The sequence below is a fragment of the Microcoleus sp. K4-B3 genome, assembly GCF_036704615.1.
Lineage (GTDB): Bacteria > Cyanobacteriota > Cyanobacteriia > Cyanobacteriales > Microcoleaceae > Microcoleus.
Genome location: NZ_JAUBSF010000002.1, coordinates 1 through 57,671 on the forward strand (window position 1 = coordinate 1; position 57,671 = coordinate 57,671).

Sequence of the window (57,671 nt, forward strand, 5' to 3'; positions counted from 1 at the left end):
TTAGTTATACTAACCAGTGGGTTAGGTTAACCGTCCCTGGATATTTCTATCCATTTAGATTAAACGAATCGCACTACGCCATTTATTATACCTGACATTTCGTACAATCGTGACATTTTTGATTTTGTCATCTATCTAAAGTCAGGACTTTTCCTACACAGCTCATCCTTTATATTAATTGATTAAGGTATTAGCAGGATATTTTTATGAAGCGAGTGCGGTGGCTCAGCGGTTTGTTCTCGGCTGGGGTATTGTCTTTTAGTTTAGCGACAGTTGGCGCACAAGTGGCACAGGCCCAGCGTCAAATTCATATATTCGACCTAAGCTGTGTTGGCAGATGGGGTAGAAGTCCTAGTCTCGAACAGACAGATGTATCTATAGGTAGAGAACTATACACCAGCATTCTGAAAGTAGATACTTTTGGTTTCACTTGTAAACTTCCAAGCGGTCCTGCCTCTCTCCGAATAGAGTATGGAGTTAGGGATCAAGATAGCAAACCCCCTGCGAAAATAGACGTTTATGTAGATGGAAATCAAGTAGCTTCCCAGGTAGGGAAGGAGGGAAGGGTCAATACGATGCTGGTAGATGTTAGTAATGGCAAAAGTTTAGCCATTGATATCAATTGTTCCAGAGCAACAAATTGTGGCGATCCGTTTAACAATGGGTTTTACTACTTCTTCTCATTCCACCTTATACCAGGGGCTGGCTCTCCAGGGAAAAGATAAATTATGAGTATCAGCCGCCGTCAATTTAATCGTATCGTAATCTGGGGTGGCGCTTCTTTTGCTGCTTCCGCAACATCCGGCATCTTTTTCCCCAAACCTGCCGAAGCTTATTCCCTAGAATTTCCGATTAGTGCCTTATCAGCCGATCGCGTTTTTAACGGTATTCAAAAATATTGCGGAGTACAGCCCATCCCCGGCGTTTTATCACCAATCTTACAAGGCAATACTAATGTTAGCAGTAAAATAGAACCAGCGGCCGCTAATGCCATTCGCACCGCAGACAAAGAATTTGTTAGCCGCAATTTTACTAGCAAAAGAACCGAATTAGCCGTAACTGGCAGCGGTTCTAATTTTGCATCAGATACCAGTCGGCTGTGGGGGCGGCAAAGACAGGATCAAGTCGGCCCGAATGTTGGCTTTGGCTTCGTACAAAAGTGGGAAGATCAATACAGCGATGCCAAAATTTCCGGGCCGACAATGTGCGCTATTCATAACGCTCAACAAGTCTTAGCCGATCAAAGATTAACACCTCCAGAAATCGCGGCTTCTGTATTGCCAACTCGATCGCGATTGGATGATTGGGGTTCTTGGGGAGGAGATGCGGATGCGTCTGCTGGGAGGAATCCCGGTGCTGTTTTTGCTCAATACGATACAGCCGCAGGTACGGTGACATCTCGCTACGATCTAGTTGAACCGGGGCCGAGAGGTTTTGGGCGTGTTGAGTATACTATTGAAGCCGAAGATCAGCCTCGGCGGGTGATTTTGGTGACGGTGAGGTTTTAGATATTCGGTAGGGACACAGCAGTGCTGTATCCTCTTTCTGTATTTCTGCGAATACGGACACGGCAGTGCCGTTTCCCTACGGCGAATACGGACACGGCAGTGCCGTTTCCCTACGGCGAATACGGACACGGCAGTGCCGTTTCCCTACGGCGGATACTGTATTTATTGCGATAGTAGGGACACAGCACTGCTGTGTCCTCTTTCTGCGTTTCTGCGGATACGGACACGGCAGTGCCGTTTCCCTACGGCGGATACGGACACGGCAGTGCCGTTTCCCTACGGCTGTATTTATTTCGATAGTAGGGACACAGCACTGCTGTGTCCTCTTTCTGCGTTTCTGCGGATACGGACACGGCAGTGCCGTTTCCCTACAAATATTCTGTATCAAATCAATTTGACCTTTGCAATTGACCAATCAAATCTAACGCTTTTTGAGCATCATCGTTCATTCCTTGAGCTCTAAATAAATTAGCAGCTTGTTGGAAATCTGCGATCGCCCCTTGTCTATCTCCCATTCTCACCAACGTAATTCCTCGATTAGCAAAAGCCTTTGCATAACTGGGATTGAGTTGAATTGCTTGAGTGTAATCAGCTAAGGCAGAGCGATCGTTATTGATGCGAAACATCGCTAATCCTCTGTTAAAATAAGTGTTAGCGCGACCGGGATTAATTTGCAGCGCTTGATTGAAATCGTCGATCGCCCCTTTTTGATCGCCCAAGTCTGAAAGTGCTAATCCTCGGTTGTTGTAAGCTGCTGCAAAGTTTCTATCCAAGCGGATGACTTGAGTATAATCTGCGATCGCCCCTGGTTTATCTCCCATTGCTGACAAAACCAGCCCCCGATTGTAGTAAGCGTCAACATAACCGGCATTTAGGGCGATCGCCTTGCTATAATCAGCGATACTCTTGGGCATTTGTCTCAAATCGGAATAAGCCAGTGCTCGATAAAAATAAGCTTCCGCGTAATCGGATTGAGTTTGAATTGCTTGGTTGAAATCGGCAACTGCACCTGACAAATCTCCCTTGTCAAACCGAGTTAAACCTCGAACGTAATAAGTTTTAGCATCGTTGGGATTGTTCAGTTTCAGAGGTGCATTAACGGCGGTTGAAGTATTCACCAAAATAGCAGAACGATTTAAACCTGCCTCCGACAATTTAGCTAGAAAAGTGTTAATAGGAATTGCAGAATTAAATCCTGTTTTAGTATCGGCTAAACCTGTTATAACTTTTTTATCGGTATCTGTGACATAATCATAATCGCGATCGCCCTGTCCGTGAATCCCAACTACACGCCCTTCTCCATCAAATACAGGCCCTCCACTCATTCCCCCTTTCGTGACAGCATTGTAACGCAAAGTATAACCTTGGGGATGATTCGGGAGACGGCTGGTAATATAGCCTGGTGAAAACTCAAAATTGCGTTTAGTTCCCAATTTATTTTCAGCTAAATTACCTGGATAGCCAAACACAAAAATTTCTGTTCCAACTGTCGCTTGTGCGGAATCGCCTAAAGTTACAACTGGATAAGATTCTGTACTGTTAAATGTTACGACTGCTAAATCGGGTTCATTCTGACTTTTTTGTAATCGTGCAAAACTGGTTACTGCATAGTCTTTTCCCGTATGACTGCGAATCGTATAGGTAGCTTGGCTATTTGCAACAACGTGGTTAGCTGTCAGTATAGTGTAAGTCGTGCCTTGTTTGGCAATAATAAATCCTGTCCCGCCACCATGATTTGTACTGTTGATTTGAACGGTGGCAGAAATCGCTACTTGTGCAATTTCTTGGGGAGTTTTTGCAAAGACGGGTGCTTGTGCAAAGATGACTATTCCTGCTACCGTTACTGTTCCTGCTAGGATGCTGGTGAGGGAATCAAACCGCGAATAATCCCTATTCATAGGTGATTGCTGAAGAGTAAGATTTTTTATACTCCGAATAGTATAGATTAAAATAAAATTTCTGAAAACCTGAAACCCTGGATGTTTGCGGACGATTGCGATTTTTATGACATTTCGTACATTTCGTATATTTCCGCCATTGCCGGCATTACTATGCCCTACTTTATTTGTAGATGTTCTAGGTTAACAACATCGCACTGCCTCCAGAAACACTTTCAAAGCTTTTTTTCGACCTTTCTAGGCATTTTCCCAAAAATTATAGCTCCAGCTAAGACTTCGACGCAGTATTTTTCCCCATCAAACTCGGTTTCTGCATACAGGAATGTAAATGAATATTTAAAGGGATAACTGTTTTAATATCTATTCTGCAAAGTACGGTTGATTAGAGATAGATTTCCCGCGATATGTAGGGACACGGCACTGCCGTGTCTCCTACCCAGAACTAGCTCTATTGCCCGTCTAATTCCCTACAAATAACTAAGCCAAAAACTGGAATTGAGAACCATTCACTCCCAATGCAAATGGACTTGCTTGTTCAAATGCACCGACAAGTTCAAAGTTATCCACATTTAAAACTACTCCCAAAATCAGTCCGTCTCTTTGGTTGAGAATCACCATATCATTTACAATTCCGTCGTTTTCGTAAGCGATTAGATTGTCGTCTTCAAAGAAAAGGTCTAGTTCTGTTAAACCGTCAGTCAAACCGATGCGATCGCCATCGTCAAACCTAAAATCTGTAATGATATCGGCTCCATTGACTCCAAATCCTTCGTTGCTTCGGAGCACAAATATGTCAGCACCGGCTCGCCCCGTTAGCACGTCAACTCCCCGATCGCCCGCTAAGAAGTCGTTGCCTTCATTGCCGTCTAAATCGTCGTCTCCTTGACCTCCCCGCAGGATATCGTTCCCGAACCCTCCAAAGATAAGGTCATTTCCGGCGTCGCCCCTAACTACGTCGTTGCCATCATTTCCATCCAGGCGATCGTCATCTTTCCCGCCGTAAATTATGTCATTTCCGCCACCAGCGCCGATAACATCATTGCCGTTATTTCCTAACAGCCGTTCGTTGGAATCGGACGAACCTGCTATAGTATCGTTGCCGTCGAGTCCCCAAACTCCCCAGGGAAAAGACGACAAATTTCCATCCTCCACGTCAATCTCATCGGGTGTAGCGAATCCCAAAAGACGTGGCCCGCCGCCAGAAAATACAGGAAATCCAGTCAGATCGCCGATGAGATTGTTGATCGTTAAAGCCATAACTATGTCCTTTCAAAAATGCTGTTAGCTGTATTATATATGTTAATTATGGCATTGCCAAACAGCAAGTATATTTAAGTTTTTATCGCCAGCTTATTTGCTAAATTAATGACAACAAACCTGCTTGCCAATTGCCAACTACTAATTACCAATTACCAATTACCACTTACCAATTACCAGGGCTGTGCCTCATTAAACCCAAACCTGCTATATATCTCACCTCTGAGTCAAATAGCTTTAGTTGCTGACACTATCCGCTACTGTCTACCGCTTATAATGGGTGTTACCCCCCAGGTGGAAAACACGTTAATATCACCTATAACGTCGAGGCTGAGAGGTTGTTTGTGGAGAAAAGTCAAAGTCCCTGGGCTCATCGTCCGAGAAAACACCCAGTTTTCCATACCCACACACAAACTTTACAAACAGGATCTAAGCTCTTTACAAAGCCATAATCGCCGATCGCTGACATTTTTTGGCAAAATCCACTGCTTTCAGGTGTTTTACTCATGTCTACTCCTAAATCGTCTTCCCATCAAAACAACAACAACTCCGTAAAATCACTGCCACCGACAGATATCGCCCCAACAGAGCAAGACAGTAACAATCTGCCGAGCGAACCAAGTATAGAACAGCTACTGGAAGCTTTGGCGGGTCAAGTACCCAGCCAATCTGCTGAAATTGAACGCTTGAAAACGTGGAAACAAGATTTAAAGCGACTGTTTCAATTTCTTGGCGACCGCCGCGTTTTAATCGCAGTAATGGAACCGGGAACTTTTGCCCTGCGTTATGCTAACGCGGCATTTTGTCGCTTGGCCGGTTGGGAGGGAACGTCCTTGGCAACTCAATCTACCAACGGTTGGTTTGCAGAAACTGACATCACTCTGCTGGAACTGTTCGAGGATTGGGGCGGCAAAACAGCAGAACAATTGTACCGCAGCCACCTTTTGCACTGGGTATTTAAGCAATATTATCAAATTGACATCGACGGTTTGCGGGTGCTAGACGAACCTGTCACGGCGAGTGTAAAAAACCCCAAACACCGAGAACCCAGATTTATTGAGTTTTGGCTGGGTTCGGAACAGTTAAAAATTACTCGAATTGACTCAAAAATAGATGAATTTGCGGATGTTTCTTTAAGATTAATGCCTGTTGCGGAACGGGAAGCTTGGCTGATGCAGCCGAATCAACTAGAAAATTTAGCCGATCGATTGCAGTTGGATAATTACCGCGTAGAAGGTTTGCTGCTGCTAGAAGGTTTTGATGTCACCGTGCAGGAGCAAATTCGGCGGCTGACTCAGTTATTGATCGATCAAGATTCGATGCTGGGGCCAGACAAATTTGAGAAAATCGATCGGTGTTTGCGATCGCTCTTCAATGCTGACGGCACTTTGCTGCTGCGTCCCGACGGCGAACAGGTACAGCTATTAGTTGCAAAAGACGGGCAACATTTGCAGCCGATTCTTTATTCAATGCACTCCCTAGAAGCTTCTCACTTTTTGAAGGCCACAGGAGCAAATCAAGTTTGGAACGTGCCAGACTTGCGCAGGGACTGCGAAACCGAGTGCGATCGAACTTTGCGGAAAACGGGGACTCGATCGATGTTGCTAGTGCCCCTGGTAGTCAAATCTGTCACCCGCGAGGGGTGCGGGCAGCGGATTTTGGGTGTCGTGGGGCTGTTGTGCGATCGGCCCAACCACTTCAACGGCATTGACGCTCAACACGCCCAAGAACTCATTCCGGCGTTCATTGCAGCCCTGCGGCAAGCCATCCAGGAGCGCTTTACCCACATTCACAACATCCACCCCGCAGTCGAGTGGCGGTTCACCCAAGAAGCAGAAAGGCGAAGTTGGGGACTGCCCCCAGAAACAATCGTATTTGCTGACGTTCATCCGCTGTACGGAATTTCGGACATTCGCGGTTCTAGCGACGAAAGAAACCGAGCCATTCAAACTGATTTGCTCGAACAATTCCGCTTAGGTTTAGTCATCGCTGATGCCGTTTGCGAAACACAAACTACCCACCTCGGCGAGCAACTGCGGCTCGACTTGCTCGACTACATCCAGCATTTAAAACAAAAAGTAACAGTCGATATGGAGGTGCGAGCAGCCGAGTATTTAAACAACCGTTTAGAAGTATATTTTGACTATTTTGTGCAGTGCGGTTCCAAGGTTCAGGCAGCCGTTAAAGCTTACCGAGCAGCCTGTGAAAACGAACACAACTGCGTTTACAGCGATCGTACCCGTTACGACCAAATGCTGAACCTAATCAGCACCAAACTCCAAGAAACCTGGGCCCGCTGGCAAGAAAAAATGCAGCAAATTCTCCCCCACTACTGCGACATTGAATGCACCGACGGCATCGATCACATGATTTATGCAGGAAAATCGATCGACCCCAAATTCAGCCAGTTTCATCTGCACAGTTTGCGGTACGAACAACTGCGAGGAATTTGCGACTGTGGCCGCGCAGTTTTTCGCTTGCAAGCCGAGTCTCAAATTAACATGGAACTCGCACATTTAGTCTTAGTGCAGAATACCACGATCGACATTTTTCACAACGAAAACACCGAAAAAATGTTTGACGTAAAAGGTACTCGCGACATCCGCTACGAACTCGTGAAAAAGCGGATTGAAAAAGCCGTTGACAAAGACGCACAAGAGCGCATTACCCAGCCAGGAATGTTAACCGTAGTTTATTCAACCGAAGACGAATGGGAAGAGTATCAACAATACTTGCGTTACTTGTCTCGCGAAGGCTGGGTAGAGCCAAAAGTTCAGACAGGCATGGTAGAATCACTGCAAGGAGTCAGCGGTTTAAAATTCGCCCGCGTGCGTATTTTGCCAGAGCCAGAATCACTGTCTACTATTTGTGAAGTTACGGTTGTTATCGATTGAGAACCCGTTCAATTGCCTGTTTAAGGCTGAGTGCGATCGCTCCCATCTCCTTCTGTTTAAGACGGAGTGCGATCGCTCCCCTCCCCCCTTAAAAAGGGTGAAGCGAAAGCATTCGGGACTCACACACAAGACCGAGCTTACATTTAAGATGTTTGTTGACACCCACGATCGCTGCCGCGTTTTCACTTAGTGTATGTGCGGTGTGATTGGAGCTCGATCGCAAAATATACGAGCTGAATCACACAAAATCAAGAGAAAGTAGTGTTAATCTAATGATAATTATATTCTGTAATCTATCAGTTAAGTTATGTTAAAATTATCCCAATACCAAATTAATGGTACTCTGCACGAAGGCGTCGAAACAATAATCTATCGCGGACAAACACTGACAGACGAGTCCGCAGCAATTCTGAAAGTCCTCAAAGCCGAATATCCGACACTCGAAGCCATTACCAGGCTCAAACACGAATATCAAATCCGTCAAAATTTAGACAGCGAACAAATCATCAAAGCCATCAGTCTCGAAACATTTGACCACCGATTAGGAATCGTTTTAGAAGACTTTGGCGGCGAATCCCTCGCAAAACTGCTGGAAAGAGAAACCTTGAGCCCGCAAGCAAATTTAAACATCGCCATCCAAATAGTCAAAGCCTTACAATACCTGCATTTTCAGCACATTATCCACAAAGACATCAAACCCAGCAACATCATTATCAACTCGCAAACAAAACAAGTAAAACTCACCGACTTCGGCATTGCCACAAAACTCAACAAAGAAAACCCGCAATTTAACAATCCCAACTCAGTCGAAGGCACATTAGCCTATATGTCACCCGAACAAACCGGGAGAATGAACCGCACCCTCGACTACCGCACCGACTTTTATTCCCTCGGTATCACATTATATGAAATGCTGACAGGAAAATTGCCTTTCCCCAGCAACGACCCCTTAGAAATAGTTTACAGCCACATTGCAGTTCAACCAATATATCCCCACCAAATTAATTCCGAAATACCTGTCGCCATCTCTGAGATAGTGATGAAATTGATGGCCAAGAATGCCGAAAATAGATATCAAAGTGCGGCCGGATTGTTAGCCGACTTAGAAATTTGTTTGCATCAGTTAGAAACAACCGGAACAATTGCCGAATTCATCCCCGGACGCTTAGATATTCTCAGCCAACTGTTAATCCCCCAAAAATTGTACGGTCGGGCAAATCAGGTTAATCAATTGCTAGCAGCATTTGAACGTGTAGGGGCGGGTTTAGCCAACAATCTCTTAGAAAAACCAACAACCTTAGAACCAAAGCTGCCCCCATCAGGAACCAGCGAATTAATGCTAGTATCAGGCTACTCAGGCATCGGCAAATCAGCCGTAGTCAACGAAGTTAGCAAACCCATTACCAGGTCAAAAGGTTACTTCATCAGCGGCAAATTTGACCAATTTAAACGCAACATTCCTTATGCCTCATTAATCCAAGCATTTAACTCCTTGCTGCGGCAATTGCTAACAGAAAGTGCAGTTTCATTAGCAATATGGCGCACTAAAATTTTAACAGCATTGGGAACAGACGGGCAAGTAATTGCCGACGTAATTCCAAAAGTTGAATTAATCATCGGCAAACAGCCAGAAGTGCCGGAAGTCAGCCCGACAGAAGCACAAAATCGCTTCAATCGGCTTTTCAAAGAATTTCTGCGCGTTTTCGCGCAAAAAGAACACCCGCTAGTCATATTTTTAGACGATTTGCAGTGGGCAGATTCAGCAACATTGAAATTAATGCAATTGCTAATTACTGACCCAGAGCAGCAATATCTCTTGCTAATTGGTGCTTATCGAGACAATGAAGTTAGTCCGACCCACCCCTTAATTCAGACTGTAGAAGAAATTGAAAAAACTGGTACAATAGTCAACAATATCGTGCTGCAACCGCTGGATTTAGCAAATGTGACTGAATTAGTCACTGAAACACTTAACACTTGCACAGAAAAAGTAACAAATCTAGCCGAGTTAATTTGGAATAAAACGGGTGGCAATCCTTTTTTCTTGACTCAATTACTCCAAGCACTTTATCAAGACTCTCTTTTAAAATTTGAATTTAATCACATTACAAATGAGGGAAGTAAAAGTGGCTGGTATTGGAGTATCGATGAAATCCAAGCCATTGGAATCACCGATAAAAGTGTGGTGGAACTGGTAGCTTCTCGCATTGAAAAGCTGCCCGCACCCACGCAAGAAGTGTTGAAGCTAGCAGCTTGCGTGGGAGATAAATTTGCTCTAGATGTGCTGTCACTTGTTAGCGAAAAGTCAGCTAATACTACAGCAACTGAACTTTATTCAGCTTTGCAAGCCGGGTTAATTCTGCCCTTGAGCGATGCTTATCGCATTCCTTTAGTTTTCGATCGAGCCGAATCAATCAATCTCAAGTTAGACACTTCGCGGGTTAGTTACAAATTTTTGCACGATCGCGTTCAGCAAGCCGCATATTCGCTAATTCCCGAAGACCAAAAGCAATCCACCCATTTAAAAATCGGTCACTTACTTTTACAGAATACTCCACCCGACAAGCGAGAAGAAAACATCTTTGATATTGTCAATCAATTGAATGTCGGAATTGACACGATTAGCCAACAGTCAGAAAAAAATCAGTTAGCAAAATTAAATTTAACTGCTGGACGCAAGGCAAAAGCGGCTGCTGCGTATGAAGCTGCTGTTAGGTATTTGCGGGTGGCTATGGAATTATTGCCAGCGGATTGTTGGCACAGTCAGTATGACTTAACGTTAGCAATTTACGAGTCAACAGCCGAATCTGAATATTTAAACATCAACTATGAATATTCAAAAAATATGGTCGATATCGTACTTAAAAAATCTAAAACTTTACTGGAAAAAGTGAATGTTTATGAACTTCAAATTCAGTCTTACAATGCTCAAAATAGACCGTTAGAAGCACTAAATACAGGACTGGAAGTGCTGAAACTATTAAGTATTTCTTTTCCTCACAACCCTACCTTGCTAAATATTGTAGCTGGCCTGATCAACACAAAACTAAGTTTGGGATTCAAACGAATTGAGGATTTAGCTAACTTGCCAGAAATGACCGCTCCTGACAAACAAGCAGCCTTGCGGATTTTATCAGGGATTCTCAGCAGTGCTATTCAGGCCAAACCTCTACTGGTACCGCTGCTTACATTTAGGATGGTCAAGCTGTGCATTAAATATGGCAATTCGCCTTATGCAAGTATTGCCTACGTTTATTATGGCGTAATTCTGTGCAGGCTAGGGGACATTAGTTTGGCATACCAATTCGGCCAACTGGCAATTAGGCTGTTAGGCAAATTTCCATCCCGTTCAATCAAAAGTAGAGTTTATGCAGTCTTTGGTTCTTTTATTCAACAATGGAAAACCGATCTCAAGTCAGGATTAGGCGATATCAAGGAAGGTTTTCAAACCGGGATGGAAACTGGAGATTTGGAATATGCGGCTTATTCTCTTAATATATATTGTACTTATAAACTGTCGATGGGGGAGCGTCTCGATCTGGTTGAACAGGAGACTGATAAGTATGTGAAATTAATGCAGCAATCTCAACTAGAAATGGCTGTACAGTATATAAGTGTAGAGAGACAGACAGCCCTCAATTTGTGTGGCACAACTGTCGAACCATGCAATTTAGTTGGGGAGAGTTTTAATGAATTCAAAACCCTCCAAATTTTAATAGAAGCTAAAAGCTTTATGGTAGTTTGTGTGGTTTACAATGCCAAAACTATGCTTAATTTTATCTTCCGAAACTACGCGCAAGCCTTGGAAAATTCAAGGTTATTTGATAAATATGCAGAAGCTGCATCCGGACTTTATGTAGTTTCCGTGAATAATTTTTACTTTTCTCTCAGTCTCCTTGCTTTGTATCCAGCAACTGGCAAAGGGGAACAAAAGCAATATCTAAAAAAAGTGCTGCACAACCAAAAGAAGATGAAAAAATGGGCAGTTCATGCTCCGATGAATTATCAACACAAATACGACTTGGTAGCAGCCGAGAAAGCGCGAGTGTTGGGTCAAAATACCGAAGCAATGGAATTGTACGATCGCGCAATTTCTGGAGCTGCCAAAAATGGTTACATTCAAGAGGAAGCATTAGCCTATGAATTAGCAGGAGAATTTTATCAAGCTTTGGGTAAAGAGGTAGTTTTTCAAGCATATCTGACTAAAGCCTATTATGGATATATCAATTGGGGAGCCACAGCTAAAGTTAAACACTTGGAATCAACACATCCTTTCTTAGCAGCACAGACGCGCACAATTCAAACCCCAACCCTCGATGTCACCCGCACAACTACGGGAAATACTACCAGTAGTAGTTTAGGCGATTTCTTAGACTTAGCTACTTTTATTAAGTCGGCGGAAGCCCTTAACGGTGAAATTGTTCTTGAAAAATTGTTGACAAAATTAATCAAAATTATTTTAGAAAATGCGGCGGCTCAAAAAGTCGTGCTGCTGCTGCTGAAAAACGATATCCTCTGCATAGAAGCTACTGGCAGTTTTGCGGATGATAAAGTGACACTTTTACCGTCTATTCCCGTAGAAAACCGTCAAGATGTACCCCTTTCTGTGATTAATTACGTACACCGGAGTCAAAAGCATCTGGTTTTAGATAATGCGACTGTCGCCGAACCTTTTAAGGTGGACACCTACATTCAGAAATATCAACCAAAATCAATTCTATGTTTGCCGATTATTTATCAATCTCAGGGGCGCGGAATTATTTATCTAGAAAATGCTTTGACGGTAGGAGCCTTTACGGCAGAGAGAGTAGAAGTATTCAAAGTGTTAATTTCTCAAGTTGCTATTGCCGTAGAAAATGCTGGTTTGTACGCGCGGGAGCAAGAGAAATCTCAACAGTTAGAAAAATCTTTCCATGAACTGCAACAAGCACAACTGCAACTCATTCAAAGCGAAAAAATGTCTGCTCTCGGCAACTTGATTGCAGGGGTTGCTCACGAAATTAACAATCCGCTTGGTTTTATTGCGGGCAATCTTGATGCTGCTGCTGAGGCAAGCTTAGATTTGATTGATTACTTGCAACTTTACCAAGAAAAATTTCCTAATCCTGGAGATGAGTTAGAGGATAAAGCATCGGAGATTGATTTAGAATATTTGATCGAAGATTTGCCAAAAATGCTTTTATCTATGAAATCAGGTACAGAGCGCATCCGCAATATTAGCACGTCTTTGCGGACTTTTTCCCGCGCTGACAGTGCGAATAAAGTGTCAGCAAATATTCATGAGGGCATCGATAGCACTTTGATGATTTTACAGTATCGCCTGAAAGCTACAGATACTCGCCCCGCGATTAAAATCATCAAAGAATACGGAGATATCCCGCCAGTTAAATGTTATTTTGGGCAACTGAATCAGGTATTTATGAATTTGCTGGCAAATGCGATCGACTGTTTTGAGGAATCCAATCAGGGCCGCACTTACGCTGAAATTCAAGCTTTACCGAATACGATCGCCATTATCACTCAAGTCTCCGACGATAGCAACAGCGTGGTGATTAAAATCCAAGATAACGGTCAAGGGATTTCATCGGAGGTCAAGTCGAAAATATTTGACCATTTATTTACTACCAAAGGAGTAGGAAAAGGTACGGGTTTGGGGTTGTCTATTAGCAGGCAAATTGTGGAAGAAACCCACGGCGGTAAACTGAGTTGTGAATCGGTGCTGGGAAAAGGTACGGAATTTGCGATCGCCCTGCCGCTTTGATAAAATTGATTCCGCACCCTTAAGGAATCACTCATTGCCAATTGTTTAATCTAAAATCTAAAATCTAAAATGTATGACTTGTGCTTAACACACACTTGGAAATTTGTCAATTCCTAAAGATCTATCAAATAGTCCACAGTTCACTGTTTAAAGCAGGCAGTATGCAGTTACATTGTTAGCTAAATCATGTAATAACTGTATTTGATAGGAGTTTTTCGAGTGAACGCTGCCGAACAAGCCAGAAATATAGAAGTTGCCAGCAAGATTGCTGCGGTTGTTAATTTATTCAAGTCCGAATTCCCGGATACGAAAGTCGATTTGAAGCCTTGGATGAATGACGAGGATACCAGGGAACTTGTAGATCCAGATTCGATCGACATTGGCTTCCATTTCCCCGGTAGAAGCCGCTTGCTGCAAAGCCGGAGCATCTTGATTCAAATCCGATTTTACCAAGATCCGGTAGAAGGAAGCCGTCGGGCGATCGGGGTTGAGGCGGCCGGTTACGATCATACTGGTCAGCAGTGGCGCTTTTCCACCGTGGAAAATTGGAGTTTTCTCGGTCAAACCGAACCCGCTGCGGAGTCAGCCCAAAAGCTCAAAGACTTTTGCCGCGAGATATTCGGTTTGTTTAATAGTTAAGTTCCAGGGATGATAGCAGGGATTTGGCGCCACATCCTGAGTAAATTGATATCAATTATCTTGCACCATTGGTAATAATCCCTTTAGAGGCGTTGCTCAGAGCAACGGCCCACAATAAAATTTAATTTTTGTGGAACAGGCCCGAAAGCCTGTTAAGCGAGAATGGTGCTTTAGAGTGAGTTATTTCACACTATCGCAATTGTCGATCGACCTACAGCCAACTGCATAAACAGATTTGTAAGTAGTCGATCGCTTGCCAAACAAAGTATAGCGGTTATCGCGGACTTGTTCGTACACGCGATCGCCCATCCACTTCATCCCCGGCATTGCCCGGTAAGCAGCCACAAACACCTCGCCAGCAGGCAGTATCCGCCCGATTTCCTCCGCCGCATCGCTGCCCTGCCAGCGCCGTTCCGGGGTGTTGCCATCTATCAAAATCATCCCCATTTCGCAGTCTTCAGACGTAATCCCAAAGCGATTTAATTGCTCTAAATCTTGCATGGGAATATACTCAAACCGCTTGCCTTGGTCTAAGTTTTCTAGTAACTGTACCAAGGTAACGCAGAGATTGCAATTGCCGTCGTAAATTACGTTATATTTCATGGTTATGGGGAATAATGAATTGGGCATTGGGCATTGGGCATCGGGAATGGGTAATTGGTAGTAAATAACTACTGACTACTGACTACTGACTACTGACTACTGACTACTGACTACTGACTACTGACTACTGACTGTTCCCTACAGGAATCTCGATCGCAAATTCCGTGCCTTGACCCGGTGCAGAATCGCACCTAAGCACCCCGCCGTGCTTTTCCACCACAATTTGATAGCTGATAGACAGCCCCAAACCAGTACCTTTACCAGGTTCTTTCGTAGTAAAAAACGGATCGAACAGCCTTTCGTGAACATCTATCGGAATCCCCGGCCCGTTGTCAGCAATCCGAATCACAATATGAGAAGGATGCCGAATTGAATCATCAGAAACAGCAGAATCTGCCTGCCTCAAAGCATCCTGTTCATATTTTACATCCGTACAAATCCGCAGCGTCGGCGAAGGACAATAAGGAATAGGCGCCAGTTCCCCCTCCGCCCACTGTCCAGTCTCCATTGCCTCTTCCAAAGCATCAATTGCATTGCCAATAATATTCATAAATACCTGATTCAACTGTCCTGCATAACACTGTAGGCGGGGCAAATTTCCGAACTCCTTGAGCAGCGTAATTTTCGGATGTCCTGCCGTTTCTTTTAACCTATGCTGCAAAATCAACAAAGTGCTTTCAATCCCTTCGTGAATATCCACCTGCTTTTGTTCGGCTTCGTCCAATCGCGAAAAATTCTTCAGCGACAGCACGATCTGGCGAATTCGCTCTGCTCCCATTTTCATGGAATTTAACAGCTTCGGCAAATCTGTGAGCATAAAATTCAAATCTATCTTTTCTATCTCTTGTTGAATTGCCGGTGTGGGTTGCGGGTATTCCTGCTGGTAAAGTTGCAGCATTTTTAGCAAGTCTTTAAAGTAATCGTTAGCGTGCATGACGTTGCCGTAAATAAAGCTAACTGGATTGTTAATTTCGTGAGCAACGCCAGCGACTAATTGCCCCAAACTTACCATTTTTTCATTTTGAACCATCATGCTTTGAGTTTTATGCACGTCCCGCAGGGCTTTTGCCAATTCTTGATTCTTACTCCTCAATTGACTTTCGGAAAGCTGCACCGCTTCTTCGGCGCGTTTGCGCTTGGTAATATCTTTGCGAATTGCTACATATTGATGGGGTTCTCCGCTGGTATTTAAGCAAGGTACAATCGTAGTATCCAACCAGAATAATGTACCGTCTTTAGCTTGATTTTTCATTTCTCCCCGCCAAACCTTTCCCTGGCGGATGGTTGACCAAAGCTGCTTGAAAAAATCTGCTGGGTGATAGCCAGAATTGACAAGTCTGTGGGTTTTGCCGATCAGTTCTTCTCGGGAATATTTAAAGAGTTCGCAAAATTGATCGTTGACATAGGTAATGGCTCCGAATTCGTCAGTATTCGAGACAATTGCCGATTGATCCAAAGCAAATTTTTCAAATTCCAACTCTTTGAGAGTTTGGCGCAATTCTGCTTCGGCTTGTTTGCGATCGCTAATATCAGTAATCATCCGCAAAACCCCGGAAAATTCGCCCTCAGCGTCCAACGTTGGCGTCGCCGACACGATCGCCCACAAGTGAGATCCGTCTTTGCGAGTAAACTTAAAATCGTAGCGTTCGCGAATGCCTTTCCGGCGGCGCTGCACGTAACTTTCTGCTATTTCCTTAGACTCGCAGTCGATAAATTCAAATAGCGATCGCCCCAGCATTTCCTCCACAGTATACCCGAGCATTTCGGCCATCCGAGAGTTAGCAAAAGTCGTGATGCTTTCGGCGTCAAACATCCAAACGCCCTCCAAAGCCGTCTCGACAATGCAGCGGTAATAACTCTCGCTCTTCCTGAGCACTTCCTCTGTCTGTTTGCGATCGGTAATATCAGTGTGCACCGCTATAAAACCTTCTAGTTCCCCATTTTCTTGATAAATTGGGGCGATCGAAAGCGCCACCCAATAACCCTTTCCATCCTTGTTGTAATTGTAAATTTCCTGATTAAACGGCACACCAGCAGCCAAAGCCGATCGCAGTTGAGCAATAGTTAGCGGGTCTGTTTGAGGGCCTTGCAGTACATCACCCGGTTTTTTTCCCTGCATTTCTGCCAGCACGTAACCGCTAATCCGAGTAAATCCTTCATTCACCCATTCAATGCAGCCTTGAGCATCAGTAATAATCACACCGTTTTGCGTTTTTTGAGCCACAATAGCCAAGCGCGACAATTCAGTTTCATTTTTTTTGCTTTCCGTAATATCTTCAGCAATACCCAGAATGTACTTAGGCGCGCCAGAATCGTCAAACAAAGGAACTTTTTTCGTGTGCAAAATCCGCTTTCCCCGGCGCGGAAGTTGGATAGTTTCTTCTGGCAAATCGACGCCTTTTCTCGTTGCAAACACTTCTAAATCTTGGGCTTGCAAATAGTTAGCCTGATCTGACTCCAACAAGTCAGCAGCATTGTTTAAGAGCACTTCATTGCTGGAATAGCCAAACAATTCTTCGCTAGCAGTATTCCAATAAATAAATTTTTGCTCTACAGCATCTTTAATAAAGACGCTAATCGGCAGATTTTGCAGTACCGCATTCAGAAAATCTTGAGTGCTTCGCAGATTTTCCTCAGCTCGTTTTCGCTCCGTAATATCCAATATCACTCCGTCGAGATAAACAACCCGAGACAGAGAATTTGCGATCGGCGAAACTGGCAAAACCACAGCCGACAAAAATCCCTCAATTTCCCCTTCTATCTCTTGTTTTCCTCTACCCTCCTGGGCCTCACAGCCAACAGCTTGACCTTTTTCGTAAACCCAGCTAATTTCGCCGTCAGCCCGGACAATGCGATATTCAAGGATGTACGGAGTTCTAGTTGCTACACTTTTTTTGACAGTAGCATCCACATTTTTGCGGTCTTGAGGATGGATAATGCTGGCAAAAGAACGGACGCGATCCTTGATAAAATCAGAGGATGGATAGCCTGATATTTCTTGAACAGCGTCGCTCAAAAATGCCATTGTCCGTGTTAACTCCCCGTCTGGGCTCGTACAGTCGCAGGTGCAGTGGTAGACAGCACCGGGAATATTAGCTACTAAATTTTTATATTTTTCTTCGCTGCTTAGCAAAGATGAGCCGTCTTCGTTATTGCGATCGCCGTTCTTAAATTTAGAAGAATTCGAGGAAATCTGCATGATTTTTTTCACTTGTGAGTGCGGGGGCAAGTGTTAGAGTAGATGACCCTATAAAAAGTGAATTTAATTTCCGAAACAATTCGTTATAAACTAATATAGTACAAAATTAGTTCTGCGAACATTCAGAAAATTTGAGGGTGGTTAATAGGTAGAGCTAATCAAGGCTAGAAATGTAGAAAACTGTTCGGCAACCGATTGTTTGACGGATTTAACGGATTTAACGGATGGATGTTGCACCATTCTCAATCAGGCTTTTAGGGGCGGGCTAGAAGATCCCACCCCACAAGAAATTCATTCTTCGCTTCAGAGGCCCGAAAGCCTGTTAAGCGAGAATGGTGCAAGATGTGAGTTTAACGGATTTAACCGATGGATGTTGAGGTTCGAGGGAAAGAGGGAAGATTTTCCCACGCCACTCTCCCACTCCCCCTCTCCCACTCTCCTACTCTCCCACTCCCACTCCCCCACTCTCGTTACAATAAGATAAGTTGCCTTGCTACCGATCGCCCCTCAAACAAAACATCATGACTCAACAACAACCCCGGATTTGCATTCTCGGCGGAGGCTTCGGCGGACTCTACACAGCCCTGCGCTTGAGTCAGTTACCCTTCTCCAAAACCGAAAAACCAGAAATTGTTCTAGTTGACCGCCGCGATCGATTTTTGTTCGTTCCCCTGCTGTACGAACTCCTGACAGGCGAACTCCAAACCTGGGAAATTGCTCCACCGTTTGCCGAAGTCTTGCAGAACACAGGTGTGCGCTTTTGTCAAGGTACTGTCTCCGGCATCGATGTGGAGGAAAAGCGAGTGCACTTGCACGACGGGCCAGAAATTCCGTGCGATCGCCTAGTTTTAGCTTTAGGCGGCGAAACCCCTCTAGATATGGTCAAGGGTGCGGTTGAATACGCTTACTCGTTTCGCACCCTCGACGACGCTTACCGCTTAGAAGAAAGACTGCGATTTTTAGAAGCCAGCAACACCGACAAAATTCGGGTTGCGATCGTCGGCGCCGGTTATTCGGGAGTAGAATTAGCTTGTAAATTAGCCGATCGACTCGGAGACAAAGGTCGCGTGCGGTTAGTCGAGCAAAGCGACAGGATTCTGCAGACATCGCCGGAGTTCAACCGCGAAGCCGCCACAAAAGCTTTAGACAAACGGAAAGTGTGGATCGACTTAGAAACAACTGTAGAGGCGATCGAAGCGGACACAATATCCTTACTTTACAAAGGACAATTAGATGTTCTCCCCGTAGACATAGTATTGTGGACAGTAGGAACTCAAGTTAGTCAAGCAGTGCGATCGCTACCCCTCAAACAAAACCGCCGCGGTCAATTAACAGTCAATCCGACAATGCAAATTATCGACCATCCAGACATATTTGCCTTGGGAGACTTAGTTGAATGTCACGATGCGATCGGTCAAAAAGTCCCCGCAACAGCCCAAACAGCCTTCCAGCAAGCTGACTACACCGCCTGGAACATTTGGGCCTCCCTCACCGGCCGCCCATTACTTCCTTTCCGCTATCAGCCGCTAGGAGAAATGATGACATTAGGAATAGACAACGCCACCCTAGCCGGTTTAGGAATTAAACTCGACGGACAACTAGCACACATTGCTCGCCGCTTAGCTTATCTCTATCGAATGCCCACATTTGACCATCAACTAAAAGTTGGTTTCAATTGGATTAGCAAGCCGATTCAAGAGTTGCTTAAAAGCTAATCGATGCTTTTTCAAATAGATCGGCAACAGGCAAGATTCCTGTTCCACCAAGATTCAGTTTTTTTGTGGGGTGGGCATCCTGCCGCCCCTCAGCAACAGGCAAGATGCCTGTTCCACAAATAATTAGTTTTATTGTTCAGCAACAGGCAAGATGCCTGTTTCACCAAGATTCAGTTTTTTTGTGGGGTGGGCATCCTGCCCGCCCCTCAGCAACAGGCAAGATGCCTGTTCCACAAATAATTAGTTTTATTGTTCAGCAACAGGCAAGATGCCTGTTTCACCAAGATTCAGTTTTTTTGTGGGGGTGGGCATCCTGCCCGCCCGTCAGCTAGAAAATATGAGGCAAAATAAACCTTGCAAACTTCAACAGTTCAACAGCCAAAAACCGAACTTCCGCCCCTAGTTCAGCGCGATATTCTGTTTGGAAATCCCGAAAAAACTAGCCCCAAACTTTCACCCGACGGCAAGTATATCGCCTACATTGCACCCGACGAAAACAACGTCTTGCAAGTGCGACTCCGTACCGTCGGTCAAGCAGATGACCGCCAACTAACAGCCGATAAAAAACGCGGCATCCGCATCTTTTTCTGGACTTACAGCGGCGAAGAGCTCATTTATCAGCAAGATATTGATGGTGATGAAAAATGGCATTTATTCTCAGTCAATATTCAGTCAAACCTGGTTCGCGACTTGACACCATTTCAAGGTGTTCGAGCTCATCCGATCGCCCTTGACCGCAACTTCCCTAATGAAATATTAGTGGAAATGAACATCAGCGATCGCCGCAAACACGATGTTTACCGCATCAACCTGCAAAACGGTGCCGTTGAACTCGACACCGACAACCCCGGTAACATCATGGGTTGGACTTGGATTGCGGACGCCCAATTTCAAGTGCGGGCGGCGACAGCCACAAATGCCGACGGCAGTACAGAATTGCTATTTCGAGAAACTGCCGATAAGTCTTGGGAAAGCTTGCGACGCTGGGGCCCCGACGACGAAGGCGGTGCCGTCATGTTCTCAAAAAACGGCAAAATTCTTTACATCATCGGCAATCACGATGCTAACGCCAAACGTTCGATCGCACTCGACTTGGAAACCAAACAAGAAACTGATATCGCCTCTGATCCAGAATACGATGTCGGCGATATTTTGATACACCCCACCAAGCGAGAGATTCAAGCAGTTTCCTTCTACAAAGACAAGCAAGAGTGGCAAATTTTAGATCAAAGCATAACAGAAGATTTTGAGGCGATCGGCAAATTCCGTCCCGGCGAATTCGACCTCACCAGCCGCAACCTCGCCGACACTACTTGGCTAATTGCTTACAGGACAGACGACGGCCCAGTTTATTATTATGCCTACGATCGCGCTTCCAAAACCTTCACCTTTCTGTTTAGCAACCAACCCAAACTCGAAGGGCTACCACTATCATCAATGGAACCCATTTCTTACACCGCAAGAGATGGTTTAACCATTCACGGCTACCTGACAAAACCGATTGGTGTCTCAACACCCGTACCGACAGTCTTGCTAGTTCACGGCGGCCCCTCGGCACGCGATATCTGGGGTTACAACCCACAAGCCCAATGGCTGGCAAACCGAGGTTACGCCGTTTTGCAAATCAATTTTCGCGGTTCCACCGGCTACGGTAAAGCCTTTCTCAATGCCGGCAATCGCGAATGGGCAGCTAAAATGCACGACGACTTGCTAGATGGCGTAAATTGGCTGGTAGAAACAGGAATTGCCCAACAGGATAAAATTGCGATTATGGGCGGTTCCTACGGCGGTTATGCCGCCTTAGTAGGATTGACTTTTAGTCCCGATGTTTTTGCCTGCGCCGTCGATATTGTCGGGCCAAGCAATTTGATTACGCTGCTGCAAACTATTCCCCCTTACTGGGAACCGAGAAAAGCAAGTTTGTATCACCGCGTGGGCAATTTGGAAACAGAACCAGACTTTTTGAAATCGCGATCCCCTTTATCTTTTGTCGATCGCATCCAGAAACCTTTACTCATCGCCCAAGGTGCTAACGACCCGCGAGTTAAAGTAGCAGAAAGCGAGCAAATTGTCAATGCCATGAAGCAAGCCGGCAAACCTGTAGAATACGTGCTTTATACAGACGAAGGACACGGATTTGCGCGGCCGGAAAATCGCCTGCACTTTTATGCGATCGCCGAAGAATTCCTCGCCAAATATTTAGGCGGTCGATTTGAACCTGCGGGCAATATTGCCAATCATTCCGGTGTAGTAAATCCGCCAACAACTAACAACTAAGTAGAAGTAACAAGGAAATCCCAATTATTCACATCTCTCTTCTCTTCTGTTTTCCTCTCTTCTCTTCCTCTGTGTTCTCTGTGTTCTCTGCGGTTAAATCATTCCGATGCAACCGGATTTGCGATAAGTCTTCTTCCTTCTTCCTTCTAAAATGACCAAAATTATTTTTTTAGATGCCGCAGGCACACTATTTGACGTTCGCGGCAGCGTCGGCGAGGTATATGGAAAATTAGCCAGCAGTTGGGGAATAACTGTTTCTAACGAAGAGTTAAATGCAGCATTTTCCCAAAGCTTTTCTTCAGCAAGTCCGATGGCATTTCCAGGGAGAGAATTAGCAAAAATTCCCCAGCTAGAATTTGAATGGTGGCAAGCAGTTGCCACTAAAGCTTTTCAAATAGCAGGCGTTTATCACCAATTTTCAGACTTTCCCAAATTCTTTGTCGAACTCTACGCTCATTTTGCCAGCGCTGAACCTTGGTTCGTCTATCCCGACGTATTGCCCGCATTAAATAAGTGGCAGCAACAAGGAATTGAATTAGCAGTAGTATCGAATTTCGATTCCAGAATTTATGCAGTATTAAAAGCACTCAATTTAGCAGAATATTTCACATCTGTGACAATTTCCACTGAGGTGGGTGCAGCCAAACCAGATTCTCAAATTTTTACCGCTGCTTTGCAAAAGCACAACTGCATTGCCGAGAATGTGTTGCATATCGGCGACAGCTTCAAAGCAGATTATTGCGGCGCTAAAACTGCTGGTTTAAAAGCAATTTGGTTGAACAGACAACAGGAAAAAGTAGAATCAGGCAAAATTCCTTTAACTGAAACGAAAATAGAACAGTGCAGCAGCCTTGATTATTTAACCTTTTAACTTTACAATTTTAACTAACGTACACAATTTAATAAATCAATTATCTGTAAGGTTCGCAGCGCGGATCTTATGGTTATCTGTAGGGTGCGCGCTGCGACCTTACCGTTATTAACTAACGTACAAAATTTAATACATCAAGAGCTTTACCGCTATAGGGAGACAGTAGTACCAAATCATGAAAAAAACAGCGCTGACAACTATATTAACAGACACAATCACCGTGTTTTGGGGAGAATGGTTAGATTTGCGAGTCCGAATCGTGCCAGTTGCCGCCGCTGGTTTAGTATCCCCAGTAATTTACATTTTAGCTTTTGGTTTCGGGTTGGGAAGTTCCTTGCCTAAACCTGCAATTGGTGGCAATTATCTAGAATTTATGCTGCCGGGAATGGTAGCACTCTCATCGATGACTGTAAGTTTTACCGGCACAGTATTTTCGATTTGCGGCGAACGCCTTTATACTAAAACATTTGAGGAATTGCTGTTGCTGCCAGTACACCCGCTCGCTTTGCACGCGGGCAAAATGCTAGCAGGAATACTGCGGGGAATGCTGACTTCTGTTTCGGTGATTTTAGTAGCAGTTTTGTTTACTCAAAAGCTCGTCTTTCTGAATCCACTATTTTTGTTAGTAATAATTCTCAACTCCGCTGTATTTGCGGGCATGGGAGTGATAGTAGGTTTAACCGTAAAATCTATCGAATCAGTCGGATTGTACAACAATTTTCTGATAACTCCGATGTCATTTTTAGGAGCAACATTTTTCGACCCAGCGACGCTGCCGGTAGCCCTTAAAGGCATAGTTTATCTGTTGCCCCTGACTTATGCCAGTATTGGATTGAGAGCCGCTGCTTACGATCTGGCCAAGTTTCCTTGGTACAGCATACCCGTTTTGTTAGTGGCTGCGATCGCCTTTTCTTTAATCGGTGCCCGCCAATTTACTACCCAGCAAGACTGAACAAAGCCATCAGTCATCGGTCATTAGTCATTACTGATTAGTCCAGGACTTACATAATATCGGTAAGGTGCGCACGGCGCACCCTACATAATACAGATTCTGAATCCATAAGTGTGGTTATTAGTCATTAACTAAGCTGTCGCGCATTTAAATTGCATTTTAGAGGCGGGCGGGACGCCCACCCCACAAAAGTTTGATTGTTTTTTGACAGACAATTTAAATGCCGAACAGCTTATGCGTTTAAAAGATATTATAAAGCAACTTATAAATCAAGCGAAAAATAGCTGTTCCAGCGATCGCCCCCAAAGCACCCAACCATCCCACAAATAACACGCCCGTGAGCGGAGAATTAGGATAAATCGCAACTGCCGCCGTCTGCAAAGCCGGAAAAAACCACAGCAAAGCCAGAGTACCTGCACCAATAATCAACATCTCAGTTTGTTCGATCGCCCTGCGGTACTGCCCGTAAATCAAACCCGCCACAATCATCCCCAACAATCCGATACCAACACTCGGAGAAAACGGTAAACTCGTCAGGGCGATCGCCAGCAACCCACCCTCAAAACCCGTAAACGCCGCCCCTCCCAAAACCTCCCAAATAGAAAAAGCCCTTCTCGGCGAAGGTTGCAGGCCAGACGGAGGAGTTGCAGGAACAGGCACAGGAGGCTGCTGAGTCGGTGGTAGCTGCTGAGTCGGTAGGGGAGTCGGAGTCCTGACTGTCGGCGGTGCCACGACCCTCGTAGGCTGTTGAGAATTGTATTTCAAAGCCGCTTCCACCTCCGCTGCCGACTGAAAGCGCTGGCTGGGAGCGGATAATAACATTCGATCGAGAACGTGAGCCAAACGCGAACTTACCTGCACCCGCGACTGCCAATTCCACTCGTTTCTGTAACTATCAAACAACTCCGTCGGCTGCAAACCGCTCAGCAAAGTAATGCAAGTCACAGCCAAAGCATACAAATCCGTTGCCGGATACACTTCTTGCCCGCTCATCTGTTCTGGCGGAGCATAACCCAAAGAATAAATACCAGTCGAAGCTTTTGCACTCCCAACACTTTGTGTTACTTGTTTAACAGCCCCAAAATCTAATAAATAAAGCCGACCGTTTTTACCCCGCATAATATTAGCAGGTTTAATATCCCGGTGAATCGAACCGCGAGAGTGGACAAAATCGAGAACCTTCAAAATTTCCCGCAGCACCTCCACCGTTTCCGCCTCCGAAAACTTGCCTTTAACAGCCAGTTCATCTTCCAAATTTTCACCGTCAATAAATTCTTGAACCAGATAGAAAAACTGATCGTTTTTCCCTGCCTGCAAACTCGTAACAGTCAGCTCAAAAAACGCCAGCAAACTCGGAATTTGCGAATGTTCGTTTCCCAGTTCTTCCAGCACCGCCGCTTCCCGTTCAAACAGAGTTTGAGCGATTTTTAGCTGTGCCGGAGTCAGACTTACCGACGGCTGCAAAAGTTTAGCAACGCACTGCCGCATCGCCGGAGTATAGCGGTCTCTGGCTAAAAACGCCGCCCCAAAACCGCCTTGACCCAACAACCTCACGGGCAGATAGCGACCGCTCAAAATCAGGGGCATCCCGCAAGTCGTGCAAAACTTTTGCTGCACCGTTTTCAGCCGCGAACTGTCATCGAGGTCGGGAAAATAGTTTTGAGGCCGCGGGCAGCCCGGGCGGGTGCAGTAAACTTCCATTTTGGTTTGGTAATTGGTTGTTGGTAATTGGTAATTGGTAATTGGTAATTTGCCATTTTTCCCAGGAGTTATCAAACCAGATTTTAATCTCTCAACTAACCGCGAACTGCTCACAACCGGCGACCTAAAAGATTAACTTCCCGCCGAGTTGGGAGTTGCTATTTCTATGAGTCCCAACTCGATCGCCGGGGGTTCTTTCTTCTCGTGGATGGTGGAATAAGTAGCAAACTGGGGCAAAATTTCATTGCTGAAAGCCTCCGCAGCTTTAGAACGGTAGCGGTTGGGGTTGTAAATCAGGGACAAAATCCGAGTTACCAAAACTTCGTTCATTTGAGATTTGTGCAAGACGCCCATGAGCAACTCTTTTTCGATCGCCGAAACCGAGACAAAAGCAGCTCCCAGCCCCGACTGAACGGCATTTTTAATTGCTTCGATCGAATTTAGCTCCATCTCAATTTTCAAGCGGCGCGTGTCAATGCCGCAGCGAGTCAGTACCTGATCGATTACTTTGCGGATAGTAGACTGCGAATCCAGGGATATAAACTGCAATTTGTAAAGGTCTTCTTTTTGGATACTTTCTTGTTGTACCATCGGGTGAGATGGAGGGAGAATCAGAGCCAGTTCGTCCTCAGCGTAAGGAACAATTTCTAAAGCTTCTACAAGTTCGGTAGGAATTTCTCCGCCAACAATTGCCAAATCGATTTGCCCGTTGGCCACACTCCACGCCGTGCGGCGAGTCGAGTGAACGTGAAGCTGTACTGCTACATCCGGGTACTTTTGGCGAAACATCCCGATCATCCGGGGCAGCAAATACGTCCCCGTTGTTTGAGAAGCGCCCACGATCAAAGTACCGCCTTGCAGATTTTGCAAGTCTTCCAGAGCTCGACAAGTTTCCTGGCAAAGCGATAAAATTTTCTCGCCGTAACTCAGCAGCAGGTGTCCGGCTTCGGTCAGTTGCGCCCGCCGCCCCCCCCGGTCAAACAGCGGCACGTCCAATTGTCTCTCTAAGTTTTGCACCTGCAAGCTAACTGCTGGCTGCGATACATAGAGGCTGTCTGCGGCGCGTTTGAAGCTTCCTTCAGAGGCGATCGCCTTGAGAATGCGTAACTGGTCTAAAGTGAAAGGAAGGTCAGACATATATCTAAATTGTCAGTTGTCAGTTGTCAGTTGTCAGTTGTCAGTTGACGGTTGACGGTTGACTGTAGGCAGCGAACAGCAAACAGCGAACAGTCAACAGCGAACAGTCAACAGCGAACAGCGAACAGTCAACAGTCAACAGCGAACAGTGAACAGTTAACTGACTGATAACCGCTGAATGCTCCCATAGATACTTTGTGACACAAATTGGCAGAGAATCAATAACTTTTCTTAATATTTGCAATGACGATCGACTTGGCGCTCGACTCCCACTTAGTTATTCTGGGCTTGTTACTGGTTTTTGCGATCGCCCACAGCGGTTTAGCAGCCCTCCGGCCAAAAGGTGAAAAGCTGATTGGGCCGAGACTTTACCGCGTTTTTTTTGCCCTTGTCAGTTTGCCGCTAGCCGTCATTCTGGTTGTCTACTTTTTCAACCACCGTTACGACGGTTTGCAGCTTTGGCAAGTACAGGGAGTACCCGGAGTTAAACCCGCAGTTTGGATACTTTCGGCAATTTCTTTTCTGTTTCTGTACCCAGCAACTTTCAACCTCCTAGAAATTGCCGCCGTCCAAAAGCCCCAAGTTCACCTCTACGAAGCCGGCATCATTCGCATCACCCGTCACCCGCAAATGGTGGGACAGGTGATTTGGTGCGTGGCCCACACCCTGTGGATTGGTACTAGCTTTACCCTCGTCACTTCTATCGGTTTGGTACTTCACCACCTTTTTGGAGTGTGGCACGGCGACAGGCGGCTTCAGGCTCGTTTTGGAGAATCCTTTGAAACCATCAAATCTCGAACCTCAATTATTCCATTTTTGGCAATCCTACAAAAGCGTCAAACCCTTGATTTGCTTGAGTTTTTGCGCCCTTCCTACGTAGGTGTAGTCATTTTTACGGGCCTGCTGTGGAAAATTCATCCTTTTTTGATGCGTGTCACTAGGAACACATACTGGTAGCATGATCCCTAGGATAGAAAAAAATTATTAAATTTTGAGGGCTCATGGTGTTGTCGGTTAGCGAACGCACTTTTGCACAAGAGGTGTTTCAAGCCTCTACCCCCGTTTTAGTGCACTTTTCGGCGCCTTGGTGCGGTTTGTGCCGCGCGATCGACCCCACGCTTAAGACTTTTGAGGCACACTGGGCAGAAAAAGTCAAACTCGTAGGGGTGAATGCGGATCAATGTTTCAAGTTGGCCCACACTTACCGGCTGACAAGTCTGCCGACGCTGATTTTGTTTGAGGGCGATAAAGTTCGATTTAGATTTGAAGACTACCAAGGACGCGAGGAACTGCGGCGGACTCTGGATTCGTGGATGCTAGCGGCTCACGTAGCTTCCCCATCTCAACGGCTGCAACGCCAGGAAGTAGCCAACAGGTAACGGTTCCAAGACATTCGGCTCTTGTTTAGAAGGCCTTCGGCTTTTATGTAGAAAGCAGAAGGCTTTCCCCATTTTTCCATCAACCATCTGACACCAAAATAAATCTCGCCGTCTTGAATTCACAGGACTGTAAGATTTGTCGTATAGTTTCCGTTTTCACCGGAATAATAATTTTCGGCCTTTAGTGCGATCGTCTCGCTGGCGATGAAAAAAGTAGGGCGATCGTCTCGCTCGCGATCGCACTCGGCTATAGCAATACTTAAAGAATTGGATCGAGTATTTTGGCCCAGTCGGGCAGGCGTGTGTCACAATTGTTTACAGTTTTGGCAATATCTAGTAGAAACTTTAAACTACCTATCAGTGATGGAACTGCTTTATCAATACGCTTGGCTGATTCCTGTCCTGCCGCTGGCAGGCGCAATGCTAGTAGGTCTAGGTTTAATCACCTTTAACCAGGCAACCAACAAGCTCCGACAAGCGAATGCGATATTAATCGTCTCCGCACTCGGAGGGTCAATGGTACTCTCTTTCGCATTGCTGTGGAGTCAACTACAGGGCCACGCACCCTACACCCGCACTATTCAGTGGGCTTCTGCAGGCGACTTCTCGCTGAATATGGGCTATATCATCGACCCCCTGACGGCGGTAATGCTGGCGATCGTAACCACGGTCGCCTTTTTGGTGATGATTTACACCGACGGCTACATGGCTCACGATGACGGGTACGTGCGCTTTTACGCTTACCTGAGCATCTTCAGCGCGTCGATGTTGGGTCTGGTAATCAGCCCGAATATCGTTCAGATTTACATTTTTTGGGAACTCGTAGGTATGTGTTCATACCTGCTAGTCGGATTTTGGTACGATCGCAAACCCGCTGCTGACGCTTGCCAAAAAGCTTTTGTCACCAACCGCGTCGGCGACTTCGGCCTGCTGCTGGGCATCCTCGGCATTTACTGGGCCACCGGCAGCTTTGAATTTGAGGTGATGGGCGAACGCCTGCACTCCTTAGTCGAATCCGGTGCTCTGTCGGCGACTCTGGCGACAATCTTCGGCGTCCTGATATTTTTGGGACCAGCAGCCAAATCCGCTCAATTCCCCCTCCACGTCTGGCTACCAGACGCAATGGAAGGCCCGACACCGATTTCGGCCTTAATCCACGCCGCGACAATGGTAGCCGCCGGCGTATTCCTGATCGCTCGGATGTACCCGGTGTTTGAGGGGCTGCCGGCAGTCATGAATTTGATCGCCTGCACCGGCTGTTTTACGGCATTTATGGGAGCGTCGATCGCGATTACCCAAAATGACATCAAAAAAGGCTTAGCCTACTCCACCATCTCCCAACTCGGCTACATGGTGATGGCGATGGGCGTCGGCGCTTACAGTGCCGGACTTTTCCACTTGATGACTCACGCTTACTTCAAAGCAATGCTGTTCCTGTGTTCAGGTTCAGTGATTCACGGTATGGAAGCAGTTGTAGGCCACAACCCCGCTCTCGCTCAAGATATGCGAGTCATGGGCGGCTTGCGGAAATATATGCCGATTACTTCTGCTTGCTTTTTAATCGGCAATTTAGCAATCTGCGGAATTCCGCCGTTTGCTGGTTTTTGGTCAAAAGACGAAATTCTCGCCAGCGCCTTCGCAGCCAATCCCGCTCTGTGGGCTGTTAGCTGGCTGACGGCCGGGATGACCGCGTTTTATATGTTCCGGATGTATTTCAGCACCTTTGAGGGCGAATTCCGCGGAAATGACAGCGCCATCAAGCGGCAACTCCTGCAACCCGGTGTTGCTTTCGGCCCCGGAGCGATGAACGTTAAGGAATTGGCATCAACTGGCGACAGTCACGATGAGCACGATCATTTGCCTCACGAATCTCCTCTGACAATGGCTCTGCCGTTAGTGTTGCTGGCAGTACCTTCTGTGTTTATCGGTTTTCTCGGTACGCCGTTTGCCAATTATTTCGAGCAGTTTGTTCGCGCTCCTGGCGAGTCTCTCGAAGAAGTTTTGGAACACGCTGCTGAGTTCAATTTGACGGAATTTTTGATTATGGGCGGAAGCTCTGTAGGTATTGCTTTGCTGGGCATTACTTTGGCTTCTCTGATGTATTTGAGCCGTAAAATTGATGCTGGGGCGATCGCCCAAAAAATCAAACCGCTTTACGAGTTCTCCCTCAACAAGTGGTATCTCGACGATATCAACGAATTTCTCTTCGTCAAAGGCAGCCGCCGTTTAGCGCGGCAAGTCATGGAAGTTGATTTGCGAGTCGTCGATGGTGTCGTCAACTTAACAGGGCTTATCACCCTGGTTACGGGCGAAGGTTTGAAATACTTTGAGAGCGGTCGCGCTCAATTTTATGCCCTGATTGTGTTTGTCGCAGTTCTGGGTTTTGCGATCGTTTCTGGAGTTAGTTAAATCTGTAGGGACACGGCATTTAGTGTCAACTTAAGGTAAAAGTTAGTACCGGTCTGCTATCTGACGATGAGGCCTCGCTCCCCCCTAGCCCCCCTTAATAAGGGGGGAACTGGAAGCACTCAAAGTCCCCCTTCTTAAGGGGGATTTAGGGGGATCGAGACTCGACAAAAAGCGACATTTATTATGGGCTTCAGTCTTAAGTTGACACCAATGAGCACGGTGGCGTGTCCCACCAGGAGATATTTTAAGAAATTGTATTAGCTCAATAACTCACCATTGACAATTAGCAAATAGAAATAAATCTTTGATTAAACTTAACTGTTGCGATCGGATAATCTGTCAAAATAAGAGCAAAAAAATTTGTTACGTATAAAGAAAGTATAAAATTTAGGCTAAAATTGCCAAAAGGTGTTTAAACCTAATAACTGATGGCTCATTTTAAAACGCAATGGATACAGCTAACTTTCCCTGGTTAACAACAACAATTCTGTTTCCCATTGCTGCGTCCTTGCTGATTCCTTTAATTCCTGATAAGGATGGCAAGACGGTGCGGTGGTATGCCCTAATTGTGGGTTTGATCGATTTTGCCCTACTTGTTTACGCTTTTTACACTCAGTACGACTTCAGCAATCCAGATTTGCAACTGGTAGAAAGCTATACTTGGGTGCAGCAACTCGATTTGAATTGGTCTGTGGGTGCTGACGGTTTATCGATGCCGCTGATTTTGCTCACAGGCTTTATTACTACGCTGGCTACTTTAGCAGCTTGGCCAGTCACATTTAAACCGAAGCTTTTTTACTTTTTGATGCTGACAATGTACGGCGGCCAAATCGCAGTTTTTGCCGTGCAGGATATGTTGCTGTTTTTCCTGGTTTGGGAACTGGAATTAGTCCCGATTTACCTGATTTTGTCAATCTGGGGCGGCAAGAAGCGCCTCTACGCAGCAACTAAGTTTATCCTTTACACCGCAGGCGGTTCGCTGTTTATTTTGCTTGGCGGGCTGACGATGGCGTTTTACGGCGATACGGTGACTTTCGATATGCGGGCGATCGCAGCTAAAGATTACGCCCCCAATGTAGAATTGCTCCTGTACACAGGTTTCTTGATAGCTTACGGCGTCAAACTGCCAATTTTTCCGCTGCACACTTGGCTCCCTGACGCTCACGGGGAAGCAACCGCACCCGCCCATATGTTGCTAGCAGGAATTCTGCTAAAAATGGGCGGTTACGCTTTACTGCGGATGAATGCGGGAATGCTCCCCGATGCTCACGCTACCTTCGCACCCATCTTGGTAATTTTGGGTGTGGTAAATATTGTTTACGCCGCATTAACTTCTTTTGCTCAGCGAAATTTGAAGCGGAAAATTGCTTATTCTTCAATTTCGCACATGGGGTTTGTGCTGATTGGGATAGCTTCGTTTACCGATTTGGGAACTAGCGGTGCAATGCTGCAAATGGTTTCTCACGGTTTAATCGGGGCGAGTTTGTTCTTCATGGTGGGTTGCACTTACGATCGCACTCACACGCTCATGCTCGACGAAATGGGCGGTGTAGGGCAGAAAATGCGTAAGGTTTTTGCAATGTGGACTGCTTGTTCTATGGCTTCTTTGGCTTTGCCGGGAATGAGCGGTTTTGTAGCAGAATTAATGGTGTTTGTGGGTTTTGCAACGAGCGATGCTTACAATCCTGTGTTTAAGGTTTGCGTGGTATTTCTAGCTGCTGTCGGGGTGATTTTGACTCCCATTTACCTGCTGTCGATGCTGCGGGAGATTTTCTACGGCCCTGAGAATAAGGAATTGTCGGAACACGAGGAATTGGTGGATGCAGAACCGCGAGAAGTGTTTATTATTGCGGCTCTGTTAGTGCCGATTATTGGCATTGGTTTGTATCCGAAAATTCTGACTCAGGTTTATGATGCGACTACTGTACAGTTGACTGCAAAGTTGCGTGATTCTGTGCCGTCGTTGGTTGCTAAGGCTGCTGCGGATAAAACTGTGTCTCTGCGTGCTCCGGCGATCGAGCCGAGCAAGTTGTGATTTAAACTGGATTTAGGAATAAAACCCCCAAACCCTTTTAAGGATAAGGTTTGGGGGTTTTATATTTTTTAAGGGCTGGAGCTTGTCTATTAGAGGTTCGCGTCAATTTGCGATGATGTTATCTTTGAGATGTTCAGTCTTAACAATTTCATACTCAAAGAGAATGACAGAATATAATATTCCAAAGCATTATGTCCAGCCACTTTATCTCAACGTTTTACACGGTAACTTTTTACGACGGATTGACAAAGAAGATGTAGATGCGTTTGTGGACTCGACAAGAGTTGCTCTATATGAAGTAACTGACAAACAACTGATCCATATGTATAACCGTTGTTGGAGACATACAATTACTGCAAGTTGGCTTTGTGGAATTGGGCGCTTTCCACAACATCTCAATAAAATTGAAACTTTGCTGAGTCCAAGTCAAACTTGTTATGCAGGACAATTTCATTGTTTTGCATTAGCTCGTTTTGACGGTGCTGAGTCGGTAAGAGTTTTGCGATCGTATCTCGACACCTATTTACCCGTTGGCGATCGACAATACGACCAAGAATGGGCTATTGGAGCCTTACGGTGGTTAGATCGCAGGCATGGAACAGATTATGCACAGGTTTATCTAAAAAACTCCGATAATTGGAAACTTAGATATCTAGACCACGAGTATGGGACACTAAGGCCAGAGGAAGGAATTCTCCACTTTCAAAAGGTTATGGATTTTGTAGACAAGTATTTCCCAGAATTTGCGGCGTAGATAGCTCGACTTCCTACATATCGATTTGCCTGAAAGAAGCGATAATAAATAAGATGCCATTTTGATTGTAAAAGTGTGCTAACTATGACTGAGTTACTTGAGCGTGCGATCGCTAGGTTAAAAACCTTGTCTGCAAGTGAGCAAGATGCGTTAGCGAAGCTTGCAGAAGAGGATCGCCTCAATGATTTTGGAAGAACTTCAAGACGATCTAAGATGCGATCGAGCATTTTCCCGTTCTCCCGATGTTCTTGCCAAACTTGCAGCCTCCGCAATGGCTGAGTATCACGCAGGTAAAACCCAAGAACTCGATCCAGAAACATCGTGAAGTAGTGAGCTATCATATCCATATCGATCGGATATTATAGCTATGAGAGATTGCTCATGAAGATTAAGGCGATTATCTGGCAAGAAGATGGCGTATGGTGTGGCTCAGTTCCAGCACTTCCAGGTTGTCACACCTGGGGAGAGAGTTATGAACAGTTGTTAGAGATGCTAGAAGATGCTGTTCAGGGTTGGCTTGAAGTCGCCAGTCAGCAAAATGAACTTGCGCCCGATAAACAGTTAATTGAGTTATCTCTATAAAATCTGTTTCTGGCAAAGCACTCTGCAAATTAGTCTTAATTGTTCTTTTTCGCGAGACAAATATGCTATAATTAAAGGTGTTAGATTTTGCTTAAAAATTAAGCTATTTGAGTTTAACTTTATGAGAACGTTCACTGCGGTTGTTGAGAAAGACCATGAAACTGCTTTGTATGTAGGCTATGTTCCCGGTTTCCCTGGAGCGCATTCTCAAGGAGAAACTTTAGACGAACTACAAGCGAACCTGCGTGAAGTGATCGAGATGCTGTTGGAAGATGAGCATCTAGCTTTCAATGCAGAGTTTGTTGGTACTCAGCAAATTGTAGTTGCGTAGGTTATGAGCAATATTCCTGTTTTGAAGCCCCAAGAGATTGTTCGCATCTTAGAAAATCTTGGGTTTGTCGAGGTTCGTCAGAAGGGTTCGCACAAGCAGTTTCGTCATGAAGATGGTCGAGGAACGACTGTTCCATTTCATAAAGGTCGCGATATTTCTCCGAGATTGCTACGACAGATTGCAGGTGACATTGAATTGACCGTGGAAGAGTTTTTAGAGTCTTGGTAAAATATAAGGGAATACTAACCAAACTGCAACTCATGCTAAAAACCATCGAAGGCATTTATCAGAATGGGCAGATAGTGAGCTATCATATCCATAACAAGAGTAAGAATTATAAAAAAGAGGGAATGTATGCAAACAATCCTTTTGAGTCGTGAAGAAGTCGCTCGTCGTGCGAAACAGTTGTATGAGAGCACCATCCGCCAAAAAATTGAATTAGAAGAGAATATTGGCAAGATGGTCATCATTGATATAGAAACAGGCGACTATAAAGTTGATGAAAATGGCTTACACGCTGCTGATTACCTGAGTGCGAAAAATCCTAATGCTCGACTCTTTGGTATCCGTATTGGATATAACGTTGCTGCATCTATAGGTGGTGTCATGGAGCGTGTGTCTAAGTGATTTCAGGTATTGTGGTTGATGGACACGCAATTATTACTGTGCCATTTCGTATTCCGAATCGATCGGACATCCCGATCGAGTTTGTGATAGATACAGGATTTACGGATCAGATTTGTTTACCACCCGAAGCAGTTGCTCTGCTCGGTCTTCCGTTTAGATATGATTTGCCCGTGAATTTAGCTGATAATAGCGAAGTTATACTGCCAGTTCATAAAGCTATTATTCTTTGGAACGGAGAGGAACGAGAGATTCGTGTATTTGCTACAGGACGGCGACCTCTAGTTGGGACTGCTCTTTTGGATGAACATGAGCTTGTGGTTCAGTTTACTGAGGGGGGGTTAGTGACGATTGATGAGTTGTAGTTTCCAACGCTCGATCGCAATACCCAATACTTCAAAATTACCCTTTGGTCGATCGCTCTTTAATTCACTAATTATGATTCAAGACTTATCCTAAGTGGGAGCATACGCTCCATCATCTACAATTGAGTGAGGGGGAGTATTCTCTATGGAGCTTTATACTGAGGCATTTTTATGTTGAACGTCACAGTTGACGAAATTCAGCGCGATCCTTCAAAGTATCTGCGTCAAGTGGAGGCAGGTGCAACTTTTGTTATCCTGCAAGCAGATAAGCCGATCGCCGAACTCAGACCTATTTCTAGCAGCAAGCAATTACGACCATTTGGTTTGTGTGCAGGCGAGTTTACTGTTCCAGATGATTTCGATGATCCTTTGTCGGAAGATATCCTCAGTGCATTTGAAGGTAAATGAAGATTCTGCTAGATACGCACATCTTTTTATGGTTCATCAGTGGTGATGCCCAGTTATCAACAGATGTTCGAGATGCAATTCGCGATCCAGATAATGAGGTATATTTGAGTGCAGTTTCAGTCTGGGAAGCAATTGTCAAGTACCAGTTGGGTAAGTTACCTCTGCCGGAGCATCCCGAAACATATTTACCCAAACAGCGCGATCTTCATCAAATTGTCAGTCTTTCTCTTGATGAAAGTAGCGTAGCTCAACTGGCTAAACTGCCACCATTACATCGCGATCCTTTTGACAGAATGCTTATCTGTCAAGCTTTAGAGAATGGTCTGACTATTGCGACAGTTGATGGGGCAATTCGTGCCTACTCGGTCAGCGTTATGTAGCAGTTCACGCTTATTTGCCGTCGCACAACTTCATGGCGCCATTCACGATCGCAATACTCAATACCCAATACTTCAAAATTACCAGTGGGTCGATCGCCCTTCAATTCTGTACGATCGCTCTCTTAATTTCTATCCTTATTGTTCTGCCAAGAGTGCGATTTTTGTCAAGGGCGATCGCGCTTCTAAGATTCTTACTGCTTCAGATCGAGCAGTTGGCGGTAATTGACACCCCGATCGATTGTTGTACCGCCTCAGATTGTTTGAGGGCTGCACTGAACGCGAAGTGGTTAAGATTCAGCAGCGATCGGGAATCCTGAAATTGTCTGTTGCCGAATGGGGATCTGAATCACAAACTCAGTGCCAGAGCCAAGTGTAGAAAAACACTTGATTTTACCGCGATGTTTTTCAGTAATGATGTGATAACTAATCGACATTCCCAAACCCGTACCTTTACCCATGGGTTTGGTGGTGAAAAAGGGGTCAAAAATGCGCTGCTTCACTCGGTCTGGCATACCGATTCCGTTGTCAGCGATCGCAACCTCCACCCATTGATGGTCAATCGCAGAAGTCCGAATCGTAATCTGGTTCGGGGTGTCTTTAAGCTCCTGATAAGAGCGTTTGGTATTCCTGTCATCTAGGGCATCCAGGGCATTAACCAAAATATTCATGAATACCTGATTGAGTTGTCCGGGGAAACATTCCACCTTGGGCAAAGTGCCATAGTCTTTGATTACTACCACGCCAGGACACTCTGGTTTATCTTTGAGCCGGTGTTGCAAAATCAGCAATGTACTTTCAATTCCCTCATGAATATCAACATCTTTGAAGTCTGCTTCATCCATGCGAGAAAAGTTTCGCAACGAGAGGACAATACCGCGAATTCGCTGGGTTCCTACCCTTAGAGATGAAATTATCTTTGGGATATCTTCAGTGAGGAATTCCAAATCGATTTCCTCTGCCATTGCTTGCACGTCTGGATCGTTGCTGGGATGGCGCTGTTGATAGAGTTCTATCATCTGCAGCAGATTTTTGGTATATTCGTCCAGGTAGGTGAGATTACCGTGGATGAAGTTGACCGGGTTATTGATTTCATGGGCAATTCCCGCAACCAACTGCCCCAAGCTAGACATTTTTTCGCTTTGGATAACTTGCATCTGGGCTTTTTTCAGTTCGTTTAGGGTTGTTTCCAGTTCTTTAGCTTGCGCGGTTGAGGAAATTGCTAGTTCTTCGATCGCAGCAACCTGGGGCAGACTTGTCCAGCAAGCAATTGCCACTCCCACAAATGCCAGCGTCATCAACACAATAATCAGCAGATAGGGATTGTTGGTTCCGGCTTCTACCCGCAGCCAGGAGCGGATGAGCCAACTGATCGTCGCTGCACCACAAATCAGCGCAATCAAAATGCCTACCTGAAGCACCACAAAGTATTCGTGTTTAGGAGGAGTTACTGGCTTGGTATGGAGTCTATCCCACCACGGTAAGTGCAAAGATGCCCAAGGAATCCGCAGAATTGCAGCGTCGAGCGCTATCACTGCTAACGGCAACAGCAACCCGATGCCAAAATCCATCCCTCCCCAGGCAACACCACCCACCACCAGGGAAATGAACTCCACCACCAGCAATGCTAAGGATACTCGCCCCCAACGCACGACTGGATCGTTGCGCTGCATCCACAGCCCCAAGTGCAACCCCATGATAGAAATGAATAAACTCACCCCTGACACCACGACAATTCGAGTGGTGTTGCCCCATACTAAAAATCCTAAACTACAGATAAAGCTTAGCAACAGCGCGGGTTCTAGGGCACCCCGACGGGACGCTGCGCCAAACACAGGAGACAACAGCCCATCCTGCGCGAGTTGGAAAAGGATGCGGGGTGTATTGCAAACGCTAGTCGCAGATCCCAACAAACAGGTAGCCGCAACCAGCAATGTGACTATGACAGGGGCAGCGTCTCCCCAGAAAGGCTTGGCAGCTACCAAGAAATTGCCGTACAAATTGCCTTCTAAACCGGGAACGGTTCCCAACTGCACCAATACTAAACTGCCACCCAAAAACACCAGAGGCATGAACCACGCAACCCAAGACAGCGCCTTGAGGGTGTCTTTTGGGTGGAGACTGTCTGCTACAAAGGATGAAGCTGTATCACAGCCATAGAAGCTATAAGCGGCAAACAAGTACCATTTCAGCCAGTCCTGGACACTGAGGGCATCAATGCTGCTGGGCAAGAGTCCGGGGCTTTGGGGCGAAAAGGCAAGCCAGCCTAAACCCTGAACGCAAAAGAGGAGTAAAAAGCCGATCGAAGGAAAGACAAAAAAGAGGTGCAGAATGGCGACGGCGCGGGTGCCACTGAATGCTACAAAGTAAGCGATCGCAGTAAAACCGATCTCAAACACTTTTTCTGGAATATTCAGCCCCATCGGGTCTAAATGGAATTGAATCAAATTTGTGATGACGATCGCATTAATGGGCGGAAAGGAAACCCATCCCAAGTAGTAGGCAATCCCCAAATAGCGGGAAAGGGCAGGGTAACGATGGAGCAATCGCGTGATGTAATTTGGTGTTCCCCCAGATACATCTGGATATTTCTCACCCAAACTCTGAACTTGAAGGTTAAACAGAATTCCGACGATCACACCAGGAATCCAGACCAACAGAGATGCAGAGCCAATTTCTGCTTGCATCGACGGCGCTAAGGTAAACCACATCAGATATCCAACCACACTCAACCCCCAAGTTTCGGCAGAGGACATGGTGCGCCGGAGGCGATTCAGAAATGGCACACGATCTATTTCCATAAAAAGTAGATAGGGGTAATCCTATAGTGATACAATAGCAATTTTTACAGTCAATAAAAAACAAATACCTAGTGTTTCGTTCTAGGGATGAAAATTCTAAGCTCGATCGGATGTAGCGGTGAAAGATTGAGACAATGAGTTAAGGTTGCTAGCGATCGCCCTCTCGATCGCACCAACTCATTGGAACTGATATCTTGCACCAGTTGCAATAACCCTTTCACGGGCGGGTTCTCCTGCCCACCCCACAAAAAAATTCACTTACTTTTTGTGGAACAGGTCGAAAAGCCTGTTAAGCGAGAAGGGTGCAATATTTCAGTTGAAACGGACTCAATAGAGTCTTTTCACTTTGTTTAATGTGCCGTTAGCTAGCGAGCGCGATCGCAATACCAATACTTTAAAAATACCAGTAGATCGCTCTTTAATTCGGTGCGTTAGCGAAGCCCTCGAAGAGGATCGCTCTCGGTGTTTCTAGCGTTAAGTTTATTGGTGGGTGTTCTGCATCAAGTTGGATGGAGACATTTTTACACTTGGCAAATGATTTTTTGTCGCGGAAAGCTGTGCAACCATTTGTGCACGAGACGAAACCTCAAGCTTACGGAACATTCGCTTCAAAGCTTGCTTCACTGAATTCTCAGTAATCCAAAGTTCCCTCCCGATTTCTGCGTTGGTTCGCCCCAAAGCAACCAATTCGGCAATTTGCAATTCACGAGGCGTTAGGCGTGAGGTTTTGAAAGGTTGGTGTTGCGATTCCCTACGGGATAGCTTCGCCGCGCGTACTGTTGCAGCCCAAACAGACAAATGCAAACAGATCGCACTCAAATCGGCTAGATTTTCTGTATCGAAAGCGGGCATTGACCGATCGCGCGTACAACCCACTACACCCATTAATTGACCGCGACTGACAATCGGCCCCGCCATCACGTGCCAATGATCGGGTCGGGGACAAATTATTGTCCAAACCTTGGGAGATGCCACCAATGCTTCATGGACAGGAGCGTGACGCTCCACTAGATAACGTACAACAGGATTATGTTCGATTGATAGTCCAATTTGCAATGTTTTCTGAAGATTGCTATCTACCAAGGGCAGTTGATCGAAGAAAAATATTCCCGATCGTTTAGCTGCAAAATACTCACCGATTTTAGGCAGGACGTGCGATCGCAAATCTTGTTCGTCCTTTACGTGGTCGATCGCTTCAAATAAAAGCTGCAAGGGACTTGTCATGGTCATGGCGTCAACCGATTTTAGATTTTAGATTTTAGATTTTAGATTTTAGATTTTAGAATTGACCCCACGGATGAATTCGGGGGCTTGTAACCAAATTGCTTGATTGTCAAAAAGAGTACCCGATCGAGGTCTAGAAGCATTGCAATACTCGAATTATATTACCCTTGTAATCTCAAAAGCAACTTGACATGACAACAAGTTTGGAAACCGATCGCGATCGCACTCCCACACCTTGGATACAGATCGGCTTTTATGTGACATCAATCATCTTTAATCTCTGCTTGATTGCTCAGTTATTAACGGTTGGAGTTGCCTACTTCAATAATCCTGCATGGTGGAATATTCATGTTTGGCTAGTGCGAGGGTACAGTGGGCTGTCATTAGTATTACTGGGATGGTCATTTATCGCCCCATTCTCACGCAGAATACGACATCTCGCCGCAAGTTTGCCAGTGCTGCTTGGACTACAATTTGCCAGCATTCATCTCAAAAGTCCTCTTCACCTAGAGGTACTCCATCCTCTAATTGGATTTACGTTACTCTATGTTTCTTCAAGCCTTGTACATCGCATATGGCGCACTTTATCGCCCACAAACTATCAGAACAATCAAATTTGAGAGGTAGAAATGACGCAAGATACAATTTTCAGTCCCTTCTTTGCAACAGTGTTTCTAACACTCTTAGTCTGGGTGTATATGTACATCCGCCGTATCAGTTTTATCACCAGTAGAAAGCTCACCCCGAATGAACTTGCTATACCGGGTACACTGGCACAAATTTCGCCACCAAGCGTATCCAATCCATCGGATAACCTAAAAAACCTGTTCGAGATTCCGGTACTTTTCTATGCGCTTGTCCTATACCTGTTCATCACAAAGCAGGTGGATACAGTGTATGTGAACGCCGCGTGGGTCTTCGTTGTGTTTCGCACATTGCATAGTGCTGTCCATTGCACATTCAATCTCATCATACTTCGGTTCTACCTCTACCTATTTGCCACGCTCGCGGTGTGGTTCATCGCGATCCGCGCAGCACTTATCCACTTTGGCACAATTGATTAACCTCGCTCAAATGAGCTAGAAGTTATCAACAGTCAGCGAACAATGAGCGTGCAGCCGAAAGCCCGCCCTGTTTCTGCGTGTGTGTTCGGGGTCTTGCGGGGCCGTCTGCGACTGAACCGATTCGTTAGCTGGCGATCGCAATACCCAATACTTTAAAAATACCAGTAGCTCGATCGCCCTTCAATGAGCGTGCGATCGCTCTCTTAGTTTCTAGCCTGATTATTCAGCGAAGAGTCCGATCTTTGTCAAGGGCGATCGCACGATCGCAAGTTTTGATTCGATCGGGTTCTTATAGGCAAAAAACCTAGCAAGAAAACCCCCCAATTAGGTTTAAAAATGGGGTTTGGGGAAATTCCTTGAGGCCCAGAAGCATTTTCATCCGGCTGATATCGTTACCGATCGCGATCTTGGGCGGAATTTTCCCATGTGGATGAACCGTGGATTGCAGCAGCCCAGGAACCGCCAGAGCAACGAACCCCTCAACTCCAGGAAGCGATTCGCATCGCAATATCGACGTTGTGTAGAAGTTCTCACCACATTTCCCTGCAGATGAATTTGTGGATTCTTATGTGCGGGAATCAGCGACGATTTCTTGATTTTGGTTGGATTTGGTAATGAATTATAAGCGGAGTGATAGTTAGGAAAATCGCAATGATTCATGGCGAATTGCTCAAAGTCATTCTCTATAGTGAAATGAAGGAAGCAAAGGCAGAAAAGGACAAAGGAAAAAGGACAAAAAAAGTTACACCATCAATAAGCGGGAGTGCAGTAGCTCCGGTTGTCCAAACAGGGGTGGAAGCGGGACAGGGCAATTAATCCGCCCTGTCGTCTAGTCGTTGATGTAAGCCACAATTGACATCCTTGCCAGCCCACGTTACTTTAAATGTATGTCGTGATTGATATCATATCCGGTCGATTCACCCTCCTATCAGTGACGGGGTGGGTTTACTCCTTGCCGCTACCCGCCTGAAACCCCAAGGAATTTCCCCGCAAATCTGGGAACGCTACGACAGTTTATATCAACAGTGGTGGAACCTCCAGCAGCAGTGCGACAGTAGCGCCTCCCCCCCCAGACAACCGTTCCTCCAACGACGACAGCCGCAGCATAGCTGTTTCCTCCCCCACCACCTCCACCCCCCACGACCCAAAATTCCGCTTCGAGCAAAAAGTCCAACCCATCCGCTACCAGGAGATTCAGGCATTAGTCAACGAACAAACCGTACTTATCGAGTGGTACTTTACCTCTAAAGGTATCCCACACAAGCTAAATATTGAGGAATAATCATTATGACAATCAATGAGATTGAAGATGGAGAAAAAGAGATGCTTGCTCAAGAAACCGATTGGGAGGATGAGATTGATGATGAGAATTCAGAAAATGATGAAGATGAAGAAGAAATAGAACTTTTTGATCCCACAAAAATTAGAGTTAAGACAAAACAGATGACAATGGATCTTCTTCTCAAAAGAATTAAGCATGAGGAAATTAATTTAGCTCCAGATTTTCAACGCAATCCAAATATTTGGAACCGTAAAGCCCAAAGTCGTCTAATTGAATCTTTGTTAATTCGTATTCCCCTTCCCGCATTTTATATAGATGCAACGGATGATACTCAATGGTTGATTATAGATGGATTACAAAGAATTAGTACCTTTAAAAGTTTTATTTTAGATCGGGAACTTAAATTAACTGGATTAGAATTTCTGAGTAATGAACTAGATAATAAAACTTACAACCAATTATCGCGTGATTATCAACGGAGAATAGATGAAACAGAATTAACCCTTTATTTAATTGAACCCGGAACACCTGATGAAGTTAAATATAGAATTTTTCAAAGAATTAATACGGGTGGATTGCCATTAAACAATCAAGAGCTTCGTCAAGCAATCAATCCCGGTCAGGCTAATAAAATTTTGAAAAATTTAGCTAGTCTTTCTGAATTTAAAAGAGTAACTAATCTGAGTAAAAATAGAAAAAACCGTCTAGACGATCATGAATTTGTCCTCGGTTTCATTGCTTTTAGACTAACTAAATATCAAGATTATCCAACAAAGAAAGGTCGAAATTATTTTTTACATGAAGCAATGAAAAAACTCAATAAAATTGATAAAAATTTAGAAAAAAAACTTGAACAGCAGTTCATTATAGGAATGAAAGCAGCTTATAATATTTTTGGAGAAGATACTTTTCGTAAAATTTTAAATAATTCTTCTAAAAAATCTCCTGTTAATAAAGCTTTATTTGAGTGTTGGTCGGTTGCATTAAGCCAATTAAATGAACAAGAAATTGAAACATTAATTAATAAAAAAGAAAAATTAAAAGAACTTTTTATCCAAAAAATGGAAAGTGATCCTGATTTTCTCAAATCTATTTCTCAAGCAGCTAATAAAGTCCAATACCGCTTTTCTAAAATTAACAAAATGATCGAGGAAGTTTTATCATGCTCAAATCCTTAACCTTAAAAAACTTTAAACCTTTTGAAAATCAATCTTTTGAGTTAAGAGCATTAACGTTGCTTTCTGGTTTAAATAGTAGCGGAAAATCTAGCTTATTACAATCATTATTATTACTTCGTCAATCTTATCAACAAAAATTATTACCTGATATTGGATTGGCGTTGAACGGTGATTTAGTATGTATTGGAACGGCTCAAGATGCTTTATTTGAAGGAGCAGAAGAAGACATTATAACTTTTGAACTAGACCATGATAACACCTTAAATAAATGGGTCTTTAACTATGATGATTATGATGCTGATGTTATTAAAAAATATTCAGATCCTGAAGTTTCTGATAATATTTATCAATCAAGTCTTTTTACTGATAATTTTTGCTATCTTCAAGCCGAAAGAATCTCTCCTAAACCCTACTTTGAAACGTCATATTTTCAAGTTAAACAGCATAAAAAAATAGGTAATAAGGGAGAGTTTGCTCCTCATTTTCTTTCTATTTATGAAGATGAAGAAATTGCCAATAAAAATCTAGCACATCCCGAACAAAATTTACTTAATTTAAAACTTCAAGTTGAAGCTTGGATCGGAGAAATTAGCCCAGGAACACGAATTGAGATAGAATCTTATCCAAGAGTGGATATTGTTAGTTTACAATATTTTTATGGACTCAGTAAACGCTATCGTTCAACCAATGTAGGTTTCGGAATTACTTATACTTTGCCCATTTTGATTGCTTTGCTATCCGCGACCCCTGACACGCTAATTTTACTCGAAAATCCTGAAGCGCATTTACATCCAAAAGGACAATCAAAAATGGGTGAATTGTTAGCATTAGCGGCAAGTTGTGGTGTTCAAATTATTGTTGAAACTCATAGCGATCACATTTTGAATGGGATTCGTCTAGCGGTTCGTAGGGGCGTTAAACCTGAAGATATTCAATTACATTACTTTGATCGATATTTACAAAAAGATCAAGCCATTACTAAAATAATATCACCTCGTATTTATCAAGATGGAGGAATTGATAAATGGCCAGATGGATTTTTTGATCAAGCTGAAAAAGATTTAATGGAGTTACTCTAAATGCAGTTTGTGATTAATGAATGTTCTTTTATTGGTCAAGCTAAAGATTATTTTGAAGCTGATGAATTGATCGTAAAGTTATACAAACTTATTAAAGAAATAGAACCCATTACAGGGGATAATCCTATACAAACTTATAGTAACTTTTCAAATCAAAAACTGGCTCAAAATTTAACTATTCATGAATGGTTATTTCAAACACTTAACTCTAATGATGAAAAGAAAAGAACAGTTGCTAAGTTTTTTTTACGAATTATTAGGAAGGGGCCGTTTATAGATTTACAAGATAATTTTAAAAAAATTATTGCATCTCATAAATGTTACTTAAACAAGCAAGATTTATCCACAAGTTCCTTATTGTGCGTTGCTTATTTACAAGAAAAATTAATTAGTTTACAAAATGCTCCTGATTTTGCGTCAGAAGATCTTCATGTTGAATTTGGTATTTATCAATCTTTAAAAATTATTAAAATTCATAACTTAACAACCGTTGAACAAGCGAAAAAAATACGACCTATTTATAAATTGAATCCGAAACATCATCACCAAGCTAAAGGAAATTCACAAAAACCCCATACTCCGATGGATTTAACGGATAAAGAAGCTCAAAAAATTTTAGATAATTCTATCGAATGTAGTAGTGAAAATAGCAATAGACGTTATGGATATCATCGAGAAAAAGATCGGTATTATATATTTCATCCAGACAACGCCCCTAATCAAGAGGGTTATTTCACTTATCATGGATTTCCACTTGAGGAAACGCAAGTTCCCGATCTCATTAGAAATCAACTATTAAGATGAATGTCTCACATTACCAGAAATCTTTAACCTGCGCTTCCGGCCATGTCGCCTAGTTGCCCTATCTGTCTGTGAAACGGGTATCACCGATATTAGCACTACCAGCGATGAGTATCTCAGCATTCTGGCCGGGTTTTTCTTTGCAGTTGCTCGCAATGTCTTAGGCACATTCTGGGCGGTGAATGATGTCTCGACGGCTATTTTTAGGATTCATTTTTACGAATAGTTCATCAATAGATAAATCTAATAAAGATATTGCTAAACTGATTCAAAACAGTTAATATCATGATTGTTACCAACAGACTAATAAACGTTATCAATAAAACTCTGAAGTTTCGAGAAATGGGGGTTGAGTTATATCCTCACGGAAAAATGCCAGACATTGTAGTTCACTAGGAACAAATCGTGGCACCTTCACTCACCCTTTACCCCTTTCTCCTTTCAACCTTAAAAACATCCTCAATACTTTTCCCTGCCGTTTTCTCCTCCCACCCCATCGCCATCAAAAAACTCTCAGCAGACTGAGTTTCCACCACATCCACCCCCCATTCTCCCGGTTGCAGCGCCTCAGCATCGCTAGTCAATGGCGGAGTCTTCTTCAATCCCGCTAAAATCAAAATATCAGGAAAAGAATCATCAGTTTTCCCCTGACTCATCCGCTTATCCACCAAACTTTGAGCGCAAAATTCTCCCACTTGAGGCGGAGAAAAAGCATTAGTAGAAAATAAAACTTCTACCATCCAATGACCGTGATTTAATTGACGACACTTAATCTCAGGATATTGACTTAAACCCTCAGCAAATACCCGAGTAAATTCTTCCCTACTTAAGGTGGGAAAAACACCCTCGGGCAGATCAAAATTATGAGAAAGCAACATCCGCCCCGTTCGCGATTCAGTCATACTTTTAGTTACTTAATTTGAGAAATCGCCAACTTAATCACACCTTGAACCGCCGCTTCTGACTCTTTTTCCCATGCAGCTTGTAGCGGTTCAATCGCAGCCCGATCGCCCACTTTCATCAAAGACAAAGCCGCCGCCCTGCGAGTTTCCCCATCACCACGCTCCAGCAACTCAATCAGATTAGGAATTGCAGGTTTATAAGCCAGATTTCCTAAAGCCGCCGCCGCCTCACAACGCACATCAACATCAACATCCGTCAGAGACTTAACCAAAATCTCGAATAATTCATCCTTCGGTTCTTCCTGTGCAACCTTGGCGATCGCCCCTACCACCGCACCGCGCACCACAGGCGAATCAGACGCGATCGCCTGATACAAATACTCCTTCGCCCCCGCCCCAATAAAAGCCAACGCCCAAGCCGCATGACCGATCGTACTCTCTGGCAAATCACTTGACCCTAAAATATCCAACAAAGCCTGCACAGACGGCTCCCCAATCCTCGCCAACGCCCCAATTGATGAACCCTTAACCACCGTATCCTTATCGTTCAACAAAGCATGAATTAAATGAGGAATCGCAGTCGGATCGGCAATCAAAGTCAGAGTTTTAGCAGCAGCACGCCGCACAACCGGATTAACATGATTTGCCAAAGCATCTAATAAAAAAGGAGTCGCCGCTTCGCCAATTTCAGCCAAAGTTTCCGCGAAACGCAGTCGAGTCATCCCCCGCGTATCTCCCAAACATTCAACCAGAAGGTGCAAAGTTTCCGCATCATTAGCATCGAAAGTATCTAAGTCTATTTGTTCCGTAACCCTTCGCAGTAAAGCATCTGTTTCAGCCTGAGCCAATAAAATTGGGTCGACCTCCGCTTGAGCATTAGAATTGACCATAATCATCACCTAATTATTAGTAGTTAGAGCCGCCAATTGAGCGCGAAGAGTCTCCAGTCCAGCATCAATCTTAGCAAGTTCCGGCTCAATTTTAGCCATCGCCGCCTTCTGAGGTAATTTTGCCTTTTGTGCCGCAGTCATCGTTTCATTAACCAAACGTTCGCGATATTTTTCAAATTCAGCAATTACTTCTGCCAATTCTTCAACATTAGTCTCTGTTGAATTAGCAACAGTTTCCTCATTATCAGCATCCGATGGATTAAATTCTTCGTTTTCAGACATAGTTTTGATAGTTTAATAATTAGTCCGCCTAGGCGAAATTTGTGTGTGTAGCCGCGCGCGATTGCAATCGCCGGGATATTTTTTGTTTATGTAACCGCAATTTCAATCACCGGGATATTTCGACTTTGTGTGTGTGTAGCAGCGCTCGATTGCAATCGCCGGGATATTTGTGCTTTAAGGTGACAGCACACCCACCCCAGAAAACCTCAAGCGATTGTGTTCTAACATCTCTTCTAAAGCAGAGTGAGAAACACAACGACGCTCAGAACAGTATGCCATTTGTTTAACCCCATTTATCATCTGCACAGTCATCACCCGTACCCGAAAATGATCGTTAATAAACCAACAGCGTTCCTGTCCTTGATTAGTCTCATATTCCGTCTCAATAGTCAACACCCCATCATCCGCAAAATGGTAAACACCGATGACAGGAATACCTTCAACATAGCCTCGATTTCGCAGAAACTTGCCCGTTCTCGGATTACTAGGATTAGGCACATCTACAAGAATAGCAGCATAGTTTTCATTCGGGACTGTATCATCTAAATTATCCTGCCACATAAAACTGCATCCCCCACTAACTAAAGCGGGATCGACATTCTGCTGTTGACAAACATCTAAAATTCTGGGATCATCTGTTGACAAGACGTCAACGATGACATTGGATTCTCCCGACTCATCAGCCGCAGCAGTATCAAAATTATGGACTGTTCGCTGAGTAAACCAAACGCCCTCACTCTTGCGAAAGAAATCCATCATAGTCATAGGTGGTGTTAGCAGCATTTCTGTGTCAAATTAGCGATAGGAATCAGAGGGATTGAGACAAATCTCCTTTAAAAACGGAGATTTCGGCTTTGACCTGAGCTTAGCCGAACTGGGAATCAGATCTGATTTTGGTTAAGAAAAATAAACAAACGTCAGTCTGGAATCCTTCAAATTCTAGGATAAATGACACAGGACAATTTTGAGCAACTCGATCAATAAATTTTCAGAAAAATATAATGTCACCTCGTCAACACTCGTCTTTCCTCTCGGAACCCCTTTCTGTAACAGAAATCTTACCAGCTATTGAGCAAGGCAAAAGTCTAGCTCAAACCAACCTCCCGGGAATCAACCTCAGCCAGATGGATTTATCCGGTATTGATTTCAGTGGAGCAAACTTGATTGGGGCAAACCTCAGTCAAACCAATTTGCAAGGGGCAAATCTCAAAGGGGTTGATTTACGAAGGGCCAATCTCAGAGATGCCAATTTGAGTGGAGCGAATTTACAAGAAAGCTATCTTTTTCGGGCAGATTTACAGGGCTGTAATTTAGTCGATGCCAAGCTACAAGAGGCAAAATTAAAATTAGCTCAATATGATGCTCATACCCTGTGGCCAGAGGGATTCAATTACAAAAATTCGGGAGCTATTGGTCCCCAAGCCAATCTCAGTGGAGCTTTTTTGAACACAGCTTACCTCAGAGGCGCAGATTTACACGGCTGTAATCTGCGAGGTGCTTATCTCAGTGGAGCCGATTTAACAGGGGCAAATTTAGAGGGAGCCGCCTTAAGTGGGGCGAGTCTTCAGAATGCCTTTCTGACTGGTGCTTATTTACGGAATGCTATCTTAATTGGAGTCGAATTACAAGGAGCGGATTTACGAGCGGCTGACTTAACCGGGGCAAATTTAGAGCAATTAAAGAGTATTGCTGGCGCTGATTTTACCCTAGCACAAGGACTCACCCAAGAGATGAAAGCCATGCTTTGCAGTCGCGATCCCAAAGAATTAGGAACTTGGAATGCCTTTACTCGTAACAATACGGCTCAGAGTCTTGGCTCTCGGTAGGATAAATTTACACTGATTGTTGAACTTCAAGAAGGTGGCGTTCTAAATCGAACAGAAAACCGTGAATATATTCCTCAGTCCACTCCTCACCATAGAACCGCGTAAACATCCCCCTCGCCGGATCTTTTGCAGCACGATAATTAATATAACGTCGCTGTGCCTCAAGAATCTCTCCAAGTCGCTGACTATCTGTGACAGGTTGCGCTTGCTCAACCAAATCGAGATAAGCTTGAAGATAATCCTTAAAAGCTTCAAAGACCGTAGTTTGCACCGCCTCTGTTTCCTTGGGACGAGTCCAAAGAAAAGCAGGAGAAAAGAAAGGTTTTGCCTCGTCAGGAAAATCTCCTCCCCAAGGCAACTCCTTTTGATAAGTGTTGAAAATCTGTAAAATCGGCTCTGAGTATTGCTTCTGGTAAGCCGCATCGTGAAAAAGAGGCTGCATATCTAAAGCAATTAAATGTCCCCCCGGCAAGGTTACTAAGTCCGCCCCAAAAAATGGCAAGTCATAATTTAACTGGGGGAAAATGACAAAATTAAGTACCTGGAGAGCATCACCACCCTCAACATGAGCCGCCCGAATTTGCCGTAATTTTGAGGACTTAAAAGCATGACTTGTCGTCACCACCAACTGCTCTTTTTTCCCCTTCCCAGTTAGAGATTCTTTCCGTTCAAAACCTGCCGGAATGTGATAGGGAGCCAAGTCAAGTCGTTCTTTTAGAAGTGGGATAGCATAATCTAAGAAAGGCTGATAAAGAGTCATTTTTAACTTATCTGACCCCCGCTGGAACTGCTAAGGGAACAGCATCTTCAAACAAAAACTCGTACAGAAATCGCTCTGACCATTCATGCCCAAAATAGCTGCCGAATAGCCCTGATGCAGGATCGCGTTCCGCACTATACTGATCGTAATCTTTCTGTGCCTTCACAATCCGCTGCATCTCTTCGGGAGCGTTAAGCGGGGAGGCTTGCTCTAGCATTTGCCAATACAACTGGACATATTCTTGATAGGCTGGAAACAAACGAGTTACAACCGTTTCTGCATCAGTTTTAGCAAATAGCAAGTTCTTAGAAAAATACTGGTTCGCATCGTAAAACTTCATTTCTAAGTCTTGCGTTAAATCTTTGTATTTATCCTTAATTGCGCTCATTGGCTCGATATATTTGTCTATATAGGCTCGCTCGCGGAATAAAGGTTGAAAATCCAAGACCACCAAGATTTTCTTCTGTCCAAAGGCTAAAAAATCAATTCCTAGTAAGGGCAGATCGTAATTATAATTCGGATAAATGACACTATTGAAAATCTGTGCCGTTTCTCCAGCATCAATGTATGTGTAACGAATCTTTCGCAATTTGGGACATTGATAGCACCAACTTTGAATAGTGGCGGGATTTTTGCCTCTTTCACTCACCACCGATTCCAACCCAGAGGGAATGGGACGACTCTCTAGAGCAAAACGTCCAAACAGTTCTTTTTCTAAGAATTCCTGAAACGGCTTAAACATAGATTAAAATTTAGCTCCTTCAATCTTTCCCTCAAAACACAATCATAAGGGATTGCCTTAAATCTTGTCTCTGTTTTTGACAAACAAAGTAATATTTCGTTACGAAACTCTGTTGTGCGATCGGCATTCCCTAAGAAAAACCCTGTACCAACCGTCATTAAACTGCTGCAACTGTAATAAATCTTAACAAACTCCCTCATAATTTTAGTCTATCCTAGTCAATTATGTGTAATTTAATGACTATGCAATTAAGTGAAAGAGCAAAGCAATTAATTCCCCAAGCCAGAATTGTCAGTTTTGCCACTTGGAAAAACTTATATTCAGATGAAGTAATTGCTATTTGTCAAGAGGCTGACGATCAAAGTCGATATCTCACTGATGAGGATTTAGAACGCATTAAAAATCTTGAGCCTCATCTCTCTTTAATGCTAGAAAAAGCCCGATTATTGCGAGAGCAAGCTCCTAATATTGTTGCAGATGCGAGGAAAAAGGTATTAGCCGACTTTCCCAATATCACTGAGCTTGGTAATGAACTTTATCCTCCCGAACGTGCTGAAGCCTGTTGGCGAGATTTTTGGCAGTTTTTACGCTGTATCACCTATGGAATTGCAGCTAACAGTCCTCAATTTACTAGCCAAGAAGGACTCAAAAATATGGAGTTACTTTATCAAGAATTGCGGGTTCCTATTTCGGCGATGCTCTGTGGACTAGAACAGTTAAAAACAGTTAGCTTGCAGCAATTTAATTTTGAAGATCGGGATTTATTGAGCCTCTATTTTGACCATTTAATCACTGGGTTAAAACAATTTAATCAAGCTTAATCAACTAAACAGTATCAGATTCCTTACTGTTTTTTTGATTAAGCAGATTTTCTAAAGCAGCAGCAACGACTCGATGATTTGAGTCTTGCCGAAGTTGACTTAAGATTTCCTTAGCCTGCGGATCATCAAAATGTTGCAAAGCAGATGCGACGTGCTGACGCATACCTTCATACTCAGAATTAGCCAGCATTAATAACTGAGAAAGTGCAGCCTGTTCCTGATTAGTTCCGGCTAATGTACCAAGTGCATCCACAGCGGCTTCCTGAGTGGTCCTATCTTCGCCAGCTAAGGCTTCCATACAGACCTCAAAGAGTTCGCTTTCGCACTCCATATCAACCAAAACAGCCAGAATACTACGACGAACTAACCAGTGGTCATCCTGAAAAAAAGTCAAGACTAAATGAGATGCAGCACATCGACCAAAAAGCGAAAGAGAATTAGCAGCCTCAGCTCGCACATTCGGCGTATTATCAAATTTCATGATTTGGAGCAATGCGGCGAAGGAATCGGCGGTTTGTTGTGTCCCAAATGCCCGGCTGACAAAGGAACGTACTAAGAATTCTGGGTCATCGAGTTTGCCCTTGAGCAAGGGAACGGCAATCTCTGGTTTATAATCCTTGAGAGCCGCGACGGCCTTGAGTCGATACTGAAAATCAGGATTGTTCAGAGACGTTTCGATTTCGTGAATATCCATAACCACAACCAAGTATAATTTTTATTTATTTAAACCAAAAAGTGCCTAAGTCTGCAAATAACTAAAGAGCTTTTAACACTTAATAACCTTGGCGGTTGTTATCGCTAAGCTCTTTGATCGAATCGAGTCTGAAAACAGCCGTACTTGAACCAATATTGTCGCAGTTCATGATGAGGTGTATGCAAACTGGCTTTAGCCTGATAGAGAATCACTTGTCGATGATTTCCCATCCAAAGTCGTTTGCCTGGTTCTACAGAAATTAAGCACCCTCCTAGAATGTTAACACATTCCTCAAATCGCTCAACTGCTGGATAGTCTAAAGTTTCAAAAATTAGCAATTGACCGGAAAAAATTAGGTGACGACTTCTGATCCAAGCCTGCATTTTTTTACAAGCTATTGGGGGTAGCATCTTTCAGATACTCAGCTTGAAAACCGAGTGATTTATTTTTATTTTCAAGTTTTACAGACAAAAAGAGCGAATAATAAACTCGCTCTATAGAAAGCAGGAGATACCAAACTTCAATGAAGACAAAGGTGAAGTCTAGGTAAATTTAGCCAACTTCAGTAATACTGAGAATTTTGCCTCCCATTTTCTGAATATTTTTAATTTGCTTAGACATTTGAGCATAGCTGACTTCATAGCTGATATTGCTCACTCTGACATGAGCACCACCAGACTTAGCAGCAGTAATCCGAAAACGTTTACCAGTTGTGCTAGAGGCTCCACTGGTACCAACGCTAGAAAGTTTAATTTTCTGAGGCAGATTGCTCGCAACCGTAGCAATTAATTGAGCTTGATTACTGCTATCGCTAGTAGCTGATCCTCCCAGCAAAGATAGCATCCGATTAAACCCGACATTCTTGATACCAGTTTGGCTGCGAATGCTCCGAGGATAAGGCACAATATTCTCGCCAAAGTTCTGGGTGTAATCGTCACTATCGATATAAGAATCGATTTCGGCTTCATAGCCTTGACCGTTACAAATTTGGACGTGATCGGCAATCTCTGTCTGTTCTAAAGGAGCGCGACCAAGCAAATGTTTGCAGTTTAACTCGATGAACCGATAGGCAGAATTGGTGTTAAAAAATAGAGACTGATACAGGTCGGATTTGGCCACTTGTCTGACAAAATCACGCACCGTAATATCACCATTGCGAAGCAATGATTCGGCACTGGTGAGACGCTGACTTTCCATCAGGTGAGCATTTCCTAACACCTGTCGGTAAGCAGCACGAATGACGACTTGTAAATCGTCTTCGGTTGCATTGGATCGAAGTTCTACGGGGTCACTGACGAAAGAGGCTGTTAAACTGGACATTGTTTTTTCCTAACGTTAATTAAAGTTTGATTGAGACTGTCAAAAGATGTGACTGTTGGTTGAAATAGCTTAACAGACGCGAACGCATCTGTTATCTAGACAGAGGAACACTCTCTGTTTCTATCGTTATCGCTTTCATCATTGCGATGGGATAAGATAAAAATCGCGATTGTTTCCGAGAGGGTAGAGAAGCAAATCTTTACTTCTCTACCCGCGAATCAGTCTAGGTCTCAAGCAACTTCTGTGATGCTGACAATTTTGCCGCCTGCACGATGAATGCGCTGAATTTGCGGAGTCATATTCGCACCGGATACAAGATATTCAGTGTTACTTACTCGGCGAGGACTATCAAATTTAGACCCCTTGACTAAAATCTTGAAGGTCTTTTCGGTGGCATCTTTGTAAGCGCTGATCCGACCGCCTGTTGTTGGTAAAGTAATCTTGTTACCGCTATTGCCAGCCACAAAATCTACTAAGCGAGAAGCGGTAAAAGCACTATCAACTCCTGCATAACCTTGATACAGGGAAAGGGTGCGATTATAGCCGACTTGCTTTTGTCCGACTTGACTTTTTGCCCCTTTATAATAAGGGACTGTATTCTCGCCAAATTTTTCCTGATATTCTGGACTATCGAGATAAGAATCAATTTCTGCCTCGTAGCCTTCTTGGGTAGACCGGCAAATATGCTCAGAAAGTTCCTCTTGAGCTAAAGGAGCGCGACCCAACAAATGTTTGAAGTTTAGCTCGACAAAGCGGTAAGGAGCGCAGGATTCAAAATACCGACTGCGATAAAAGTCAGATTTAGCCACAGCGCGGACAAATTCTCGTACCGTTATCGTGCCATCGCACAACTTGGATTCTGCAATCGTCAGGCGTTCACTTTCCATGACATGGGGATTGCCCAATACTTGCTTGTAAACAGCGCGAATTACCGCCTGTTTATCATCGGAGCTGCTGGTAGGCCAAAGTTCTACTGGCGCATCTAAAACGACACTCATTGAGTTTCTCCTAAGAATAAATAACGCTTCAAAACAGGGAATTAGGGATTGTGAAAAACACGCTCAGGGAGATAATTCCCCAAGCCGTTAAGGCAGAAGTTTGAGCGGTTATTAGTTGACAGCAGTAATGCTGGAAATTACGCCGCCTTGTTTGTGGATGCGTTGATATTCTTGCGAGAGCCTATCAAATGGTACGAGATAGGCTTGATTGCTAGAGCGAAATTTAGAGACTCGGTTCATCACAGTCGTTGCTGAAGAACGATATCCAGTCACAGTAATGCGATAAACTTTGCCTTCTGTGGAGGCGCCTAATCCAGCACGAGTACGTGAATTGATACCAGACTCTTGGAATGCCCAACCATCTCCAACTGCACCACCTGAAGGGGGAACTATGGGTAGGGGGGTTTGCTGAATCACGAATTTATTCAGAACAGGGGTTTTTCCAGAAATACTGCCCTTGAGGTCGCTACTGGAAGCTCCCCGCAAGAGAGCAAACATATGAGTAAACCCAACCATATTTTGTCCTGGCTGGGTTTTGTAGCCTCGGTAATAGGGAACGATATTTTCCCCGTAGGCATTTTGGTATTCATCACTGTCGAGGTAAGAATCAATTTCTGCCTCGAAGCCTTCAGTATCTAAAATGGTGCTATGTTCTCTCATTTCTTCTAAGCCATCAGGAGCCCGACCTAGAAGATGTTTGAAATTGAGTTCAATAAACCGATAGCGAGGACAAGTATCGAAAAAGCGAGAGCGGTAAGCGTCTGATTTTGCCAGAGCGCGGACAAATTCGCGCACACTGAATTCACCACTTTTGAATTGGGATTCAGGAATCGTCGCTCGTTCACTTTCCATGACGTAAGCATTTCCCAAAACTTGCCGATAAACGGCACGAATAATGGTTTCTACTTCTTCTTGTGAACGTCCTGGAATCAGTTCTAAACAGGGTGTTTCTTCAAATAAACTGACTCCAAGTCGAGATGCAGGTCCAAAAACCATTGAAAAAATCTCCACAATTGTATTACATGAGAAACTACCATACTTAGACGTTATATTAGAAAACTTTACATAACTTAACATTGAGCCTGATTTAGGAGCTTATTTGTACTACACAAATAGGTTGAAGTATTTCTCGGAGTCACTTATTGCAAGAAGTGCAGTGTAGTACATTTTATTTGCGTAATACATGGTGAATGTGACTTGAAGTTATTAAGCCGATAAGTTATAATATGTGAGGTAGCTCAATCGCAAAACTTTGACGCTTTTCAAACTGTAGAGAGCCAAAAGCCGAACCCCAAACCTGTTGATGATTATTCACATCCAGACCTCGATCGAGGCTACTCCAAGTTGTTTCTGTAATTTCCACATCACTAACTAGGTAGGTTGAACAACCTCTTTTTTCGATGAGACAAAGGTTTCCAGGTTCCACACGGCCTCTAAACATTTCACCGTCTCGTTTAAAAATCATGGAACAGTGATAGCGTCGTTGCAGACTATCTGGTTTAATAGTTTGGAGAATGCTTAATTCTCGTGCAGCTCCGGCGTACTGTATTGGGTCTTCGAGGCTATAATTTTCAATATAAATCTGATCTCCCTGGTCAATTAAGCGATGAACTCCCTGACGATAGGGAGTCCACAGATCGTGATCGTAAACCTGTTCTGAGTAAAAGCCAATGGCATTGAAAAATTCAAATGGTAAGGGACGAAAAAATATCCGAATATGGGCAAATTGTTGTGGGTTATCAAAGGATTGTTGGTAGTTACTAAAATCCCCAGCCATCCACTGAGCTAAAGTGATTAAATCATTGCTTTTAACGGAATTCATAAGCTAAGAAAAAGGTAGAATAAATTTTGATAGCAATTAGCAATTAGCAATTCACTAATTCCCTGAAAGCGAACGAATCTCTGAGGAAAATGATGCCGTTACTACCCCACTTCCTCCACTGGTTTTAATTAGGGAAACACGAAACCGTAAATTAGGATTAGCAAACCAGATTTTTTCTTCCGCTGCGGCATGCTCGTAGCTAGTCAACAGCACAAAAGTTCCATCCTCTGTGATGTGATAGTCACCTGCTGCGGCAATAGTTTCAGCATAACCTTGATCTCGTAATAACTTACCACGATTAGGCACATTTGGATCGGGGATTGGTACAAGAATACAACTCCCCTTAACCTCAGAATTCTCATCCCAATCTGACTCACCCTCCCAACTCATTTGAAAAGGCATTACTGCTTGGGATGGGTCAACATTATACAATTGGCAGAGTTCTATTACTGCCCGATCGTCCCGTGAGATAGCAACGATATCAATGACTGACTGCACAGCTTCAAAGTGTCTGAAAGTCAAATGATGGGCGCTGCGCTGGGAGCGCCACCGTCCTAGAGAATTTTCAACAAACTGCTTAATATTGTTCATGGAAAACATTGTACAGGGGCAAGAGCCAAAATATTCTTGTCTTCAGAACTCCACTTTTTGCGCCCCTGTCCACCAAAAAAAGTGCTTTTAGCCACAAAAGTAACAAATTGTTACTTTGTTTCTCAGGAATGAGACAGAGGGAACACCCCAGAGATATATTCAAAACCATCAAGTTAGTCACCAAGTTGACCAACTCTGATCGGAAATAATTTTTCTAAGTTAAGGAGAACTCAATGCTTGACGCTTTTTCAAGAGCTGTAGTTTCAGCCGATGCCAGCACCTCCACCGTCGGTGATATTGCTGCCCTCAGAGCTTTCGTTGCCAGCGGCAACCGACGCTTGGATGCTGTAAACGCGATCGCCAGCAACGCTAGCTGCATGGTTTCTGATGCTGTTGCCGGTATGATCTGCGAAAACCAAGGCTTGATTCAAGCTGGTGGTAACTGCTATCCTAACCGCCGCATGGCTGCTTGCTTGCGCGATGCAGAAATCATTCTGCGCTATGTCACCTACGCTTTGTTGGCTGGTGATGCTTCAGTTCTTGATGACCGTTGCTTGAATGGTTTGAAAGAAACCTACGCAGCTTTGGGCGTGCCCACCACCTCCACCGTGCGTGCCGTTCAAATCATGAAGGCTCAAGCCGCTGCTCACATCCAAGACAATCCTAGCGAAAAATTTGCTGGTGCTAAGCTCCGCAAAATGGGCAGTCCTGTAGTAGAAGATCGTTGTGCTAGCCTCGTTGCTGAAGCTTCCAGCTACTTCGATCGCATCATTTCTGCACTGAGCTAGTCCGTTGCTAATCGCAATTCGCTCAGCAAAATTGAAACTACGCTCACTGTCGTCAAAATCACTTTAGGAGTTTTAGGAAATGAAATCAGTTCTCACCACCGCTATTGCCTCTGCTGATGCAGCAGGCCGC

56 protein-coding genes and 1 pseudogene (1 of these 57 running past the window's edge) are annotated in these 57,671 nt (G+C 44.3%); 34 read left to right on the forward strand and 23 right to left on the reverse strand.

All coding sequences use genetic code 11. The features are described 5' to 3' along the window. Window positions 1-206: 206 nt before the first annotated feature. Both QUA78_RS01475 and QUA78_RS01480 read left to right on the forward strand, forming a co-directional pair. Window positions 207-725: a hypothetical protein gene (locus QUA78_RS01475; protein ID WP_333302882.1), complete on the forward strand. Its 519-nt coding sequence runs from the start codon at window positions 207-209 to the stop codon at window positions 723-725. 3 nt (window positions 726-728) lie between these two features. Further along, window positions 729-1,508 carry a Tat pathway signal protein gene (locus QUA78_RS01480; RefSeq protein ID WP_333302881.1) on the forward strand — a complete coding sequence of 260 codons (780 nt, stop codon included), beginning with the start codon at window positions 729-731 and terminating at the stop codon, window positions 1,506-1,508. A 389-nt stretch (window positions 1,509-1,897) separates the two neighbouring features. On the opposite strand, the gene QUA78_RS01485 is transcribed toward QUA78_RS01480, so the two are convergent. Both QUA78_RS01485 and QUA78_RS01490 read right to left on the reverse strand, forming a co-directional pair. After that, a complete protein-coding gene (locus QUA78_RS01485) occupies window positions 1,898-3,406 on the reverse strand; it encodes a tetratricopeptide repeat-containing serine protease family protein (protein ID WP_333302879.1) in 1,509 nt (502 codons plus the stop codon). Window positions 3,407-3,883: 477 nt separating this feature from the next. Continuing rightward, on the reverse strand, window positions 3,884-4,663 hold the full coding sequence (locus QUA78_RS01490) for a calcium-binding protein (RefSeq protein ID WP_333302877.1): 780 nt from the start codon (window positions 4,661-4,663) through the stop codon (window positions 3,884-3,886). A 506-nt stretch (window positions 4,664-5,169) separates the two neighbouring features. Here QUA78_RS01490 and QUA78_RS01495 point away from each other — a divergent pair. From QUA78_RS01495 to QUA78_RS01505, 3 genes are all read left to right on the forward strand, one after another. Continuing rightward, window positions 5,170-7,557: a GAF domain-containing protein gene (locus QUA78_RS01495; RefSeq protein ID WP_333302875.1), complete on the forward strand. Its 2,388-nt coding sequence runs from the start codon at window positions 5,170-5,172 to the stop codon at window positions 7,555-7,557. A gap of 307 nt (window positions 7,558-7,864) precedes the next feature. Beyond that, window positions 7,865-13,318, forward strand: coding sequence for an AAA family ATPase (locus QUA78_RS01500; protein ID WP_333302873.1), 5,454 nt, complete (start codon window positions 7,865-7,867; stop codon window positions 13,316-13,318). 219 nt (window positions 13,319-13,537) lie between these two features. Further along, a complete protein-coding gene (locus QUA78_RS01505) occupies window positions 13,538-13,957 on the forward strand; it encodes a hypothetical protein (protein ID WP_332960918.1) in 420 nt (139 codons plus the stop codon). Between the two features lie 180 nt (window positions 13,958-14,137). Here QUA78_RS01505 and QUA78_RS01510 read toward each other — a convergent pair whose 3' ends face one another. Next, window positions 14,138-14,560: a DCC1-like thiol-disulfide oxidoreductase family protein gene (locus tag QUA78_RS01510; protein WP_333302871.1), complete on the reverse strand. Its 423-nt coding sequence runs from the start codon at window positions 14,558-14,560 to the stop codon at window positions 14,138-14,140. 124 nt (window positions 14,561-14,684) lie between these two features. Further along, window positions 14,685-17,759: a PAS domain S-box protein gene (locus tag QUA78_RS01515; RefSeq protein ID WP_333302869.1), complete on the reverse strand. Its 3,075-nt coding sequence runs from the start codon at window positions 17,757-17,759 to the stop codon at window positions 14,685-14,687. A 521-nt stretch (window positions 17,760-18,280) separates the two neighbouring features. On the opposite strand from QUA78_RS01515, the gene QUA78_RS01520 reads away from it, so the two are divergent. From QUA78_RS01520 to QUA78_RS01535, 4 genes are all read left to right on the forward strand, one after another. After that, window positions 18,281-19,474 (forward strand): NAD(P)/FAD-dependent oxidoreductase, encoded by a 1,194-nt coding sequence (locus QUA78_RS01520; protein ID WP_333302867.1) that lies wholly within the window; start codon window positions 18,281-18,283, stop codon window positions 19,472-19,474. Between the two features lie 354 nt (window positions 19,475-19,828). Beyond that, window positions 19,829-21,751 carry a S9 family peptidase gene (locus QUA78_RS01525; protein ID WP_333302866.1) on the forward strand — a complete coding sequence of 641 codons (1,923 nt, stop codon included), beginning with the start codon at window positions 19,829-19,831 and terminating at the stop codon, window positions 21,749-21,751. 151 nt (window positions 21,752-21,902) lie between these two features. After that, window positions 21,903-22,622 carry an HAD-IA family hydrolase gene (locus tag QUA78_RS01530; RefSeq protein WP_333302864.1) on the forward strand — a complete coding sequence of 240 codons (720 nt, stop codon included), beginning with the start codon at window positions 21,903-21,905 and terminating at the stop codon, window positions 22,620-22,622. 175 nt (window positions 22,623-22,797) lie between these two features. Beyond that, window positions 22,798-23,574, forward strand: a complete 777-nt coding sequence (locus tag QUA78_RS01535) for an ABC transporter permease (protein ID WP_333302862.1) — start codon at window positions 22,798-22,800, stop codon at window positions 23,572-23,574. Between the two features lie 240 nt (window positions 23,575-23,814). Here the strand turns inward: QUA78_RS01535 and QUA78_RS01540 are convergent, their stop codons facing one another. After that, complete coding sequence (locus QUA78_RS01540; RefSeq protein WP_333302886.1) at window positions 23,815-25,275, reverse strand: serine/threonine-protein kinase; 1,461 nt, start codon at window positions 25,273-25,275, stop codon at window positions 23,815-23,817. Between the two features lie 132 nt (window positions 25,276-25,407). After that, window positions 25,408-26,412 carry a LysR family transcriptional regulator gene (locus tag QUA78_RS01545; protein ID WP_333302860.1) on the reverse strand — a complete coding sequence of 335 codons (1,005 nt, stop codon included), beginning with the start codon at window positions 26,410-26,412 and terminating at the stop codon, window positions 25,408-25,410. Between the two features lie 243 nt (window positions 26,413-26,655). Here QUA78_RS01545 and QUA78_RS01550 point away from each other — a divergent pair, with 243 nt between their 5' ends. The 14 genes from QUA78_RS01550 (at window position 26,656) to QUA78_RS01615 (ending at window position 35,905) form a co-directional block, all read left to right on the forward strand. Further along, window positions 26,656-27,369, forward strand: coding sequence for an NnrU family protein (locus QUA78_RS01550; RefSeq protein ID WP_333302859.1), 714 nt, complete (start codon window positions 26,656-26,658; stop codon window positions 27,367-27,369). A gap of 44 nt (window positions 27,370-27,413) precedes the next feature. Continuing rightward, entirely contained in the window at window positions 27,414-27,791 is a 378-nt protein-coding gene (locus QUA78_RS01555; protein ID WP_333302858.1) for a thioredoxin family protein, read from the forward strand. A 363-nt stretch (window positions 27,792-28,154) separates the two neighbouring features. Continuing rightward, window positions 28,155-30,200, forward strand: coding sequence for an NAD(P)H-quinone oxidoreductase subunit 5 (locus QUA78_RS01560; RefSeq protein ID WP_333302884.1), 2,046 nt, complete (start codon window positions 28,155-28,157; stop codon window positions 30,198-30,200). A gap of 448 nt (window positions 30,201-30,648) precedes the next feature. Next, window positions 30,649-32,235 carry a photosynthetic/respiratory NAD(P)H-quinone oxidoreductase subunit D1 gene (gene ndhD1, locus QUA78_RS01565; protein WP_445302442.1) on the forward strand — a complete coding sequence of 529 codons (1,587 nt, stop codon included), beginning with the start codon at window positions 30,649-30,651 and terminating at the stop codon, window positions 32,233-32,235. Between the two features lie 163 nt (window positions 32,236-32,398). Continuing rightward, a complete protein-coding gene (locus QUA78_RS01570; protein ID WP_333303792.1) occupies window positions 32,399-32,989 on the forward strand; it encodes a DUF6000 family protein in 591 nt (196 codons plus the stop codon). Window positions 32,990-33,170: 181 nt separating this feature from the next. Beyond that, complete coding sequence (locus QUA78_RS01575) at window positions 33,171-33,314, forward strand: hypothetical protein (RefSeq protein ID WP_333032458.1); 144 nt, start codon at window positions 33,171-33,173, stop codon at window positions 33,312-33,314. Between the two features lie 56 nt (window positions 33,315-33,370). After that, window positions 33,371-33,571, forward strand: coding sequence for a type II toxin-antitoxin system HicB family antitoxin (locus tag QUA78_RS01580; protein WP_106146251.1), 201 nt, complete (start codon window positions 33,371-33,373; stop codon window positions 33,569-33,571). A gap of 121 nt (window positions 33,572-33,692) precedes the next feature. Continuing rightward, entirely contained in the window at window positions 33,693-33,902 is a 210-nt protein-coding gene (locus tag QUA78_RS01585; protein WP_333303793.1) for a type II toxin-antitoxin system HicB family antitoxin, read from the forward strand. A gap of 3 nt (window positions 33,903-33,905) precedes the next feature. Then, window positions 33,906-34,130 carry a type II toxin-antitoxin system HicA family toxin gene (locus tag QUA78_RS01590; protein ID WP_333303794.1) on the forward strand — a complete coding sequence of 75 codons (225 nt, stop codon included), beginning with the start codon at window positions 33,906-33,908 and terminating at the stop codon, window positions 34,128-34,130. 126 nt (window positions 34,131-34,256) lie between these two features. Next, window positions 34,257-34,529 (forward strand): hypothetical protein, encoded by a 273-nt coding sequence (locus tag QUA78_RS01595; protein WP_333303795.1) that lies wholly within the window; start codon window positions 34,257-34,259, stop codon window positions 34,527-34,529. Window positions 34,530-34,540: 11 nt separating this feature from the next. Continuing rightward, window positions 34,541-34,891, forward strand: coding sequence for a clan AA aspartic protease (locus QUA78_RS01600; protein WP_333303796.1), 351 nt, complete (start codon window positions 34,541-34,543; stop codon window positions 34,889-34,891). 171 nt (window positions 34,892-35,062) lie between these two features. Continuing rightward, the gene (locus tag QUA78_RS01605) at window positions 35,063-35,299 is read left to right on the forward strand and encodes a type II toxin-antitoxin system Phd/YefM family antitoxin (protein ID WP_333303797.1); all 237 of its coding nucleotides are present in this window, start codon (window positions 35,063-35,065) and stop codon (window positions 35,297-35,299) included. Beyond that, entirely contained in the window at window positions 35,296-35,679 is a 384-nt protein-coding gene (locus QUA78_RS01610; RefSeq protein WP_190663897.1) for a type II toxin-antitoxin system VapC family toxin, read from the forward strand. Before QUA78_RS01605 ends, QUA78_RS01610 begins: the two co-directional genes overlap by 4 nt. Further along, window positions 35,654-35,905: a hypothetical protein gene (locus tag QUA78_RS01615; RefSeq protein WP_333303798.1), complete on the forward strand. Its 252-nt coding sequence runs from the start codon at window positions 35,654-35,656 to the stop codon at window positions 35,903-35,905. Before QUA78_RS01610 ends, QUA78_RS01615 begins: the two co-directional genes overlap by 26 nt. A gap of 61 nt (window positions 35,906-35,966) precedes the next feature. Here the strand turns inward: QUA78_RS01615 and QUA78_RS01620 are convergent, their stop codons facing one another. The 3 genes from QUA78_RS01620 to QUA78_RS01630 all read right to left on the reverse strand — a co-directional run bounded on the left by QUA78_RS01620 (window position 35,967) and on the right by QUA78_RS01630 (window position 39,701). Then, window positions 35,967-38,462 (reverse strand): ATP-binding protein, encoded by a 2,496-nt coding sequence (locus QUA78_RS01620; protein WP_445302443.1) that lies wholly within the window; start codon window positions 38,460-38,462, stop codon window positions 35,967-35,969. Window positions 38,463-38,545: 83 nt separating this feature from the next. Next, complete coding sequence (locus QUA78_RS01625; protein ID WP_333303800.1) at window positions 38,546-38,698, reverse strand: hypothetical protein; 153 nt, start codon at window positions 38,696-38,698, stop codon at window positions 38,546-38,548. A gap of 259 nt (window positions 38,699-38,957) precedes the next feature. Continuing rightward, window positions 38,958-39,701, reverse strand: a complete 744-nt coding sequence (locus tag QUA78_RS01630) for a LuxR C-terminal-related transcriptional regulator (protein ID WP_333398515.1) — start codon at window positions 39,699-39,701, stop codon at window positions 38,958-38,960. A 191-nt stretch (window positions 39,702-39,892) separates the two neighbouring features. Between QUA78_RS01630 and QUA78_RS01635 the strand changes: the two genes are divergently transcribed. The 3 genes from QUA78_RS01635 (at window position 39,893) to QUA78_RS01645 (ending at window position 41,581) form a co-directional block, all read left to right on the forward strand. After that, on the forward strand, window positions 39,893-40,321 hold the full coding sequence (locus QUA78_RS01635; protein ID WP_333303802.1) for a DUF6220 domain-containing protein: 429 nt from the start codon (window positions 39,893-39,895) through the stop codon (window positions 40,319-40,321). A gap of 9 nt (window positions 40,322-40,330) precedes the next feature. Further along, complete coding sequence (locus QUA78_RS01640; RefSeq protein WP_333303803.1) at window positions 40,331-40,765, forward strand: MAPEG family protein; 435 nt, start codon at window positions 40,331-40,333, stop codon at window positions 40,763-40,765. A gap of 651 nt (window positions 40,766-41,416) precedes the next feature. Then, the gene (locus tag QUA78_RS01645) at window positions 41,417-41,581 is read left to right on the forward strand and encodes a hypothetical protein (protein ID WP_333303804.1); all 165 of its coding nucleotides are present in this window, start codon (window positions 41,417-41,419) and stop codon (window positions 41,579-41,581) included. Between the two features lie 198 nt (window positions 41,582-41,779). Here QUA78_RS01645 and QUA78_RS01650 read toward each other — a convergent pair whose 3' ends face one another. Next, the gene (locus QUA78_RS01650; RefSeq protein ID WP_333303805.1) at window positions 41,780-41,944 is read right to left on the reverse strand and encodes a hypothetical protein; all 165 of its coding nucleotides are present in this window, start codon (window positions 41,942-41,944) and stop codon (window positions 41,780-41,782) included. Between the two features lie 108 nt (window positions 41,945-42,052). Between QUA78_RS01650 and QUA78_RS01655 the strand changes: the two genes are divergently transcribed. From QUA78_RS01655 to QUA78_RS32745, 4 genes and pseudogenes are all read left to right on the forward strand, one after another. Next, entirely contained in the window at window positions 42,053-43,225 is a 1,173-nt protein-coding gene (locus tag QUA78_RS01655; RefSeq protein WP_333303806.1) for a DUF262 domain-containing protein, read from the forward strand. After that, window positions 43,210-44,304 (forward strand): DUF3696 domain-containing protein, encoded by a 1,095-nt coding sequence (locus tag QUA78_RS01660; protein WP_333303808.1) that lies wholly within the window; start codon window positions 43,210-43,212, stop codon window positions 44,302-44,304. Before QUA78_RS01655 ends, QUA78_RS01660 begins: the two co-directional genes overlap by 16 nt. Further along, on the forward strand, window positions 44,305-45,108 hold the full coding sequence (locus tag QUA78_RS01665; protein ID WP_333303809.1) for a hypothetical protein: 804 nt from the start codon (window positions 44,305-44,307) through the stop codon (window positions 45,106-45,108). It abuts the gene before it with no gap. Window positions 45,109-45,118: 10 nt separating this feature from the next. Then, window positions 45,119-45,331: pseudogene (locus QUA78_RS32745) on the forward strand (CHAT domain-containing protein); the annotation flags it as partial. Window positions 45,332-45,530: 199 nt separating this feature from the next. Here QUA78_RS32745 and QUA78_RS01670 read toward each other — a convergent pair. From QUA78_RS01670 to QUA78_RS01685, 4 genes are all read right to left on the reverse strand, one after another. Continuing rightward, window positions 45,531-46,007 carry a DUF2656 domain-containing protein gene (locus QUA78_RS01670; RefSeq protein ID WP_333303810.1) on the reverse strand — a complete coding sequence of 159 codons (477 nt, stop codon included), beginning with the start codon at window positions 46,005-46,007 and terminating at the stop codon, window positions 45,531-45,533. Window positions 46,008-46,015: 8 nt separating this feature from the next. Then, complete coding sequence (locus tag QUA78_RS01675) at window positions 46,016-46,897, reverse strand: HEAT repeat domain-containing protein (protein ID WP_333303811.1); 882 nt, start codon at window positions 46,895-46,897, stop codon at window positions 46,016-46,018. Between the two features lie 9 nt (window positions 46,898-46,906). Continuing rightward, window positions 46,907-47,179, reverse strand: a complete 273-nt coding sequence (locus QUA78_RS01680) for a hypothetical protein (RefSeq protein WP_333303812.1) — start codon at window positions 47,177-47,179, stop codon at window positions 46,907-46,909. A gap of 174 nt (window positions 47,180-47,353) precedes the next feature. Further along, complete coding sequence (locus tag QUA78_RS01685) at window positions 47,354-47,962, reverse strand: phycobiliprotein lyase (RefSeq protein WP_333125530.1); 609 nt, start codon at window positions 47,960-47,962, stop codon at window positions 47,354-47,356. A gap of 218 nt (window positions 47,963-48,180) precedes the next feature. On the opposite strand from QUA78_RS01685, the gene QUA78_RS01690 reads away from it, so the two are divergent. Beyond that, the gene (locus tag QUA78_RS01690; RefSeq protein WP_333303814.1) at window positions 48,181-49,005 is read left to right on the forward strand and encodes a pentapeptide repeat-containing protein; all 825 of its coding nucleotides are present in this window, start codon (window positions 48,181-48,183) and stop codon (window positions 49,003-49,005) included. Between the two features lie 7 nt (window positions 49,006-49,012). Here QUA78_RS01690 and QUA78_RS01695 read toward each other — a convergent pair whose 3' ends face one another. Beyond that, window positions 49,013-49,765, reverse strand: coding sequence for a phycoerythrobilin:ferredoxin oxidoreductase (locus QUA78_RS01695; protein WP_333303815.1), 753 nt, complete (start codon window positions 49,763-49,765; stop codon window positions 49,013-49,015). 7 nt (window positions 49,766-49,772) lie between these two features. Then, window positions 49,773-50,507: a 15,16-dihydrobiliverdin:ferredoxin oxidoreductase gene (locus QUA78_RS01700; protein WP_333303816.1), complete on the reverse strand. Its 735-nt coding sequence runs from the start codon at window positions 50,505-50,507 to the stop codon at window positions 49,773-49,775. A gap of 236 nt (window positions 50,508-50,743) precedes the next feature. Between QUA78_RS01700 and QUA78_RS01705 the strand changes: the two genes are divergently transcribed. Continuing rightward, window positions 50,744-51,328, forward strand: a complete 585-nt coding sequence (locus tag QUA78_RS01705; RefSeq protein ID WP_333303817.1) for a phycobilisome protein — start codon at window positions 50,744-50,746, stop codon at window positions 51,326-51,328. Window positions 51,329-51,332: 4 nt separating this feature from the next. Here QUA78_RS01705 and QUA78_RS01710 read toward each other — a convergent pair whose 3' ends face one another. The 7 genes from QUA78_RS01710 to QUA78_RS01740 form a co-directional block, all read right to left on the reverse strand. Then, window positions 51,333-52,022, reverse strand: a complete 690-nt coding sequence (locus QUA78_RS01710; protein ID WP_333303818.1) for a HEAT repeat domain-containing protein — start codon at window positions 52,020-52,022, stop codon at window positions 51,333-51,335. A gap of 104 nt (window positions 52,023-52,126) precedes the next feature. Next, on the reverse strand, window positions 52,127-52,432 hold the full coding sequence (locus QUA78_RS01715) for a CpeR family transcriptional regulator (protein ID WP_172186505.1): 306 nt from the start codon (window positions 52,430-52,432) through the stop codon (window positions 52,127-52,129). A gap of 142 nt (window positions 52,433-52,574) precedes the next feature. Beyond that, window positions 52,575-53,342 carry a phycobilisome rod-core linker polypeptide gene (locus tag QUA78_RS01720; RefSeq protein ID WP_333303819.1) on the reverse strand — a complete coding sequence of 256 codons (768 nt, stop codon included), beginning with the start codon at window positions 53,340-53,342 and terminating at the stop codon, window positions 52,575-52,577. A 230-nt stretch (window positions 53,343-53,572) separates the two neighbouring features. Beyond that, window positions 53,573-54,340 carry a phycobilisome rod-core linker polypeptide gene (locus QUA78_RS01725; protein WP_333307504.1) on the reverse strand — a complete coding sequence of 256 codons (768 nt, stop codon included), beginning with the start codon at window positions 54,338-54,340 and terminating at the stop codon, window positions 53,573-53,575. Between the two features lie 111 nt (window positions 54,341-54,451). Beyond that, window positions 54,452-55,336 carry a phycobilisome linker polypeptide gene (locus tag QUA78_RS01730; RefSeq protein ID WP_333398518.1) on the reverse strand — a complete coding sequence of 295 codons (885 nt, stop codon included), beginning with the start codon at window positions 55,334-55,336 and terminating at the stop codon, window positions 54,452-54,454. Window positions 55,337-55,559: 223 nt separating this feature from the next. Further along, entirely contained in the window at window positions 55,560-56,162 is a 603-nt protein-coding gene (locus QUA78_RS01735) for a chromophore lyase CpcT/CpeT (protein WP_333307340.1), read from the reverse strand. A gap of 54 nt (window positions 56,163-56,216) precedes the next feature. Next, window positions 56,217-56,753, reverse strand: coding sequence for a phycobiliprotein lyase (locus QUA78_RS01740; protein ID WP_333307346.1), 537 nt, complete (start codon window positions 56,751-56,753; stop codon window positions 56,217-56,219). A 233-nt stretch (window positions 56,754-56,986) separates the two neighbouring features. On the opposite strand from QUA78_RS01740, the gene cpeB reads away from it, so the two are divergent. Both cpeB and QUA78_RS01750 read left to right on the forward strand, forming a co-directional pair. After that, a complete protein-coding gene (gene cpeB / locus QUA78_RS01745) occupies window positions 56,987-57,541 on the forward strand; it encodes a C-phycoerythrin subunit beta (protein WP_333307655.1) in 555 nt (184 codons plus the stop codon). A 79-nt stretch (window positions 57,542-57,620) separates the two neighbouring features. Next, a protein-coding gene (locus QUA78_RS01750) for a bleomycin hydrolase (RefSeq protein ID WP_333185460.1) crosses the window boundary here: on the forward strand, window positions 57,621-57,671 show its 5' portion. It continues 444 nt past the right edge of the window; 51 of the gene's 495 nt are visible here — the first part of the coding sequence; the start codon lies at window positions 57,621-57,623; the stop codon falls past the right edge of the window.

What these genes read in the sequence shown, in the direction of transcription:
- QUA78_RS01530 (WP_333302864.1), top strand. Translation starts at nt 21,903, where the DNA reads ATGACCAAAATTATTTTTTTAGATGCCGCAGGCACACTATTTGACGTT.
- QUA78_RS01705 (WP_333303817.1), top strand. Translation starts at nt 50,744, where the DNA reads ATGACTATGCAATTAAGTGAAAGAGCAAAGCAATTAATTCCCCAAGCC.
- QUA78_RS01700 (WP_333303816.1), bottom strand. Translation starts at nt 50,507, where the DNA reads ATGTTTAAGCCGTTTCAGGAATTCTTAGAAAAAGAACTGTTTGGACGT.
- QUA78_RS01595 (WP_333303795.1), top strand. Translation starts at nt 34,257, where the DNA reads ATGCAAACAATCCTTTTGAGTCGTGAAGAAGTCGCTCGTCGTGCGAAA.
- QUA78_RS01490 (WP_333302877.1), bottom strand. Translation starts at nt 4,663, where the DNA reads ATGGCTTTAACGATCAACAATCTCATCGGCGATCTGACTGGATTTCCT.
- QUA78_RS01520 (WP_333302867.1), top strand. Translation starts at nt 18,281, where the DNA reads ATGACTCAACAACAACCCCGGATTTGCATTCTCGGCGGAGGCTTCGGC.
- QUA78_RS01680 (WP_333303812.1), bottom strand. Translation starts at nt 47,179, where the DNA reads ATGTCTGAAAACGAAGAATTTAATCCATCGGATGCTGATAATGAGGAA.
- QUA78_RS01715 (WP_172186505.1), bottom strand. Translation starts at nt 52,432, where the DNA reads ATGCTACCCCCAATAGCTTGTAAAAAAATGCAGGCTTGGATCAGAAGT.
- QUA78_RS01510 (WP_333302871.1), bottom strand. Translation starts at nt 14,560, where the DNA reads ATGAAATATAACGTAATTTACGACGGCAATTGCAATCTCTGCGTTACC.
- QUA78_RS01540 (WP_333302886.1), bottom strand. Translation starts at nt 25,275, where the DNA reads ATGGAAGTTTACTGCACCCGCCCGGGCTGCCCGCGGCCTCAAAACTAT.
- QUA78_RS01690 (WP_333303814.1), top strand. Translation starts at nt 48,181, where the DNA reads ATGTCACCTCGTCAACACTCGTCTTTCCTCTCGGAACCCCTTTCTGTA.
- QUA78_RS01500 (WP_333302873.1), top strand. Translation starts at nt 7,865, where the DNA reads ATGTTAAAATTATCCCAATACCAAATTAATGGTACTCTGCACGAAGGC.
- QUA78_RS01660 (WP_333303808.1), top strand. Translation starts at nt 43,210, where the DNA reads ATGCTCAAATCCTTAACCTTAAAAAACTTTAAACCTTTTGAAAATCAA.
- QUA78_RS01630 (WP_333398515.1), bottom strand. Translation starts at nt 39,701, where the DNA reads ATGACAAGTCCCTTGCAGCTTTTATTTGAAGCGATCGACCACGTAAAG.
- ndhD1 (WP_445302442.1), top strand. Translation starts at nt 30,649, where the DNA reads ATGGATACAGCTAACTTTCCCTGGTTAACAACAACAATTCTGTTTCCC.
- QUA78_RS01590 (WP_333303794.1), top strand. Translation starts at nt 33,906, where the DNA reads ATGAGCAATATTCCTGTTTTGAAGCCCCAAGAGATTGTTCGCATCTTA.
- QUA78_RS01695 (WP_333303815.1), bottom strand. Translation starts at nt 49,765, where the DNA reads ATGACTCTTTATCAGCCTTTCTTAGATTATGCTATCCCACTTCTAAAA.
- QUA78_RS01670 (WP_333303810.1), bottom strand. Translation starts at nt 46,007, where the DNA reads ATGACTGAATCGCGAACGGGGCGGATGTTGCTTTCTCATAATTTTGAT.
- QUA78_RS01655 (WP_333303806.1), top strand. Translation starts at nt 42,053, where the DNA reads ATGACAATCAATGAGATTGAAGATGGAGAAAAAGAGATGCTTGCTCAA.
- QUA78_RS01480 (WP_333302881.1), top strand. Translation starts at nt 729, where the DNA reads ATGAGTATCAGCCGCCGTCAATTTAATCGTATCGTAATCTGGGGTGGC.
- QUA78_RS01545 (WP_333302860.1), bottom strand. Translation starts at nt 26,412, where the DNA reads ATGTCTGACCTTCCTTTCACTTTAGACCAGTTACGCATTCTCAAGGCG.
- QUA78_RS01730 (WP_333398518.1), bottom strand. Translation starts at nt 55,336, where the DNA reads ATGGTTTTTGGACCTGCATCTCGACTTGGAGTCAGTTTATTTGAAGAA.
- QUA78_RS01645 (WP_333303804.1), top strand. Translation starts at nt 41,417, where the DNA reads ATGATTCATGGCGAATTGCTCAAAGTCATTCTCTATAGTGAAATGAAG.
- QUA78_RS01665 (WP_333303809.1), top strand. Translation starts at nt 44,305, where the DNA reads ATGCAGTTTGTGATTAATGAATGTTCTTTTATTGGTCAAGCTAAAGAT.
- QUA78_RS01740 (WP_333307346.1), bottom strand. Translation starts at nt 56,753, where the DNA reads ATGAACAATATTAAGCAGTTTGTTGAAAATTCTCTAGGACGGTGGCGC.
- QUA78_RS01650 (WP_333303805.1), bottom strand. Translation starts at nt 41,944, where the DNA reads ATGGGTTGGACTTTTTGCTCGAAGCGGAATTTTGGGTCGTGGGGGGTG.
- QUA78_RS01485 (WP_333302879.1), bottom strand. Translation starts at nt 3,406, where the DNA reads ATGAATAGGGATTATTCGCGGTTTGATTCCCTCACCAGCATCCTAGCA.
- QUA78_RS01495 (WP_333302875.1), top strand. Translation starts at nt 5,170, where the DNA reads ATGTCTACTCCTAAATCGTCTTCCCATCAAAACAACAACAACTCCGTA.
- QUA78_RS01685 (WP_333125530.1), bottom strand. Translation starts at nt 47,962, where the DNA reads ATGCTGCTAACACCACCTATGACTATGATGGATTTCTTTCGCAAGAGT.
- QUA78_RS01585 (WP_333303793.1), top strand. Translation starts at nt 33,693, where the DNA reads ATGAGAACGTTCACTGCGGTTGTTGAGAAAGACCATGAAACTGCTTTG.
- QUA78_RS01580 (WP_106146251.1), top strand. Translation starts at nt 33,371, where the DNA reads ATGAAGATTAAGGCGATTATCTGGCAAGAAGATGGCGTATGGTGTGGC.
- QUA78_RS01710 (WP_333303818.1), bottom strand. Translation starts at nt 52,022, where the DNA reads ATGGATATTCACGAAATCGAAACGTCTCTGAACAATCCTGATTTTCAG.
- QUA78_RS01640 (WP_333303803.1), top strand. Translation starts at nt 40,331, where the DNA reads ATGACGCAAGATACAATTTTCAGTCCCTTCTTTGCAACAGTGTTTCTA.
- QUA78_RS01535 (WP_333302862.1), top strand. Translation starts at nt 22,798, where the DNA reads ATGAAAAAAACAGCGCTGACAACTATATTAACAGACACAATCACCGTG.
- QUA78_RS01555 (WP_333302858.1), top strand. Translation starts at nt 27,414, where the DNA reads ATGGTGTTGTCGGTTAGCGAACGCACTTTTGCACAAGAGGTGTTTCAA.
- QUA78_RS01570 (WP_333303792.1), top strand. Translation starts at nt 32,399, where the DNA reads ATGACAGAATATAATATTCCAAAGCATTATGTCCAGCCACTTTATCTC.
- QUA78_RS01560 (WP_333302884.1), top strand. Translation starts at nt 28,155, where the DNA reads ATGGAACTGCTTTATCAATACGCTTGGCTGATTCCTGTCCTGCCGCTG.
- QUA78_RS01605 (WP_333303797.1), top strand. Translation starts at nt 35,063, where the DNA reads ATGTTGAACGTCACAGTTGACGAAATTCAGCGCGATCCTTCAAAGTAT.
- QUA78_RS01475 (WP_333302882.1), top strand. Translation starts at nt 207, where the DNA reads ATGAAGCGAGTGCGGTGGCTCAGCGGTTTGTTCTCGGCTGGGGTATTG.
- QUA78_RS01575 (WP_333032458.1), top strand. Translation starts at nt 33,171, where the DNA reads ATGATTTTGGAAGAACTTCAAGACGATCTAAGATGCGATCGAGCATTT.
- cpeB (WP_333307655.1), top strand. Translation starts at nt 56,987, where the DNA reads ATGCTTGACGCTTTTTCAAGAGCTGTAGTTTCAGCCGATGCCAGCACC.
- QUA78_RS01515 (WP_333302869.1), bottom strand. Translation starts at nt 17,759, where the DNA reads ATGCAGATTTCCTCGAATTCTTCTAAATTTAAGAACGGCGATCGCAAT.
- QUA78_RS01610 (WP_190663897.1), top strand. Translation starts at nt 35,296, where the DNA reads ATGAAGATTCTGCTAGATACGCACATCTTTTTATGGTTCATCAGTGGT.
- QUA78_RS01735 (WP_333307340.1), bottom strand. Translation starts at nt 56,162, where the DNA reads ATGAATTCCGTTAAAAGCAATGATTTAATCACTTTAGCTCAGTGGATG.
- QUA78_RS01635 (WP_333303802.1), top strand. Translation starts at nt 39,893, where the DNA reads ATGACAACAAGTTTGGAAACCGATCGCGATCGCACTCCCACACCTTGG.
- QUA78_RS01550 (WP_333302859.1), top strand. Translation starts at nt 26,656, where the DNA reads ATGACGATCGACTTGGCGCTCGACTCCCACTTAGTTATTCTGGGCTTG.
- QUA78_RS01720 (WP_333303819.1), bottom strand. Translation starts at nt 53,342, where the DNA reads ATGTCCAGTTTAACAGCCTCTTTCGTCAGTGACCCCGTAGAACTTCGA.
- QUA78_RS01725 (WP_333307504.1), bottom strand. Translation starts at nt 54,340, where the DNA reads ATGAGTGTCGTTTTAGATGCGCCAGTAGAACTTTGGCCTACCAGCAGC.
- QUA78_RS01675 (WP_333303811.1), bottom strand. Translation starts at nt 46,897, where the DNA reads ATGGTCAATTCTAATGCTCAAGCGGAGGTCGACCCAATTTTATTGGCT.